The sequence below is a fragment of the Acidovorax sp. Root219 genome, from assembly GCF_001428665.1.
GTDB lineage: Bacteria > Pseudomonadota > Gammaproteobacteria > Burkholderiales > Burkholderiaceae_C > Acidovorax.
In genome coordinates, this window is sequence record NZ_LMIJ01000015.1 from 1 (window position 1) to 54,917 (window position 54,917).

At 64.7% G+C, this 54,917-nt stretch carries 52 protein-coding genes and 1 tRNA gene; 36 read left to right on the top strand and 17 right to left on the bottom strand.

Annotated features, from left to right (window positions below; translation table 11 throughout):
• Positions 1-58: 58 nt before the first annotated feature.
• The 4 genes from dapA to ASE28_RS17965 form a co-directional block, all read right to left on the bottom strand.
• Positions 59-967: a 4-hydroxy-tetrahydrodipicolinate synthase gene (gene dapA / locus ASE28_RS17950; protein ID WP_057267876.1), complete on the bottom strand. Its 909-nt coding sequence runs from the start codon at positions 965-967 to the stop codon at positions 59-61.
• Positions 968-1,227: 260 nt separating this feature from the next.
• Positions 1,228-1,569, bottom strand: a complete 342-nt coding sequence (locus tag ASE28_RS17955) for a hypothetical protein (protein WP_057202156.1) — start codon at positions 1,567-1,569, stop codon at positions 1,228-1,230.
• Positions 1,570-1,601: 32 nt separating this feature from the next.
• Entirely contained in the window at positions 1,602-2,729 is a 1,128-nt protein-coding gene (locus ASE28_RS17960) for an acyltransferase (protein WP_057267877.1), read from the bottom strand.
• Positions 2,730-2,816: 87 nt separating this feature from the next.
• Entirely contained in the window at positions 2,817-3,071 is a 255-nt protein-coding gene (locus ASE28_RS17965; RefSeq protein WP_057267878.1) for a hypothetical protein, read from the bottom strand.
• 65 nt (positions 3,072-3,136) lie between these two features.
• Between ASE28_RS17965 and ASE28_RS17970 the strand changes: the two genes are divergently transcribed.
• The 5 genes from ASE28_RS17970 to ASE28_RS17990 all read left to right on the top strand — a co-directional run bounded on the left by ASE28_RS17970 (position 3,137) and on the right by ASE28_RS17990 (position 8,552).
• Positions 3,137-3,367, top strand: a complete 231-nt coding sequence (locus ASE28_RS17970; protein ID WP_007849068.1) for a hypothetical protein — start codon at positions 3,137-3,139, stop codon at positions 3,365-3,367.
• Entirely contained in the window at positions 3,364-3,855 is a 492-nt protein-coding gene (locus tag ASE28_RS17975) for a molybdenum cofactor biosynthesis protein MoaE (RefSeq protein WP_057202159.1), read from the top strand. Before ASE28_RS17970 ends, ASE28_RS17975 begins: the two co-directional genes overlap by 4 nt.
• Before the next feature lie 146 nt (positions 3,856-4,001).
• Positions 4,002-6,611: an ATP-dependent chaperone ClpB gene (gene clpB / locus ASE28_RS17980; protein ID WP_057267879.1), complete on the top strand. Its 2,610-nt coding sequence runs from the start codon at positions 4,002-4,004 to the stop codon at positions 6,609-6,611.
• A gap of 52 nt (positions 6,612-6,663) precedes the next feature.
• The gene (locus ASE28_RS17985) at positions 6,664-7,005 is read left to right on the top strand and encodes a hypothetical protein (RefSeq protein ID WP_057267880.1); all 342 of its coding nucleotides are present in this window, start codon (positions 6,664-6,666) and stop codon (positions 7,003-7,005) included.
• Positions 7,006-7,112: 107 nt separating this feature from the next.
• The gene (locus ASE28_RS17990; protein ID WP_057267881.1) at positions 7,113-8,552 is read left to right on the top strand and encodes a coniferyl aldehyde dehydrogenase; all 1,440 of its coding nucleotides are present in this window, start codon (positions 7,113-7,115) and stop codon (positions 8,550-8,552) included.
• Here ASE28_RS17990 and ASE28_RS17995 read toward each other — a convergent pair.
• Together ASE28_RS17995 and ASE28_RS18000 are read right to left on the bottom strand one after the other, a co-directional pair.
• Complete coding sequence (locus ASE28_RS17995; protein WP_057267882.1) at positions 8,524-10,368, bottom strand: hybrid sensor histidine kinase/response regulator; 1,845 nt, start codon at positions 10,366-10,368, stop codon at positions 8,524-8,526. The genes ASE28_RS17990 and ASE28_RS17995 overlap by 29 nt on opposite strands.
• Positions 10,355-10,990 (bottom strand): response regulator transcription factor, encoded by a 636-nt coding sequence (locus tag ASE28_RS18000; protein WP_057202164.1) that lies wholly within the window; start codon positions 10,988-10,990, stop codon positions 10,355-10,357. Before ASE28_RS18000 ends, ASE28_RS17995 begins: the two co-directional genes overlap by 14 nt.
• 184 nt (positions 10,991-11,174) lie before the next feature.
• Here ASE28_RS18000 and ASE28_RS18005 point away from each other — a divergent pair, with 184 nt between their 5' ends.
• The 3 genes from ASE28_RS18005 to ASE28_RS18015 all read left to right on the top strand — a co-directional run bounded on the left by ASE28_RS18005 (position 11,175) and on the right by ASE28_RS18015 (position 13,543).
• Complete coding sequence (locus ASE28_RS18005) at positions 11,175-11,729, top strand: hypothetical protein (protein WP_057267883.1); 555 nt, start codon at positions 11,175-11,177, stop codon at positions 11,727-11,729.
• A gap of 133 nt (positions 11,730-11,862) precedes the next feature.
• Positions 11,863-12,384 (top strand): GNAT family N-acetyltransferase, encoded by a 522-nt coding sequence (locus ASE28_RS18010; protein WP_057267911.1) that lies wholly within the window; start codon positions 11,863-11,865, stop codon positions 12,382-12,384.
• A gap of 7 nt (positions 12,385-12,391) precedes the next feature.
• A complete protein-coding gene (locus tag ASE28_RS18015; RefSeq protein ID WP_057267884.1) occupies positions 12,392-13,543 on the top strand; it encodes a methyltransferase in 1,152 nt (383 codons plus the stop codon).
• Positions 13,544-13,568: 25 nt separating this feature from the next.
• Here ASE28_RS18015 and ASE28_RS18020 read toward each other — a convergent pair whose 3' ends face one another.
• Positions 13,569-14,114 carry a hypothetical protein gene (locus tag ASE28_RS18020; protein WP_057267885.1) on the bottom strand — a complete coding sequence of 182 codons (546 nt, stop codon included), beginning with the start codon at positions 14,112-14,114 and terminating at the stop codon, positions 13,569-13,571.
• A gap of 130 nt (positions 14,115-14,244) precedes the next feature.
• Between ASE28_RS18020 and ASE28_RS18025 the strand changes: the two genes are divergently transcribed.
• The gene (locus ASE28_RS18025) at positions 14,245-15,210 is read left to right on the top strand and encodes a tRNA-dihydrouridine synthase (RefSeq protein ID WP_057267886.1); all 966 of its coding nucleotides are present in this window, start codon (positions 14,245-14,247) and stop codon (positions 15,208-15,210) included.
• A gap of 1 nt (position 15,211) precedes the next feature.
• Here ASE28_RS18025 and ASE28_RS18030 read toward each other — a convergent pair whose 3' ends face one another.
• The 9 genes from ASE28_RS18030 to ASE28_RS18070 all read right to left on the bottom strand — a co-directional run bounded on the left by ASE28_RS18030 (position 15,212) and on the right by ASE28_RS18070 (position 26,597).
• Complete coding sequence (locus tag ASE28_RS18030; protein ID WP_082608129.1) at positions 15,212-17,056, bottom strand: phospholipase D family protein; 1,845 nt, start codon at positions 17,054-17,056, stop codon at positions 15,212-15,214.
• Between the two features lie 114 nt (positions 17,057-17,170).
• Positions 17,171-18,373: an ammonium transporter gene (locus ASE28_RS18035; protein ID WP_057267887.1), complete on the bottom strand. Its 1,203-nt coding sequence runs from the start codon at positions 18,371-18,373 to the stop codon at positions 17,171-17,173.
• Positions 18,374-18,539: 166 nt separating this feature from the next.
• Positions 18,540-19,667: a bifunctional diaminohydroxyphosphoribosylaminopyrimidine deaminase/5-amino-6-(5-phosphoribosylamino)uracil reductase RibD gene (gene ribD / locus ASE28_RS18040; protein WP_200963966.1), complete on the bottom strand. Its 1,128-nt coding sequence runs from the start codon at positions 19,665-19,667 to the stop codon at positions 18,540-18,542.
• 39 nt (positions 19,668-19,706) lie between these two features.
• Positions 19,707-20,132 (bottom strand): type IV pilin protein, encoded by a 426-nt coding sequence (locus ASE28_RS18045; protein ID WP_057267888.1) that lies wholly within the window; start codon positions 20,130-20,132, stop codon positions 19,707-19,709.
• Between the two features lie 31 nt (positions 20,133-20,163).
• Entirely contained in the window at positions 20,164-23,490 is a 3,327-nt protein-coding gene (locus tag ASE28_RS31480; protein WP_082608130.1) for a pilus assembly protein, read from the bottom strand.
• An 11-nt stretch (positions 23,491-23,501) separates the two neighbouring features.
• Positions 23,502-24,248, bottom strand: a complete 747-nt coding sequence (locus ASE28_RS18055) for a PilX N-terminal domain-containing pilus assembly protein (RefSeq protein WP_057267890.1) — start codon at positions 24,246-24,248, stop codon at positions 23,502-23,504.
• A gap of 19 nt (positions 24,249-24,267) precedes the next feature.
• On the bottom strand, positions 24,268-25,176 hold the full coding sequence (locus ASE28_RS18060; RefSeq protein ID WP_057267891.1) for a PilW family protein: 909 nt from the start codon (positions 25,174-25,176) through the stop codon (positions 24,268-24,270).
• Positions 25,177-25,236: 60 nt separating this feature from the next.
• A complete protein-coding gene (gene pilV, locus ASE28_RS18065; protein WP_057267892.1) occupies positions 25,237-25,863 on the bottom strand; it encodes a type IV pilus modification protein PilV in 627 nt (208 codons plus the stop codon).
• Positions 25,864-25,943: 80 nt separating this feature from the next.
• The gene (locus tag ASE28_RS18070) at positions 25,944-26,597 is read right to left on the bottom strand and encodes a GspH/FimT family pseudopilin (protein WP_369818216.1); all 654 of its coding nucleotides are present in this window, start codon (positions 26,595-26,597) and stop codon (positions 25,944-25,946) included.
• A gap of 412 nt (positions 26,598-27,009) precedes the next feature.
• On the opposite strand from ASE28_RS18070, the gene rpsO reads away from it, so the two are divergent.
• The 22 genes from rpsO (at position 27,010) to ASE28_RS18180 (ending at position 47,622) form a co-directional block, all read left to right on the top strand.
• The gene (gene rpsO, locus ASE28_RS18075) at positions 27,010-27,276 is read left to right on the top strand and encodes a 30S ribosomal protein S15 (protein ID WP_005793232.1); all 267 of its coding nucleotides are present in this window, start codon (positions 27,010-27,012) and stop codon (positions 27,274-27,276) included.
• A 208-nt stretch (positions 27,277-27,484) separates the two neighbouring features.
• The gene (gene pnp / locus ASE28_RS18080) at positions 27,485-29,734 is read left to right on the top strand and encodes a polyribonucleotide nucleotidyltransferase (RefSeq protein ID WP_057267894.1); all 2,250 of its coding nucleotides are present in this window, start codon (positions 27,485-27,487) and stop codon (positions 29,732-29,734) included.
• Between the two features lie 103 nt (positions 29,735-29,837).
• Positions 29,838-30,824, top strand: coding sequence for an NAD(P)H-quinone oxidoreductase (locus ASE28_RS18085; RefSeq protein ID WP_057267895.1), 987 nt, complete (start codon positions 29,838-29,840; stop codon positions 30,822-30,824).
• 2 nt (positions 30,825-30,826) lie between these two features.
• Complete coding sequence (gene tpiA / locus ASE28_RS18090) at positions 30,827-31,588, top strand: triose-phosphate isomerase (RefSeq protein ID WP_057267896.1); 762 nt, start codon at positions 30,827-30,829, stop codon at positions 31,586-31,588.
• A gap of 28 nt (positions 31,589-31,616) precedes the next feature.
• On the top strand, positions 31,617-31,997 hold the full coding sequence (gene secG / locus ASE28_RS18095; RefSeq protein ID WP_057202176.1) for a preprotein translocase subunit SecG: 381 nt from the start codon (positions 31,617-31,619) through the stop codon (positions 31,995-31,997).
• A 115-nt stretch (positions 31,998-32,112) separates the two neighbouring features.
• A tRNA-Leu gene (locus ASE28_RS18100) sits at positions 32,113-32,197 on the top strand.
• Positions 32,198-32,271: 74 nt separating this feature from the next.
• On the top strand, positions 32,272-32,631 hold the full coding sequence (locus ASE28_RS18105; protein WP_057202177.1) for an NADH-quinone oxidoreductase subunit A: 360 nt from the start codon (positions 32,272-32,274) through the stop codon (positions 32,629-32,631).
• A gap of 27 nt (positions 32,632-32,658) precedes the next feature.
• Positions 32,659-33,138, top strand: a complete 480-nt coding sequence (locus ASE28_RS18110) for an NADH-quinone oxidoreductase subunit B family protein (protein WP_007849129.1) — start codon at positions 32,659-32,661, stop codon at positions 33,136-33,138.
• A gap of 9 nt (positions 33,139-33,147) precedes the next feature.
• On the top strand, positions 33,148-33,756 hold the full coding sequence (locus tag ASE28_RS18115; protein ID WP_057202178.1) for an NADH-quinone oxidoreductase subunit C: 609 nt from the start codon (positions 33,148-33,150) through the stop codon (positions 33,754-33,756).
• 26 nt (positions 33,757-33,782) lie between these two features.
• Complete coding sequence (locus tag ASE28_RS18120; protein ID WP_057202179.1) at positions 33,783-35,036, top strand: NADH-quinone oxidoreductase subunit D; 1,254 nt, start codon at positions 33,783-33,785, stop codon at positions 35,034-35,036.
• Positions 35,033-35,566 carry an NADH-quinone oxidoreductase subunit NuoE gene (nuoE, locus tag ASE28_RS18125; RefSeq protein WP_057267897.1) on the top strand — a complete coding sequence of 178 codons (534 nt, stop codon included), beginning with the start codon at positions 35,033-35,035 and terminating at the stop codon, positions 35,564-35,566. Before ASE28_RS18120 ends, nuoE begins: the two co-directional genes overlap by 4 nt.
• Positions 35,563-36,921, top strand: coding sequence for an NADH-quinone oxidoreductase subunit NuoF (gene nuoF / locus ASE28_RS18130; protein ID WP_057202181.1), 1,359 nt, complete (start codon positions 35,563-35,565; stop codon positions 36,919-36,921). Before nuoE ends, nuoF begins: the two co-directional genes overlap by 4 nt.
• 15 nt (positions 36,922-36,936) lie before the next feature.
• Positions 36,937-39,072: an NADH-quinone oxidoreductase subunit NuoG gene (gene nuoG, locus ASE28_RS18135; RefSeq protein ID WP_057267898.1), complete on the top strand. Its 2,136-nt coding sequence runs from the start codon at positions 36,937-36,939 to the stop codon at positions 39,070-39,072.
• Positions 39,069-40,151, top strand: a complete 1,083-nt coding sequence (nuoH, locus tag ASE28_RS18140) for an NADH-quinone oxidoreductase subunit NuoH (protein WP_057267899.1) — start codon at positions 39,069-39,071, stop codon at positions 40,149-40,151. The genes nuoG and nuoH overlap by 4 nt, the downstream gene beginning before the upstream one ends.
• 12 nt (positions 40,152-40,163) lie before the next feature.
• Positions 40,164-40,676, top strand: coding sequence for an NADH-quinone oxidoreductase subunit NuoI (gene nuoI, locus ASE28_RS18145; protein WP_057202184.1), 513 nt, complete (start codon positions 40,164-40,166; stop codon positions 40,674-40,676).
• A 53-nt stretch (positions 40,677-40,729) separates the two neighbouring features.
• Positions 40,730-41,398, top strand: a complete 669-nt coding sequence (locus tag ASE28_RS18150; RefSeq protein ID WP_057267900.1) for an NADH-quinone oxidoreductase subunit J — start codon at positions 40,730-40,732, stop codon at positions 41,396-41,398.
• Positions 41,395-41,703, top strand: a complete 309-nt coding sequence (nuoK, locus tag ASE28_RS18155; protein WP_005793248.1) for an NADH-quinone oxidoreductase subunit NuoK — start codon at positions 41,395-41,397, stop codon at positions 41,701-41,703. Before ASE28_RS18150 ends, nuoK begins: the two co-directional genes overlap by 4 nt.
• A gap of 31 nt (positions 41,704-41,734) precedes the next feature.
• Positions 41,735-43,786, top strand: coding sequence for an NADH-quinone oxidoreductase subunit L (gene nuoL, locus ASE28_RS18160; protein WP_157422026.1), 2,052 nt, complete (start codon positions 41,735-41,737; stop codon positions 43,784-43,786).
• 13 nt (positions 43,787-43,799) lie between these two features.
• The gene (locus tag ASE28_RS18165) at positions 43,800-45,275 is read left to right on the top strand and encodes an NADH-quinone oxidoreductase subunit M (protein WP_057202187.1); all 1,476 of its coding nucleotides are present in this window, start codon (positions 43,800-43,802) and stop codon (positions 45,273-45,275) included.
• A 24-nt stretch (positions 45,276-45,299) separates the two neighbouring features.
• Positions 45,300-46,793 carry an NADH-quinone oxidoreductase subunit NuoN gene (nuoN, locus tag ASE28_RS18170; RefSeq protein WP_057202188.1) on the top strand — a complete coding sequence of 498 codons (1,494 nt, stop codon included), beginning with the start codon at positions 45,300-45,302 and terminating at the stop codon, positions 46,791-46,793.
• A gap of 21 nt (positions 46,794-46,814) precedes the next feature.
• Positions 46,815-47,120, top strand: a complete 306-nt coding sequence (locus ASE28_RS18175; protein WP_057267902.1) for a DUF2818 family protein — start codon at positions 46,815-46,817, stop codon at positions 47,118-47,120.
• A gap of 37 nt (positions 47,121-47,157) precedes the next feature.
• Positions 47,158-47,622 carry a DUF1178 family protein gene (locus ASE28_RS18180; protein ID WP_057267903.1) on the top strand — a complete coding sequence of 155 codons (465 nt, stop codon included), beginning with the start codon at positions 47,158-47,160 and terminating at the stop codon, positions 47,620-47,622.
• Positions 47,623-47,664: 42 nt separating this feature from the next.
• Here ASE28_RS18180 and ASE28_RS18185 read toward each other — a convergent pair whose 3' ends face one another.
• A complete protein-coding gene (locus ASE28_RS18185) occupies positions 47,665-49,479 on the bottom strand; it encodes an ABC transporter transmembrane domain-containing protein (protein ID WP_057202191.1) in 1,815 nt (604 codons plus the stop codon).
• A 385-nt stretch (positions 49,480-49,864) separates the two neighbouring features.
• Between ASE28_RS18185 and ASE28_RS18190 the strand changes: the two genes are divergently transcribed.
• From ASE28_RS18190 to ASE28_RS18210, 5 genes are all read left to right on the top strand, one after another.
• Entirely contained in the window at positions 49,865-50,635 is a 771-nt protein-coding gene (locus tag ASE28_RS18190; protein WP_057202192.1) for an ABC transporter ATP-binding protein, read from the top strand.
• A complete protein-coding gene (locus tag ASE28_RS18195; RefSeq protein WP_057267904.1) occupies positions 50,635-51,348 on the top strand; it encodes an ABC transporter ATP-binding protein in 714 nt (237 codons plus the stop codon). Before ASE28_RS18190 ends, ASE28_RS18195 begins: the two co-directional genes overlap by 1 nt.
• A gap of 64 nt (positions 51,349-51,412) precedes the next feature.
• Positions 51,413-52,609 carry an ABC transporter substrate-binding protein gene (locus ASE28_RS18200; RefSeq protein WP_057202194.1) on the top strand — a complete coding sequence of 399 codons (1,197 nt, stop codon included), beginning with the start codon at positions 51,413-51,415 and terminating at the stop codon, positions 52,607-52,609.
• 50 nt (positions 52,610-52,659) lie between these two features.
• Positions 52,660-53,544, top strand: a complete 885-nt coding sequence (locus ASE28_RS18205) for a branched-chain amino acid ABC transporter permease (protein ID WP_057202195.1) — start codon at positions 52,660-52,662, stop codon at positions 53,542-53,544.
• Positions 53,545-53,559: 15 nt separating this feature from the next.
• Positions 53,560-54,558 carry a branched-chain amino acid ABC transporter permease gene (locus ASE28_RS18210; protein WP_057267905.1) on the top strand — a complete coding sequence of 333 codons (999 nt, stop codon included), beginning with the start codon at positions 53,560-53,562 and terminating at the stop codon, positions 54,556-54,558.
• The last annotated feature ends 359 nt before the right edge of the window (positions 54,559-54,917 follow it).

Genomic DNA, 54,917 nt, shown 5'->3' on the forward strand with positions numbered 1-54,917 from the left:
GACGCAATCTACGATGTCGGAGACCGGCCGCCTATCCAGGGCGCGGCGACCATGATGTCTAGAGGGCGCGCAGGCGTTGCACCAGGTCTTGCGAGGCCACCATCATGGGTGCGCGCAGTTCATTGCGCATCTCTCCTGCATGCGCGAGCATGGCCTTGAGCGGGGCAGGGTTGGGTTCTGCAAAGCAAGCCTCGATCCAGGGTTGCAGGGCCTGCCATGTGCGGCGGGCCTGGGGTAGATCGCCCCCGCGCAGCAAGCCCACGAGTTCCACAAACTGCGGTGTCTGCCAGTGCGCGCAGGCAGAGATGGCGCCCGCGCCGCCCAGCGCCAGCGTATTGAAGATTTGCGCGTCTTCACCCGTCAGCACCTGGAGGCGGCCATCCGCGATCAGGGCTTGCGTCTTGGCCGTGCTGCCGCCGCAGTCCTTGATGGCCTGGATGCGTGGGTGTGCCGCCAGTGCCAGCAGCGTCTCGGGGGTGAGTGTGGCGCCCGTGCGGTACGGAATGTCGTAGATGACCACGGGCACCGTGCTGGCGTCGGCGATGGCGCGGAACCAGTGCAGCAGACCGTCCTGTGACGGGCGGATGTAATGCGGTGCGGACACCAGCAGGCCCGCCAGCGGGTAGCGCGCCAGTGCCTGCACCTGGTCCAGTACCTGGCGCTGGTGGTAGCCCGAGACTCCCATCACCACGGGCAGGTCGCGGGCGGCTTCGAGCGTGGTTTCCAGCACCTGCAACTGCTCGGCCTTGTCCAGGGCTGCGGCCTCCCCGGTGGAGCCGCAGGCCACGAAGCCCGAGACGCCTTCGGCACGCAGCCGGGCTGTCAGGGCGGCGAGGGCAGGGTGGTCCACTGCGCCGTCCTTGAACGGCGTGACCAGGGCGATCCAAAGACCGCTGAAGACGGGGCTGGTGGGGTGGTTGGCTGTGGCAGCAGGTACATCCGCAGTGGCAATCGTCAGGGGGGACATGCGAAAACATCCTTTCAGGGTTCGACCAAGGGAAGAACCGCCAGGCTGCGCGCGCGGAATACCGGGAAAGAAAGGGGGAGGGGAAAAGGGAGCTGTCTTTCTGCCAGGGGTTCCGTCGCTCATCCGGACGGAACCACAGCTCCGGTCAGATGAGCTCTGGTTTTTTGGCTTTGACCACGCACGGCACGGCCACCGCGGGTGCGGTAGGAAGGGCCAGGGTGCAGTGGGTGGTCATGGCGAGCAGTATAGCGGGGAGCGCGTCAGCCCTGCTCGGGCGCCGGCTCCACAGGGGCGATCAGTTCGGGGCACTGCCATACCAGCAACTCGGCCAGGCGCGTCACGATCCAGGTGGCCTCGGATACGGAGACGCCGGACTCGGCGGTGCACAGCCCGGCATGGATGCGCCGCAGGATCTCGGTTTCGGAAGGTGCCTGCACGTGGTAGAGCGTCTGCGCATGCTCCACCAGGTGCCCGGCCAGGTCTTCGCACAGCTCGTAGCGCGTGCGCACCACGCTTGCCGGCTCGCGCAGGCGCTGGCGGGCATCGCTGTACACGGCCATGAAGGACGGGGGAACGTGGATCTGGTTGTCGTCGTCGTGCATGGCGCAGGCAGGTCGAAAGGGCAATGGAAGGGTCAGGCCGCGGCGCTGTCCGGCACGCTGCTGCGGTTCTTGCTGCGAAAGCGCTTGCCGTAGTCGATCATGGGCTGTTCCACGGTGTAGTACAGCGCAGTGGCCAGCAGCAAGGTGGCAATGACGACGGTGAGGTGGGCGCCTGCGCCCGACCATTGCAGGTTGGCATAGACCACGACCATCACCTTGGCATGGACGAGGTACAGCGAATAAGAAATCTTGCCGATGTAGCGCACCAGCACGTCCTTGATGGGCGGCAGCTTGAGGAACAGGATGAACACGCAGGCCAGGCCCACGGCGGCCAGCGGCTGCGGCGCCAACCCCACCACGACCTGCCACTGCGACCACAGCAAGATCAGCAGCAGCGCCACCGGCCACAGGATGCTGCTGGGGATGCGCCTGAGCACCTTCTCGTACCGGTAGATCACCGTGCCCATCACGAAGAAGTACAGGTAGCCCACGATGTTGGACTTGATCAGCACATGCTGCAGCAGGGGCGTGAATTCCACCCCGGCGTTGCGCGCCTGGGCCAGGTACAGGAAGTCGAGCGCGCCGGTGTTGGTCGTCTTGATCCAGGCGATGGACAACAGGGTGGACAGGACCAGCACGCCCAGCCAGAAATGCCGCCAGCGCACGCGGTGCGCCACCAGGGCCAGCACCACCACGATGGCATACCAGAAGAGCTCTACCGTGAGCGTCCAGCCCACGTGCACGCGGTCGAAGAACAGGCTGCTGCGCACGGACAGCTGCTGCAGGTTGAGCAGGTTGAGCAGGAAATGCGGGTAGTCGTTGGCCACCAGTTGCCGGAACCCGGGGACCAGCGACACCTCGACCAGCACGATGCCCACCAGGGCCACCCAGTACACCGGGAAGATGCGAAAGAACCGTGCCTTGGCATAGTCGCCCAGGCTGTTGCGCTCGGCGCTCTGGATGATGAGGTAGCCCGAGATCAGGAAGAACAGCTGCACGCCGATGCCGCCGCCATCGGGGCCGAACAGCGGCACCGGGATGCCGGCGTAGACCGAGAAGTGGTGCAGCGCCACCGAGAGGATGGCGCAGGCGCGCAGGACGTCGATGTTGTTGTCGTGTTCTACCGATTGCAGGCGCTGCGTGATGTCTGAAAATTTCATGCTGGAGTGAAATGCCCTTGCGAGGACGGTGTATGGGGCGGCCGGTCCGGCGGCACCGCACGCATTATTGGCGACTCGGCCGGGCCGTCAGTCGGGCGTGAACAGCCGCTCGAACTTCGTTCGGTCCGCATCCAGCTCGAAGGTCACCACCTGGCCCATCTTCATGTCCGACAGCCGGCAGGCGGCGAACAGCGTCGACTGGCCTGCCAGGTCCATGCTGTCCAGGTCCACCAGGGCATAGGGGTAGGGCACGAACACCTCATACGCGAAGATATCCTTGCTGCGGTTGCGCGGCGACGGGTAGAGCTTGTATTTTTCGGTGGTGATGGTTTGTGTGGCCATGTCAGGTAGGGGTACAGTTCTCTGGATCCTACAGACAATCATTTCCTTCAGAAAAAAACAGATCCATGGCAAAACCCAAGAGTGAATGGCCCACGAAGGTACTGGCGTTGATCCAATCCGGCAACCACCCTGCGGCCATCGCGCAGGTGAAAGTGGCCCCGACGGTGACCGATGTCACGCGTTTGCAGGCCCTGGTGGCCAAGCTGCCACGCACCCCCGCGCTCGTGCAACTGGAAAAAGTGCTGGAAGAGGAGCGCGCCCTGCTGGCCGCCCCCCGCCTGCACCGCTCTCCATGACTACCCGCCCGGCAGGCAGTGTCTCCATCCAGACGGCGGACTTCGACCTGTCCGCCGAAGTCGCCGCGCTGCGCCGCGAAGACCGCCGCGTGGGCGCGGTGTGCGCCTTCGTGGGCACGGTGCGCGACCGCAACGATGGCGACGACGTGGCCTCCCTGGAGCTGGAGCACTACCCGGGCATGACCGAAAAGTCCATTGCCGCGATGGTCGAGGCCGCCTTCGGGCGCTTCGAGCTCTTTGGCGTGCGCGTGATCCACCGCGTGGGGCTGCTGCAGCCGCTCGACCAGATCGTGCTGGTGGCGGTCACCAGTGCCCACCGGGGCCAGAGTTTCGAGGCCTGCGAGTTCCTGATGGACTACCTCAAGACCCAGGCGCCATTCTGGAAGAAGGAAGTCACCCCTGCGGGTGCGCGCTGGGTCGATGCGCGCGTGAGCGACGACGCGGCGCTGGCCCGCTGGGGCATTGCACCGGCCCACGGTGACATGTAAATATTGGTAATTTTGTGCGCCGCGCCTCCAAAGCAGGCGCACAAGGTGGGACTGACGCCGCCTGATGGCCCTGACCCAGGCTCGGGATGCTTGAAAAGGGTGCCGAAAGTCCCCATGTGTGACGCAATTCGGAAGGACATTCACCCATGCGTCTCGACAAGTTCACCACCAAGTTCCAGGAAGCCCTGAGCGACGCCCAGACCCTTGCGCTGGGCAATGACAACGCCTACATCGAGCCCGTGCACATGCTCGTGGCCATGCTGCGCCAGGAAGACGGGCCGCGCGCGCTGCTGCAGCGCGCCGGTGCCAATGTGCAGGGCCTGCTGGCCGCTGCGGAAAGCGCCGTCAAGCGCCTGCCGGCCGTGCACGGCCAGGAGCAGGTGCAGGGCGGCCCCGAGCTGGGCCGCGTGCTGCAGGCCACCGAGAAAGAGGCCATCAAGCGTGGTGACCAGTTCATCGCCAGCGAGCTGTTCCTGCTCGCGCTGATCGACAGCAAGGGCGAGGCCGCCACCATCGCCAAGGACAACGGCCTCACGCGCAAGAGCCTGGAGGCGGCCATCGAGGCCGTGCGCGGCGGCCAGAAGATGGACAGCGCCGATGCCGAAGGCCAGCGCGGCGCGCTGGCCAAATACTGCATGGACCTCACCGAGCGCGCCCGCATGGGCAAGCTCGACCCCGTGATCGGCCGCGACGACGAGATCCGCCGCGCTATCCAGGTACTGCAGCGGCGCACCAAGAACAACCCCGTGCTCATCGGCGAGCCTGGCGTGGGCAAGACCGCCATCGTGGAAGGCCTGGCCCAGCGCATCGTGGCTGGCGAGGTGCCCGAGTCGCTCAAGGGCAAGCGTGTGCTCAGCCTGGACATGGCTGCCCTCCTGGCCGGTGCCAAGTACCGTGGTGAGTTCGAGGAACGCCTGAAGGCCGTGCTCAACGAGCTGGCCAAGGACGAGGGCCAGACCATTGTCTTCATCGACGAGTTGCACACCATGGTGGGCGCCGGCAAGGGCGAGGGGGCCATGGACGCGGGCAACATGCTCAAGCCGGCCCTGGCGCGCGGCGAGCTGCACTGCGTGGGTGCCACCACGCTCGACGAATACCGCAAGTACATCGAGAAGGATGCCGCGCTGGAGCGCCGCTTCCAGAAGATCCTCGTGGGCGAGCCCACGGTGGAGGCGACCATCGCCATCCTGCGCGGCCTGCAGGAAAAGTACGAGGTGCACCATGGCGTGGACATCACCGACCCGGCCATCGTGGCCGCGGCGGAGCTGTCGCACCGCTACATCACCGACCGCTTCCTGCCCGACAAGGCCATTGACCTGATCGACGAGGCGGCCTCCAAGATCAAGATCGAGATGGACTCCAAGCCCGAGGTCATGGACAAGCTCGACCGCCGCCTGATCCAGCTGCAGATCGAGCGCGAGGCCGTGCGCCGCGAGAAGGACGAGTCCTCGGTCAAGCGCTTCGGCCTGATCGAAGAAGAGATCGTGCGCCTGCAAAAGGAGATTGCCGACTACGACGAAATCTGGCAGGCCGAAAAGGCCCAGGCCCAGGGCAGTGCGCACGTGCGTGAAGCCATCGACAAGCTCAAGTTCCAGATCGAGGAGTTCACCCGCAAGGGCGACTTCAACAAGGTGGCCGAGCTGCAGTACGGCAAGCTGCCCGACCTGGAGCGCCAGCTCAAGGAAGCCCAGGCCAAGGAAGATGGCAAGGACGGCGTGGCGAGCGCGCCGCGCCTGTTGCGCACGCAGGTGGGTGCCGAGGAGATTGCCGAGGTCGTGAGCCGCGCCACGGGCATCCCGGTGGCCAAGATGATGCAGGGCGAGAAGGACAAGCTGTTGCAGATGGAGGGCAAACTGCACGAGCGCGTGGTGGGCCAGGAAGAGGCCATCACCGCCGTGGCCAACGCCATCCGCCGCTCGCGCTCGGGTCTGTCCGACCCCAACCGCCCCACGGGCTCCTTCCTGTTCCTGGGCCCCACGGGCGTGGGCAAGACCGAGCTGTGCAAGGCGCTGGCAGGCTTTCTGTTCGATAGCGAGGACCACCTGATCCGCATCGACATGAGCGAGTTCATGGAAAAGCACTCGGTGGCCCGCCTGATCGGTGCGCCCCCGGGCTACGTGGGCTACGAGGAGGGCGGCTACCTGACCGAAGCCGTGCGCCGCAAGCCCTACAGCGTGCTGCTGCTCGACGAGGTGGAGAAGGCCCACCCCGACGTGTTCAACGTGCTGCTGCAGGTGCTCGACGATGGCCGCCTGACCGATGGCCAGGGCCGCACCGTGGACTTCAAGAACACCGTGATCGTGATGACCAGCAACATCGGCTCGCACCTGATCCAGGCCATGGTGGGGCAGGACGCCGAGGACATCAAGGAAGCGGTGTGGGGGGAACTCAAGAACCATTTCCGACCCGAATTCCTGAACCGGATCGATGAGACGGTGGTGTTCCATGCGCTGGATGCGAAGAACATCGAGGCGATTGCACGCATCCAGCTGCAACTGCTCGAAGCGCGCCTGGCCAAGATGGACCTGCACTTGCAGATCTCGGCCCCGGCGCTCGAAGAACTGGCCAAGGTGGGGTTCGATCCGGTGTTCGGTGCCCGTCCGCTCAAGAGGGCCATCCAGCAGCGCATCGAGAATCCCCTGTCGAAGCTGCTGCTGGAAGGCCGTTTCCCGCCCAAGAGCGTGATCCCGGTGACGGTGGACCCGGTGCTGGACCCGGGGGTCTTCCATTTCGGCGGTGCGTCCGAGCCTGCTTGATCGGGGAAAGGGCGGCCATGGGAGGCCGCCCTGTTGAAAGGAAAGGTGTCGTTTGAACAATCTTGTTTCGGCTCTGGTACGCTTTACCGTGCGTGCCCTGGTGCTGGCCATGGGGCTGGTGGTGTTCCTGAGCCTGCTGGCTGCAGCGCTGGTGCTGGGTTTGGCGTGGGCAACGCGCGCGACCTGGGCACGGCTCACGGGCCGGCCCACGACCCCTTGGGTCATGCGGGTCGACCCGCGCACGGGATTCAGCGCTGCCATGCGCTCCAGGGCGCAATGGGGGGCTGCGCGCCCGCCCGATGGGGCCGCGGAGCCTCCAGCGCCGTCGCGGCGCGGCGGGGTGCTGCCCAGCGCCGTGGAGGTGACCGACGTGGAGCCGCGCGAGCTGCGCTGAGCGCTGGTGCAAAGCCGCAACAGGCGCTGAAAGCGGTGCTCGGCATGCCCCTCTAGACGCGCCGGCATGGTCCGGCGGCAGGGGCCGGGCGCTCTATCATGCGCTCCATGACACCAGCTGACATCCACGCCCTTTTTGAAACCCAGCGGCAGGCCAGCCGCACTCAGGTCGAGGTGCCTTTGCTCGTGCGCCGCGAGCGCCTGCTGCGCATGCGCAAGCTGCTCAATGAAAACGGGGCCGTGCTGGCGGCGGCGGTGCAGGCCGATTTCGGCATGCGTTCGCCCCGGCTCACCGAGGTGGCGGATTTCTTCGTGCTGCGCACCCTGCTGTCGCATACCTTGAAGCACCTGGCGCGCTGGATGAAGCCGCAGAAGGTGCGCACACCCATCTACCTTCAGCCTGCCTCCGCGCACATACAGCGCCAGCCGCTCGGTGTGGTGGGCGTGATCGCTCCCTGGAACTACCCTGTGCAATTGGCGCTTGCGCCCGCCATCACTGCACTGGCTGCGGGCAACCGCGTGATGCTCAAGCCCAGCGAGCTCACGCCGCACACCTCGGCCCAGCTGGCGCTGCTGGTGGCGCAGTTCTTTGCCCCCGACGAATTCTGCGTGGTGCAGGGCGATGCCAACCTGGCGGCACTTTTTGCCTCGCTGCCGTTCGACCACCTGGTGTTCACCGGTTCCACGCCCGTAGGGCGCAAGGTGGCCATCGCGGCCGCGCAGAACCTCACACCCACCACGCTGGAGCTCGGTGGCAAGTCGCCCTGCATCATCGACGGCCACTGCGACATGCAGGACGCGGCGCTCAAGATCGCCCACGGCAAGCTGCTCAATGCCGGCCAGACCTGCATTGCGCCCGACTACCTGCTGGTGCCGCGCGGGCGCGAGACCGAGTTTGCCAATGCCTACCGGGCCGCCGTGGCGCGCCTGTTCCCCACCATCGAGGGCAACCCGGACTACGCCTCCATCATCACGCCGCGCCACCATGCGCGGCTGCGCACCATGCTGCAGCAGGCGCAGACGCAGGGGGCCGAAGTGCAGCCCATCGATCCCGCAGCGGGCAAGCCGGTGGTGAACACCGTGGGCACGCTGGGCGATGGGGCGAGCCGCCAGATGCTGCCCACGCTGGTGTTTGGCGTCACCTCCGACATGCAGATCATGCAGGAGGAGATCTTCGGGCCCGTGCTGCCCGTGATCTCGTACGAACGCCTGGACGACGCCGTGGCGCACATCAATGCCGGCCCGCGGCCGCTGGCGCTGTACTGGTTCGGCCAGAGCGAGGCGGCGCGCGACGACGTGCTGCGCCGCACCGTGAGCGGTGGTGTGACGGTGAACGACACGCTGATGCACATCGCCCACGACAACCTGCCCTTTGGCGGAGTGGGTGACAGCGGCTGGGGCGCCTACCACGGCGAGCAGGGCTTCCTGCGCTTTTGCCACCAGAAGTCGGTCCTGGTGCAGTCGCGCTGGGCGATGGGCTCGATGTTCTACCCGCCTTATGGCGCGCGCTTCGACCAGGTCATGGGGCTTCTTCGCCGCTGGCTGTAGCGGCTTCGGTTGGCGGGGCCTCGGTGGGTGACGGCGTGCCGCTGACCAGTTGCACGATGGCATCGCGCAACTGCCCGGTGGACACCGGCTTGTGCAGCAGCAGGGCCGAGGTGGTCTGCGCGTCGCGCAGGCGCTGGGGCGAGGTGTCCCCGGTCATGATGATGGCGGGCACCGACACCCCCAGGTAGGCACGCAGGGCCTGCAGCACCTGCTTGCCGGTCTCTTCGTGGCGCAGGCGGAAGTCGGTGATGATCAGGTCGGGCGTGCTGTCCTCGATGTGTTCGAGCGCATCGGCACTGGATTCAGCCGTGGTGCAGTGGCAACCCCAGCTTTGCAGCAGGGCCTGCATGCCCAGGCGCACCGATTCGTCGTCGTCGATGGCCAGCACATGCAGGCCCGTGAGATCGAAGTGGTTGAAGGAGGGCGGGGCCTCGTCCTCCAGGGCGCCCTGCCAGGCGTCGAGCCAGAGCCGGAACACCGAGCCCCGGCCGGGGCGGGAGCTCAGCTCCACCGAGGTACCCATCTCGCGCGCCAGGCGTTTTACGATGGCCAGGCCCAGACCCAGGCCCTTGCGGCGGTCGCGCTCGGGGTTGCCCAACTGGTGGAATTCCTGGAAGATGTTTTCCCACTGGCTTTGCGGTATGCCTGCGCCGGTATCCCACACCTCGAGCGCGATGCGCCGCCCCCGGCGGCGGCATGCAATGAGCACGCCGCCGCGCGCCGTGTAGCGTAGCGCATTGGAGATGAAGTTGTGCATCACCAGCATGACCAGCGAGCGGTCGGCATGGGCTGCGGTGGATGTCTCGTGCGTGCGGTACACCAGCCCGCAATTGTCGGCCTGCACGCCGAACTCCTGCTCCAGCGCGGTCAGCAGGGGTTGCACGGCGAAGGCGGCGGGCCGCATCTTGACGACACCGGCCTCCAGCCGCGAATAGTCGAGCAAGGTGGTGAGCATCTCTACCGCCGCGCCCGAAGCCGCCTGCGCGTGGCCCAGCACAGTGAGCTGGTGCGGGCTCATGGGGCTGCGCTGCAGGGTTTCGAGGAACAAGCCCATCGCGTGCAGCGGCTGGCGCAGGTCGTGGCTGGCGGCGGCGAGAAAGCGCGATTTGTCGCGGTCGGCGCGCTCGGCCTCTGCCTGTGCGGCCAGTGCGCGGTGCGACTCGGCGCGCAATTCGGCCACCAGCCGCTCGTTTTCGAGCTTGAGGGCGATGCTGCGGCGCGTGGCGGTGTCCCCGGTACTGGCCTGCAGGCCGGTCAGGGCGTAGTACACCAGCACCAGGAACAGGGCGGGCCACATGGCCGGGCCGCCGCTCATGGCCACGGCCACGAAGATGCCCCCGACCGCGCAGGTGAGGTAGGTGATGTAGGCGCGGTACAGCGGTGCCCCCAGGCCCAGCGCACCGGAGGAGACGGTGCTGACGATGCCGATGGCGTAGATCACGCTCTCCGGCGTGCCCCAGTACAGCACAACGTAGCCCAGGCTGCCCCAGCTCAGGCCCATGGCGGCCATGCAGGCCATGAGCTTGCGCGCCGAGTGCAGCACCGGGTCGCGCTGCGGTGCCATGCCGCGCAGCGTGGCGTACACCCCTATGACCACCAGCGCGTGCGAGACCAGCCAGATGCTGACCACCTGGGTGTCGGCCACGCGCGCCATCACCCACAGGGTGCCCAGGGCCGTGGCCAGGGATGCCAGCAAGGTCATGGGGAAGTTCTGGCGCAGCAGCGTGACCTGCTCGCGCAGGACTTCATCGCGTTCCCAGCGCCGGCGCGTCCAGGGCCAACGCGGGATCAGCGGCAGGGCTTCAGACAATGTCATGGAGCGGCGGCATGGACAGGCCCAGGCGCTGCGCGGCCAGCAGCGCCGCGCTGCGGCTGTTGACGCCCAGTTGCGCAAAGATGGCCGCCACATGCACGCGCACGGTGTTCTCGCTCAGGCCCAGGTGGCGCGCGATGACCTTGTTGGGCTTGCCGGTGCACAGCAGCGACAGCACTTCCAGCTGGCGCGCGGTGAGGCTGGGCGCAGCCGACGTGCGGGTTGTGGAGGCATTGCCGCTGTTCGGGGGAAAACAGGGCGCGCCGGACAGGGAGACGCTGATCGCCTCCAGGATGTCCTCGCCGCTGGCCGACTTGGGCAGGAAGCCGTCGGCGCCGCGCGAGCGCGCCTCGTACACCGCATCCGGCGCAATGCTGGCCGAGACGAGCACGATACGGGCGCTGGGGTAGGACTGGCGCAGCAGGCGCAGCCCGTCGAGCCCGCTCATGCCCGGCAGCTGGATGTCCAGCAGCACCAGGTCCATCGGGGCAGGGGGCAGGGCACAGGCTTCGGCAATGGAGCCCGCTTCGGCAATGGATCCCACCAGGGGGTGGTCCTGCACGATCAGGCGCAAACCGGTGCGAAACAGGGTGTGGTCGTCAATAAGCAACAGGCTGGCAGGCATCCCGTGAGTATTGCGCACAACAACGCGCCAGGGAACTGTGCGAACTAGTCCATTTGTGCGATGGACGCCGGCCCCTGCGGTTTCTAGACTTTCCCCCATGCAGTGAACAGAATGTCGCATGGCGGCTGCGCACTGCGGCGGTTGGGTCGGACCAACCATCCATCAACCACCAGGGGAATACAACATGACTGCCAGCGCTCTTCAGAACCCACCGCTTTCGTCGCCAGAGCACAAGCCCTCCGCCGGAGTGGGGGTGGGCGGCAACTGCCTTGCCCAGATCGTGCACGACAACTGCCCGGACCTGTTGGCCTCGGCAGGCGTCATCGTCGAGCACCTGGATGCACAGGCGGGCAACTGGCAGTTTTCCACCGACAACGGCCTGACCTGGCGCAGCGTGCGCACCGACCTCATCAACCGCCCTGGCTGCATGGGGCTGGCGCTGGACCGCGATGCCCGCCTGCGCGTGCTGCCCTTCAGCGGCCATCGGGTGAGCGGCGTGCGCATCGTGTTCCATACCGTGCAACGCAGCCACGGCCAGGGCAGCGGCAGCTACCGCGCCTATGCCCCGGATGAACGCGATGGTGGCTCGCGCAGCGTGACGCTGGTGGTGGGCCTGAACGCCATCAACGGCATGCCGCCGGAGGTGAAAGTGCCCCGCCCGCGCAACAAGCGTGCGCTGGCCCAATCGGCCCGCGAGCGCGCTGGGGACGGGCTCGGAGGCTCTCTGGCCATGGCCTGACGGCCCGCTTTGCTCCCCCGCCTGCGTGGGGCGCGCAGGGCCGGGTACCCTACTGGCGAGGGGTGAAAAACCGTTTGCGGCGACAATGCCGGTCCTTTTGTTTTTTCACCCCCCGTTTTCGTTCGGTTTTTTCATGTCCAGTATCCAGGTTCGTCCCGCTACGCTTCGCGATGCCAAAGCCATCGCCCAGATCCACACCGTCTCCGCCCAAGAGGCTTACAAAGGGCTGGTGCCAGACGAGCAATTGAAGTCCATGTCTTCCGTCGACAAGCGCCAGGCCTACTGGCGCGAAGCCATCGAATATTGCGAGCCCCAGGTGCAGGTGGCCATCGATGGCGAGAAGATCGTCGGCTTTGTCGGCTATGACCGCTCGCGCGATGAGAAATCCCGCCCCACCACGGGCGAAATCTGGGCCATCTACGCCGCCCCCACCCACTGGAACCAGGGCGTAGGCCTGGCCCTGTGGGACGCCGCCCGTGATGGCCTCCAGGAAGAAGGCTGCACCAATGTCACGGCCTGGGTGCCGCTGCGCAACGAGCGCGCCATCCGTTTCCACGAAATGGCCGGCTTCAAGCAGGAACTCTCCACCGCCAAGACCGCCGTGATCGGTGGCGTCAAGATCGAAGAAGTGCGCCTGAAGCGCCCCATCAACTAAGGCCCCGATGATCGAGTGGAACCACCTGGGCCAGGCCCACAGTGCGCTGTGGCGCTCCGAAAGCAGCGCCCCGCCCCCCCGCCGGGTGGTGACCGCCGATGACACCCTGTCTGCCGATACCGCCTACCGCCTAGCGTGCGAGGGCACGGGCCTGCTTTGGCAGGGCGATTTCCAGAATGCCCGCATGCTGCTGCAGGCGCTGATGCGCCGGGTGGACCGCAAGCCGGCCAAGGCGGCGGCCAAGGCCGCCGAAAAGGCGGCCACGGCCACCCCGGCGCAGGCGTTTCACCTGCACCGCCAGGCGCAAGCCCAGCGCGCGCGGGTGCTGTCGTCGGTCCTGATCCCCCTGGGGGCGGACTACGGCATCGATCTGCGCCGTGCGCCGGACTGGCGCCAGGCCTGCACCGAGGCCTGGGGCCCGGCCAGCGGCGACGGCTCGGTGGCCACGCTGCGCGAGCTGCTGGGCCTGGTGGGCGCCTACGAATGGCGCAAGAAAGGCGTGGAAGTCCCCGCCCTGGGCGAGGGCCCGCACAACCGCATCCACCCCCACTACGGCGTGTTCTCGCCCGTGCGGGGGGAGTACGTGGACCTGGTGGCAAACACCTCCTTGCCATCCACCGCCTTGGCGTTCGACATCGGTGTGGGCACGGGTGTGCTGTCGGCCGTGCTGGTGCGCCGCGGCGTGCAGCGCGTGGTGGCCACCGACCAGGACCCGCGCGCCATGGCTTGTGCGCTTGACAACCTGAAGCGCCTGGGTGTGCTCGACCGGGTGGAGCTGCTGCAGGCCGACCTGTTCCCTCCGGGGCGGGCGCCGCTGGTGGTGTGCAACCCCCCTTGGGTGCCTGCGCGCCCGAGCTCACCCATCGAGCATGCCGTGTACGACGAGGGCAGCCGCATGCTGCGTGGCTTTCTGGCGGGCCTGGCGGCCCACCTGGAGCCAGGCGGAGAAGGCTGGCTGATCCTGTCGGACCTGGCCGAGCACCTGGAACTGCGCCCGCGCGAGCAATTGCTGGCCTGGATCGCCGAGGGTGGCCTGCGCATCCTGGGTCGGCACGACGTGCAGCCCCGGCATGCCAAAGCCGTCGACGCCGGTGATGCCTTGCACGCCGCCCGCTCCGCCGAGGTGACTTCGCTCTGGCGGCTGGCGGCCATCGGCTGAACCCAGGCCCTGCGGCAGCCTCCGATTACACCGGGGACGGTGTGCCCGCAGGTTCCTGGGGCAGCAGCTGGTCCATGCGGTCGCGAATGGTCTGGGCGCGCTCGGGCCCTGCCATCTGCGCCACTTCATCCAGCAGGGCTTCGCCCACGTCGAGCATGCTGGAGCGGTCGCGCGCACCGCGCAGGGCCTCGTGGAACTGCCGGGCCAGGGCGGGGTCCCGGCGCGCGAACATGCGCTCGCAGATGTCGAACAGGTACATGCGCGTACCTGCCAGCGAGCGCAGGGCGTCGTTGGGTTTCCCTGCCGATGTTGCTGCAGGGGGCTCGGGTGTTGTCACTGCAGCCACTGTAGCCGTGGGCAGCGGCGCTTCGGGCAGGGTGGCCGGGCCGGTGAGGTAGCCCTGGCGCATGAGGTTGTCCACGATCTGCGCGCCGATGCCGTTGTACATGGCCTGCAGGTCCGACAGGGATTTGCCGTCGGCCAGCAGCAGCAGTGACCGCTCGCGCAGGCTCAGCGTGCGGACACCGGGCGAGAGTTCCAGGCGGGCTTTGTCGGTTTTTTGGAGCAGCATGGTGAAGGCGCAAGGCAATGACCCACCATTGCAGCACCGGGGCATGACGCTGTGATGACCCGCCTGCCGCACAATCGCAGGTTGGCTGCGCCCACAGGGCGGGCTTTCTTTCTGTGATGTTTGCTGCGCGATGACCCTGCTGCTCGCCCCGATGGAGGGGCTTCTCGATTTTGTGCTGCGTGACGTGCTCACCCGGGTGGGCGGGGTGGACCGCTGCGTGTCGGAGTTCATCCGCATCACGGGCACGTTGCTGCCAGACAAGGTGTTCCTGCGCTACCTGCCCGAGCTGCGCAACGGCAGCCGCACGCTGGCCGGGGTGCCGGTGCGCGCCCAGTTGCTGGGCTCCGACCCGGTGAGCATGGCCGAGAATGCGGCACGCTTGGCGGCTCTCGGGCCCGAAGGGATCGATCTGAACTTCGGCTGCCCGGCCAAGGTGGTCAACCGCCACGGCGGCGGGGCGGCCCTGCTGCAAGAGCCCGAGCGCATTGCCGCGCTGGTGGCGGCGGTGCGGCGCGCCGTGCCGGCGCATCTGCCGGTCTCCGCCAAGATGCGTTTGGGCTTCAACGACAGCGGCCTGATGCGCGAGTGCGCACAGGCCATGGAGGCGGGCGGCGCCTGCGAGCTGGTAGTGCATGCCCGTACCAAGGCCGACGGCTACCGGCCCCCGGCCTACTGGGAGCAGATACCGGCCATCCGCGCGGCCGTGGCCTTGCCCGTGGTCGCCAATGGCGAGATATGGACGGTGTCCGACGCGCTGCGCTGCCGCGAGGTATCGGGCTGCGATGCGCTGATGCTGGGGCGTGGCATGGTGGCCGACCCTGGGCTGGCGCGCGCCATCCGTGCCACGGATGCGGGGCAGCCGAGCTCGGACACCGTGCAATGGGCCGACCTGCTGCCGCACATCGCCGCGTTCTGGCAACTGGTCTGCGAGGACCTGGAGCCGCGCCAGCGCGCGGGCCGCCTCAAGCAGTGGCTGAACCTGATGCGCCGGCGCTTCCCCGAGGGCGAGGCGGCGTACCAGCATGTGCGGACCATGACGGACCAGCGCGCCATCACGGTCTGGGTGGACGCGTTGCAGGACCGCGTCACGGTCTGAATCACAACAGGTGGTCCGGGGCGAGCGGGCCGAGCAGTTGCAGCAGCAGGCGCAGCGGCGCGCTGGCATCGGGCTCGGTAGTGCTGTCCTGCAGGCCGCTGCCCTGTGGCGCGTGCCACAGCAACTGGCCGCCCGGCTGCTGCAGTTCCACGCGCCAGGCCAGTTCGCCCAGGGCCGGTTCGAGTCGGGTGGTGATGCGCCGGGACAGCTCGGTGCTGCGGATCAGCAGCGCGATCTCGGTGTTCTGCTTTTGCGAGCGCATATCGAGGTTCATGGAGCCGATGGCGACCAGACGGCCGTCCATCACCAGCAGCTTGGAGTGCAGCATGGCGCGCGAACTGCCCACCGAGCCGGTGGGCGAAGAGCCGCTGCGGCCCGAGGAGCCGCCCGGGCTGCCGAAGGCACTGCCCAGGCCGGTGAGCTCGCTGCGCATTTCGTACAGCTCCACCCCCATGGCCAGCAGTTCGGGCCGGTGCCGGGCATAGCCGGCATGGGCTATGGGGGCGTCGTTGGACGCCAGGGAGTTGGTGAGCACCCGCACCCGCACGCCACGTTGGCGGGCCTGGGCAAAGGCCTGCTTCATGTCGGGGCCGGGCACGAAGTAGGGCGAGACGATGAGCAATTCGCGCCGGGCCTGGCCCATCAAATGCAGCAGGCCGTCCACCACCGTGTCGCCCTCACCGGCATCGGCTGCGTCTGTGGACGGGAGCACCGCAGTGCCGCTGGCGGCGGCTACGCCCCCTGCAGGAGGGGCGATGCGCGCGGCCTGTCGGGCGTTGGATCCGCTGGCAGGTGCTGCGTCGGGAGATGGAGGGGCGGCGACGCCTTCGGCCGGGATCTTGGCGGGTTGGTCAACCAGCACCACAGCCGGTGCCCAGACAAAGGACACGGCGCCCAGGTCCATAGGCTGGTAGTCCCAGATGCGGCTGCGCTGGGCGCCAACACCGCCAGGGTCGTCCTGGCCCGGGGCTGGCGCGCTGGCGGCAGGGGGCGGTGGCTTGGTGTCAAGGGCCACCTGGCGTTCCCGTTCGGCAACGTCGGCCGCCTCGTACTGGCTGCGCATGGTGTCCAGTTCCTCGCGTGTGACCAGGGACTGCACGGGGTAGGCGCGCTGGTTGTTCCAGTAGTGGTCGAAGCTGCGCGAGAGGTCCTGCACGATGGGCCCGGCGGCCAGCACGTCCAGGTCCACGAAATTGCCCGCATCGGCCGTGCCGAAGTAGGCGTCGCCCAGGTTGCGCCCGCCGGTGACGCCCATGGCGTTGTCGGCGATGAAGAGCTTGTTGTGCATGCGCTGCTGCGCGCGGGAAAAATCGGCCACGGCGCTGAACATGCGCCCCATCGAGGAGCCGCGCGCGCCGGTGAGCGGGTTGAACATGCGCATCTCGATGTTGGGCACGAAGGCCAGGCGCATGACCTGCGCATCGCGCCCGGCGCTGTGGAAGTCATCGAGCAGCACCCTGACCCTGACCCCGCGTTGGGCGGCCGACACCACGCCCTTGAGCAGGCGCTCGGTGCTGGCATCGGCGTGGATGGCGTAGTACTGCAGGTCCAGGGTCTTGTGCGCCGCTTCCACCAGTGCCAAGCGGCTGCTGTAGGCCGCCTGGGGCCCGCCCAGCAGCAGAAAGCCCGAAGGGTAACGACCTGCCGCCGCCTGGCGGTTGGCCTCCACCATTTGCCCCAGCGGCGTGCCGGCAGGGGAGGCGAGGGCGGTGGATTCGGGGCGATCCACGTCCTGGGGCAACCCAGCGCAACCGGTGATCACGGCCACCGCGAGTGTGGCGACCAGCCCCATCCAGCCATAGCGGGCGGTGGCGGCAAGGTCTTTGAGAGCGATGGGGGCTGGCATTGGAGGGGACTTTCTGGATACTACAGAAGGTATATCCCGCCGCCCCAGTCGCCGCTGTCGGACGGTGCGCCGAAACGTAACGCTGTGTGAACGGTGCCGCCGCCCGGTCGCTGCTTACCAGCTCACTTCGCGGTCCGGCGTTGCGCTGATTTTGTGGATGGAAAGGTCTGCGCCGTCGAACTCCTCTTCCTGCGACAGCCTGAGGCCCACAGTGGCCTTGAGGGCCCCGTACACCACCAGTCCGCCCAGGAGGGCCCAGACCACGCCCATGCTGGTGCCGATCAGCTGTGCGCTGAAGGCCACACCGCCCAGGCCGCCAAGGGCCTTGCTGCCGAAGATGCCCGCCGCCAGGCCGCCCCAGGTGCCGCACAGGCCGTGCAGGGGCCAGACGCCGAGCACATCGTCGATCTTCCACTTGTTCTGCGTCAGCGTGAACAGCAGCACGAAGATGGTGCCGGCAATGGCGCCTGTGACCAGCGCGCCCAGCGGGTGCATCAGGTCGGAGCCCGCGCACACCGCCACCAGGCCGGCCAGAGGGCCGTTGTGCACGAAGCCCGGGTCGTTCTTGCCCAGCACCAGGGCGGCTAGCGTGCCGCCCACCATGGCCATCAGCGAGTTGACCGCCACCAGGCCCGAGAGCTTGTCCACGGTCTGTGCGCTCATCACGTTGAAGCCGAACCAGCCGACCACCAGAATCCAGGCCCCGAGGGCCAGGAAGGGGATGTTTGATGGCGGGTGGGCCGAGATGGCGCCATCCTTGCGGTAGCGGTTGGCGCGCGAGCCGAGCAGCACCACGGCGGGCAGGGCGATCCAGCCGCCCACGGCGTGGACCACGACCGAGCCCGCGAAGTCATGGAACTCTTCGCCGGTCAACGACTTGATCCAGGCCTGCACGCCGAAGTGCTGGTTCCACGCGATGCCCTCGAAGAAGGGGTAGACGAAGCCGACGATGATGGCCGTGGCCATGAGCTGCGGCCAGAACTTGGCGCGTTCGGCAATACCGCCCGACACAATGGCCGGAATGGCCGCTGCGAAGGTGAGCAGAAAGAAGAACTTGACCAGCGAATAGCCGCTTTGCTGGACCAGGGTGTCTGCCCCCACGAAGAAATGCGTGCCATAGGCCACGCTGTAGCCCACCGCAAAGTACACCACGGTGGACACGGAGAAGTCCACGAGGATCTTGACCAGCGCATTCACCTGGTTCTTCTTGCGGACCGTGCCCAGCTCCAGAAAGGCGAACCCGGCATGCATGGCCAGCACCATGATTGCCCCGAGCAGAATGAACAAGGCGTCCGTGCCCTGTTTGAGTGCTTCCATACCATCTCCACGCGTTTGTTTGATCTGTTTTGGTGCGTTTCACTGCGGTATGCAATGAGTGCACCAAAATTAAGCAAAAAATGCGCCAGGATGTGGCGTGCGTCACCGGGGTGGTGCTGGGCTGTTTTGGTGCATGGGCCGGAGCTGGGCCCATGGGGTCGGCTGGTCAGAAGCTATCGCGCCCCTGAACCCGGGCGACGATGCGCAGATCGGGTCCGATCCGGTCCACGGAGACATAGTCGAGAGCGGTGCCATCCGCCAGGGTTTGCAAAGGCGCTGTCTGGGCCATGCCCAGGCCCGGTCCGAGCAGCCGGGGGGCCAGGTAGAGCAGCACTTCATCCACCAGCCCTTCGCGCAGGAAGGACCCATTGAGCTTGTGGCCCGCCTCCACATGCAGTTCGTTAACGCTGCGTTGGCCCAGGTCCTTGAGCATGGCGCGCAGGTCCACCTTGCCCTGTGGGTTGGGCAGGTGGATCACCGTGGCCCCTCGGCCCTCCAGGGCCGCTTTTTTCGCGGCATCGTCGCTTGCGGTGTAAATGAGGCAGGTGCGGCCCGGCACGGAGAAAAGGCGGGCCTCCAGCGGGGTTTGCAACTGGCTGTCCACGATCACCAGGTGCGGCTGGCGCGGCGTGGCGACCTCGCGCACGTCCAGGCGCGGGTCGTCGTCGAGCACGGTGCCTATGCCCGTGAGCACGGCGCAGGCGCGGGCGCGCCAGGCATGGCCATCGGCGCGGGCTGCGGGCGAGGTGATCCACTGGCTCTGCCCGTTGACCAGCGCGGTGGTGCCATCCAGGGAGGCTGCGGTCTTGATGCGTACCCACGGTGTGCCGCGCACCATGCGGCTGAAGAAACCGATATTGAGTTCGCGCGACTCCTTGGCGCCAGGGCCCACGACCACTTCCACGCCGGCAGCGCGCAGGCGCGCGAAGCCCTGGCCCGAGACCAGGGGGTTGGGGTCTGCCAGGGAGGCCACCACCCTGCCGATGCCAGCCCCTATCAGCGCATCGCAGCAGGGCCCCGTGCGGCCCTGGTGGGAGCAAGGCTCCAGCGTGACGTAGGCGGTAGCTCCCTGCACCTTGTTGCCCCGGGCTGCCGCATCGCGCAGCGCCATGACCTCGGCATGCGGGCCGCCGGCCTGCTGGGTGAAGCCCTGGCAGAGGACGTGGCCGTCGGGCGTGGTGATGACACAACCCACGCGGGGATTGGGGTTGGAAAGACAAAGCGCCTGAGTTGCTAGCTCAAGCGCTTGGGTGGTGTGTTGTTGTTCCGAAGAGGTCGCCATGGTGGCGTGCATGCTAGCGCAACTACTGCCTTTCAACAGTTGCGGCCCGGTTCATTTGTTCCAGCATTCCGCGACATCAATTGCAAACGGGGGCGACACAATATTGCGCACACCTGCCTGGGTGAGTGTCAGGTTGCCGCACTTGTCACCTACTTGGGCGGTCCCCACCTTGGGGGTGGCCGTCAAGGTGAAGCTGGATGTGGTCGCTGGGCCTCCGATGGAGATCAGATAGCGCTTGGCTGGATCGGCAGACCACGTCATGCTGGCGGGGATAGTCGTCGGATAGACCCCCGTCGCTGTAGACGCTCGCTCCAGCCACTGCGCAGCCTGCAGCAAACCGGCCCGCGCATCGGCGCGGTGCCCGCGCCGAATGTACTCTCTGTAGCTGGGTACCGCGATCGCAGTCAGGATACCAACGATTGCTACAACGATCATGAGCTCAATCAGCGTGAAGCCCTTGTTGTTCTGGTGGCGCATGGATGGCGACCCTCCTTGGTATTGCATTTAATTATTGCAGTTGGCGCCAGCTCGGGCGCATGGGCTGTTCGGGCATCCGGGCCAGTTCCTTGTTCTTGTTGTTCCCCGCGCCCTTGATAGAAATGGTCTTCTTCCCCGTGGTGGCACTGGACGCACCCGGGTCAATGGTCATTCTCGATGTCAGCCCATCGCTTGCTTTATTGTAGATGCCATCCCCATTGGTATCCATCACCTGCACGCTCGGCCGCTTTCCATCCATGATGTTGAGCAAGGTCAGGTAGGCTTTTTCGGCAGTGCCCGCTGGCTCACAGGATTCCGCGCCAGTGGCGTTGCCTCCGTAGGCGGGTGTGACGGACCACACCATGAGGTTGTTGCTGCCGTCAAAGAAGCTCATTGGCTTGAGCACGCGTTCACTGCTGACCTGGAAGTCGAAGTACCAGCCTTGGTTCACGGTGCCTTTGGTCTTGTCATAGTTGACGGCGTTGTCGCTCATTTTCCAAAAGCGCTGGTCTGCGTTCACCCCACCGCCTGCGATGCCTGTGGCGCTTGTTTCCATTTCCTGCTTGACCAGGTTGGTGCGGCCACTCACGGCCACCGGTACCACTCCGTTGTCGCTGGTCACGGTGTTCACCACCAGGGTGCCGTCAGCGGCCTGCTTGTACTTGGTGTTGTCGTGTACGGAGTACATGCTTTGTACTTCCGTGCTGATGCGGTGGGCGTCGGTGACATTCACGCCCGTCCCGAAGGCGACCATCACCCCGCCCACACCACGGTCATTGGCTTTGACAATGGGAGGAGCCGATATTGGTTGCCGCTTGCCATCGACATAGGTCGCAACGAACAGGGGCTTGGAGCTGCCGCCAAATTCCGCCACTTTCCAGTCGGAGGCGGTCTTGCTTGTCAGATCGAACTTCCAAAGGTTGCCCTTCAGGTCGCCAGCGTAGGCCACATCCACCTTGCCGTCGCTGTTGAAATCCAGCAGTTTGGGGGCTGACAGTCCATTGGCCAGCACGTTGGTGTCCGTTACGGCGTTGACGGGGCTGCTGACGACCTGGGCGCCAGTGGCCACAATCTTTTTCAGGGCCTTGTTGCCATCCAGGTACTGAATGAGCAGCACGGGGCGTTCATTCTTGCTGTTGTAGCCATTGCCCATCACCACGGCCCAGCGATTGTCGTTCATCAGTGCGACCTGGGTTGTCCTGAATGGGTTGACGTCGTCCATGACCGGCGGCGCGAAGATATGGCCAATGTCTTCATCATCACTGCCTGCTGTCAACGGCGCGCTGGGATGCAAGGTCCTGTCCAGAACCACCGCGCTGGCTGCCTTTGCCGTGGTGAAATCCGAGGTAACGGTTCCATCCTTGCTGCCGGGTTGCGTCACATTCAGGACAAAATAGCCTTTGCCTCCGGCGCCCAAGCTTCCCACCAGCATGGTGCGCCAATCGGGGGCGTATCCTGGCACCGATTTGTCGGCAATATCTACATCTCCAGTAAATGGCGAACCATCCACATAGGCGCGGTGCGCGTAGCTGGGGTCGCTGAGTTTGTACAATTCAGGGATGACCGCTTTCGGAATATATGCGATTTTCTCTTCGCCATCAACTGCGGAAAATCCATGCAGCATGCCGTCATTGCCACCGACGTAAATCATGGGTAGGCGATTTCTGTTCGCTGCCGTAAAGGTCTTGTAGCCCTTGTGGGGGTAGTTGCTGGATGGTGAGGCGGTATACCAGACGCTTGAATTGACGATATCCCCTTGGCGAGAATCCCGCACACGGAATGGCTTGGCCGTAGTGCCTTCTTCCTTGGTTCGATCTCCTCGCAGGAAGTTGACCCGGTCTTCCCCCTTGCTGCCTGTGTCGAGCAGAAGTTTTTGCGCCGCACTCAACTTGGTCACACCCGTCTCCCACTCAAAGGAAACCCCTTGGTTGGTCAGGTCGTTGGTAGTGAGAATGACTCGGTTGGTGACCGATGGCAGCGCATCGAGTTTCTGGGCAGTGGTTTTACGGTCCTTGGGGGCCGGCAAGCCTGTGTTGACGCCCCACCCGGTATCCGGGCTGACGCTGCCGTCGGTTTTGATGGTGTCTGCGTACACGTATCCAGACCACTTCTTGGGTTCAAAGCCCGCGACAAAACGGCTGACGTCTGTTCGGATGTTCGTGCTCGCGCTCGCGCCCATAGTGGCCACGTCCGCGGTATTCTGTAGATTGATGTTCTCCAGGATATTGCGAAATGCTTCTTTCAGATCGTATTTTCGACCCGGACCTGTGGGGTAGAACTTGCCCCGGCTGTTGATGGCCATGTGCCAAAGTTCGGCGGGGTTGTTTGCATTCAGATCACCGAACACCGTGGGCGACCACAGTGCGGTTCCCTGAATCAGGTTTGAGTAGTCACCGCCATAGTTGTCATCGGTCGCGGAGTCCCAGGTGGGGTCGCTGGGCCAGGAGTATGCATCTTTGCCGTAGCCAATCGTGTACTGGACCACATGCTGCCAGGTCGCGGGATTGTGCTTTGGGTTCCAGTACCTCTGAAGGGCCACGGCGCCGAATGTTTCTGTGGACTGCACACCGTCGGTCGTACTGGGCTTGAGGTCGTTAGTAATACCAGTTTGCAAATCCTCGGACCACATTTTCATGGCCCAATCGGCAAGCAAATTCGAGACTGCACCTCGGTAAACGTTGGTCTGCGCCGATGTTTTGTCGTAGATTGTGCCATCGGGCAAGGTAATGTTGTTATTGTCAGTATTGCCTGGGCGTACCGATGCATCCTGGCCGTTCCAGCCGCCATCGGTCATGAATATCTGATAGGAGCGACGGCAGCCCATGTAGGGCAATTCTGTCGTTCCCGGCTTGGAGGCCCAGGGGCTGTTGATGCCTTGGGCAGTTTTCATGTAATCGTACGTCTGCTTCATCATCCTGTGTGATGGTGTGCCATTGTTGGCCTTCAATGAAGCAGCAAAGGCGAGAAAATTCGTTCGGTGCGTATCATCCAGAATTTTCATCGAGTTGACTGCGCCCGGAGTCAGGCTGCCTGCTCCGGTTGCGCCGCCGTTGTTCCACATCACCTGCCATGCAAGTCGAATTTTGCCATCGGGTAGCAGCAACTTGTCATTGAAGACATCTGCCAGTGCGGCTTTCAGTGCCGTGATCTTGACTGGCGTGCCTGCGCCGTCGATGTTTTCGCCCATACTGCCGGAATCATCGACGGTTACAACGACGTTGGGCGTCGGCGGTATGGCCACTAGGCCTGGTGGCAGTTGGGACAGGTCCAGTGGGGCTGCAAAGGCTGCATAGGGTGCGCACATCGAGCCAATCACAGCGCACAAAATGGTTTTCTTGAAAATAGGATTGTTTTTCATGGTATTTCCATTCAATTCTTGATCTTCTGCCGTACAAAAGTGGATTGGAGTACGACCTTGGTACTCGGCTTAAGGCCATGCGCCACTGCAGTGATTCGGTATGCGACGTTGGGGGTCAGGTTGAGCGCCAGATTGGCATCGCTGTTGGTAATGAGTCCGGAGTTTCCTGCGTTGGCGTCGTAGGGCATGATTTCTATCCAGTACCATCCGCCTTGGGTGGCGCTGTCACCAGGCTGGTTGAGTTTGAGAATGGGGTTGCTGGCGCTGCCGCCCTTGGCTCCGGTGAACTGGCCATACCGTGCGCCAACGCCATTGACCATCATGGCGGTCAAAGTCGGCTTGTCGTTCCAGAAATCCTGGTTGGTAACACGCTTGAGGCACAGGCCCTTGACGCATTTGGTGGTGGCTTTATCGAGTTCTGCCAGCAGGTCGCCGGTTTCCTTGTCCTCGGCTGGAATCCAGACCGGGTTGACCACCACATTGGGAACCCGGCACACCTCGGCGTTGCCGCCGTCGGGTACGCAGGGCGTGCCGTCAGAGCGTTCGCCCCGGATATCGAATTCGGCGTCCTGCATCAGGGCCTGGGCTGCTTCGAATGCGCGTTGGTAATCTGCATCGTTGCCTACGATCATTTCGTTGAACAAGGATGTTCGCGAGCCCCACAGGGCCAGCAGTGCCGAAAGCATCACCAGCACAATCACGATGAACAGCGATATGCCGCGCTGGCGACGGGAGGGGGAAATGGGCATGCGTTGCATGGAATATCTCTCTGTGGCTTCAGCCTGTCAGGCCCTGGCTGCGCAATTGGTACACATTGCGAAAAGTCATGTGCAGGCGATTCTTCCTCGGGGCCAGCAATGTTGTCATGTCGACATTGGTGGTGCCGTCGCAATTCTTGTAGGTGCTACCAGCCGGCATGTCGATATTTTCCGTGCCGTACAGGGAGATGCAGACCTCCACGCCAAACACCCGAGACCAGTCGGCAGTGGCCGTGGCCGCATTGACATACTGGATTCGAGGGAGGCCCAGTGCTGCATCTGTTTGCACCAGATAGCGGACCTGGAAGTCGGCCACGTTTTGAATAATGGCTTGACGGGTTCCGTCCGATCCCGCACACATCAGTTCATTGGTGGTGGTGTCCAGGGCGAACTGGCTTTGGATTAGCGTGGGTTTTGCGGCATCCTGCTGCCCCAGGCAGTTTCGGAACAGAGATGCCTCGGCGGCTGCTGGGTACAGTGCTTCCGTGTAATTGCGGTAGCCAACGGCCAGCTTGAATTCGCTGCTGGTGGGCGAATCCTTGCCTGACAGTGTGTTGATCGAGGGGTCGAAATCAGTGGACTTTGTTTCAAAGGCCACGGGGTCTGCCACGTCAATGCTGGCGGTGGCCTGCTTCTGCGCTGCCAGATTCAATCGCAGCGACCCTGCTTGTCGCAACTGCTGGCCCAGGACGCGAAATGTATAGGCCGCCTGCTGCTGCAACTGGCTGGCGTCGCTGACGGTGCCTGAGATGCCGCGTGACACCATGAGTGAGCCAATGGCCACCGCAATGGTCATCAAGCCGATGGTGATGCCGACCATCAGCTCGACCAGAGTGACACCACGCTGGGATCTCTGTGAAATCCATGCTGGGGTGTCCGCCACGCGGCGGGGCCTGCAATCCTTGGCAGTAGGGTGGTCGGAAGTCATTTGGAATGTCTCTGTGCGGGGTGCTTGGGCGTGGGCAAAACAGTTTCCTGGCTGCGCGAACTAGGTTTTGGATGCCGGGCAGAAAAATTGGGGGGTCGCATCCAGGGTATAGGGCGCACAGCGAGCGTTCAACTGAACATACTGAAGGTGGCAGGTGCTGCCGGCAGGGCAGCTGACGTTGGCTCCTCCCGTAGTGGCTGTCGCCAGCGGGTTGGTGTAATCAGCAGTGCTTTCGCGCTCGTTTTCGCGCCAACTGATCATCACCCCCAACTGCCTGCGGTTGGCGGCATCGGTCTCGTCGGCGACCACGAAGACGTTGGCATCGGCACTGGGGAGTGTGTTTTTGACCGACTGCTTCCACTGCACCAAGTCATAGACCGCGAGCTGGCCGCTATTGCAGGCCGTGGTTTTGCAGTCCGCTGGGGAGGTGGGTGTGTTGTTCCAGGCAGTGGTGTAACTGGCCATGCTGCCCAGGGCGCTGGGATTGACCTTCATGCGCTCGCTCAGGTCTTCGATCAGACGAATTGCCTGGGCTCTGCGCACGCTGGTCTGTGTGTCTGCCAGGGTGCGCATCTGTACGCCCAGAATGCCCAGAATGCCCAGTGACATGACGACGATGGCGACGAGGGATTCGATCAGGCTCACGCCACGCTGTGAATCCTTGTGTTGAACATTTGCGGTGTGCATGGAATATCCTCTACGGATGTGCGCGGTGTCGGCGAGGTTGGTGGTTGCAACCTGCGCGAATATCGGAGTGGGGCGGGCGCTCAGCATGTCTCGCTCCCTTTCTTGCGGACAATGCGGCCGCCCATGCCGACGCACAGGCGTGCTGCGTTGGGGTCGGTCATCGTCTTGCCCTGAGGGGCAATGGCAAAGAACATATTGGTTGGAGCGGTGCTGCCGCTGCCGGCGTGTGATGCCATGCCCCAGCGATCAATCACAATCTTTCCTTGAACACTCCCTGCCAGAGTCACCGCCACCCGGGTGGGTGCCGTGACTGTCTGAATGGAGCACTCATTGGGTGTCGCTGTGGCTACGCAGGCGTCTTGCGACCCGTTGGCATTGACGTCAAGGAAGACATTCCAGCCGCATCCCCATTCAGTCGCTCCAGTGCCGTTGTTGCAGGTTGGGGCATTAATGTCGTTGCTGTTGTTTTTAAGGATGACGACGTTGCCGCCCCGCTTGATGGCCTCCGAGCGTGCCAAGTAAACGGAGGCGGTGATGCTTTCTGCGGCCTCACGGACACGCCAGCGCTCGATCAGCGGAGTGAAACTCGGTGCTGCGAGCGCGGTCAATACGCCCACGATGGCCACCACCACCATGAGTTCAATGGCCGTGAACCCTGCACTGGCGCGCGCAGCCCCCCGAAGGGCGCGAAGTCCAGGCGAATGGAAGGAGGGCGATGCTTTCATGATTTTCATATTAGGTGACCGGATGTGACGTGACCATTGCGTACTGACCAGTGGCATGGAAGCCGGGACGAGCGGGCGGAGCCTGTGTCCTGAAAGGAACAGGCGCTGCCTTCAGGATTGTCGAGCGGCCCAGCGCATGCACCTGGTGTTCCGCGCTTTCTGTTGCACTTGTGGGTGTTTTGTCGCTTGCTTTTGCGCGATCTGTGAGGTTCGGACGCGCTGTAACTTTGCGGTGGAGTGCATTCTGGGCGCACCCATGGGGGTTCGGCAAGCCCAAAAAGACCGATTTGCCGGGGCGCAGGCTATAATCCGACTGTTTTGCATGGTGCAAGACGCACGCTACCGGCCTTTCCAGCGGGTGGCGCAAGTAAAAACCGGGGTCTTCGGCTGTCTGCCTGGGCCTCAGTCCAAGGAAAAAGTAATGATCGCATCCTCCATCAAGGCCGAAGTCGTCAAGGCCAACGCCCGTGCTGCCAACGATACTGGTAGCCCAGAAGTGCAAGTGGCCCTGCTGACGGCCCGCATCAACGAACTGACCCCTCACTTCAAGACGCATGCCAAGGACCACCACGGTCGCCGCGGCCTGCTGCGCATGGTGAGCCGTCGTCGCAAGCTGCTGGACTACCTCAAGGCCAAGGACGCTGACCGCTACACCGCCCTGATCGCCAAGTTGGGTCTGCGCAAGTAATCCCCATTGCATGCCAAAACGCCTGGGTTAGTCCGCTAGCTCAGGCGTTTTTTACTTCGGAGCCGCAAAACAGAGCGAAGCTGTGTCATTCCAACGGGCCTGCCGCCGCCGTGCGCAGGGGCAGGTCCGCTGGAATGGCATCGTGTTCTGAATTGCCCTCCACGCCAGGCTGGCACTGTGCTGCCAGCTACAACAAAAGGAGCTGAACATGAGCATTTTCAACAAAGTCACCAAGACCTTCCAATGGGGTGACAAGACCGTCATCATGGAAACGGGCGAAATCGCCCGCCAGGCCTCCGGCGCCGTGCTGGTGAACATCGACGACACCGTGGTGCTGGCCACCGTGGTGGCTTCCAAGTCGGCCAAGCCCGGCCAGGACTTCTTCCCCCTGACGGTGGACTACATCGAGAAGACCTACGCCGCAGGCAAGATCCCCGGCAGCTTCTTCAAGCGCGAAGCCAAGCCCAGCGAGCACGAAACGCTGACCAGCCGCCTGATCGACCGCCCGATCCGCCCGCTGTTCCCCGAAGGCTTCTTCAACGAAGTGCACGTGGTGATCCACACCGTGTCGCTGAACCCCGAAGTCGACGCCGACATCGCCGCCCTGATTGCCACCAGCGCCGCCCTGGCCATCTCCGGCATCCCGTTCACCGGCCCCATCGGCGCCGCGCGCGTGGGCTACATCAATGGCGAATACGTGCTGAACCCCGGCCAGACCGCGCGCAAGGGCTCGCAGATGGACCTCGTGGTCGCCGGCACCGAAGCCGCCGTGCTGATGGTGGAATCCGAAGCCCAGCAGCTGTCTGAAGAAATCATGCTCGGCGCCGTGGTGTTCGGCCACCAGCAGGGCAATGTCGCCATCAACGCCATCCATGACCTAGTGCGTGATGCTGGCAAGCCCGCATGGACGTGGCAAGCCCCCGCCAAGGACGAAGCCCTGATCGCCAAGGTCGGTGCCCTGGCCGACGAGAAGCTCGCCGCCGCCTACCAGATCCGCAACAAGCAAAGCCGCACGCAAGCCTGCCGCGAAGCCTACGCTGCCGTGATGGCTGGCCTCAAGGCCGAAGGCGTGGAATTCGACGCCGTCAAGGTCGAAGGCATGCTGTTCGACATCGAAGCGCGCCTGGTGCGCAGCCAGATCCTGGCCGGCGAGCCCCGCATCGACGGCCGCGACACGCGCACCGTGCGCCCCATCGAGATCCGCAACAGCGTGCTGCCCCGTGCCCATGGTTCGGCCCTGTTCACGCGTGGCGAAACCCAGGCGCTGGTCGTGACCACGCTGGGTACCGAGCGCGATGCCCAGCGCATCGACGCCCTGGCTGGCGAGTACGAAGACCGCTTCATGATGCACTACAACATGCCTCCCTTCGCCACCGGCGAAGTGGGCCGCATGGGCTCGACCAAGCGCCGCGAAATTGGCCACGGCCGCCTGGCCAAGCGTGCCCTGATGGCCGTGCTGCCCACCAAGGAAGAATTCCCCTACACCATGCGCGTGGTGTCGGAAATCACCGAATCCAATGGCTCCTCGTCCATGGCTTCGGTCTGCGGCGGCTGCCTGTCGATGATGGACGCCGGCGTGCCCATGAAGGCGCACGTGGCCGGTATCGCCATGGGCCTGATCAAGGACGCCAACCGCTTTGCCGTGCTGACCGACATCCTGGGCGATGAAGATCACCTGGGCGACATGGACTTCAAGGTCGCCGGTACCACCGCCGGCATCACCGCGCTGCAGATGGACATCAAGATCCAGGGCATCACCAAGGAAATCATGCAGGTCGCCCTGGCCCAGGCCAAGGAAGCGCGCATCCACATCCTGGGCAAGATGCAGGAAGCCATGGGCGAAGCCAAGACCGAAGTGTCCAACTTCGCGCCCAAGCTCTACACGATGAAGATCAACCCCGAGAAGATCCGTGACGTGATCGGCAAGGGCGGCTCCGTGATCCGTGCGCTGACCGAAGAGACCGGCTGCCAGATCAACATCGAGGAAGACGGCACCATCACCATCGCCGCCACCGACAACGCCAAGGCCGATGAAGCCAAGCGCCGCATCGAGCAGATCACGGCCGAAGTCGAAATCGGCAAGATCTACGAAGGCCCTGTGACCAAGATCCTGGACTTCGGCGCACTGATCAACCTGCTGCCCGGCAAGGATGGCCTGCTGCACATCAGCCAGATCGCGCACGAGCGCGTCGAGCGCGTTGGCGATTACCTGACCGAAGGCCAGATCGTCAAGGTCAAGGTCATGGAAACCGACGAAAAGGGCCGCGTCAAGCTGTCCATGAAGGCTTTGGCCGACCGCCCTGCGGGTGGTGGTTTCAGCGATCGCCCGGCTCCCCAGGAGCGTGGCGACCGCGAACCCCGCCGTGACCAGGGCCGTGATCGCCAGCCAGCCGACCAGCAGCAGCAACAACAGCAGTCGCTGCCATCGGATGGCGCTTCCGGCCAGGTGAACGGCTGATCCATCGCCTTGGCTGCCGCCATCGGGTGGGCCGCTTGCAGCGGCCTCCTGCGGGCGGTGGTCGGGACTGGTGATTTCCATGCCATCAACCACGGACCTTCCTATGCAAGCGGTGGAGATTTCCTCGTTCGGTGTGCCTGAGGTCTTGCGCCTCGGTGAGCGCCCCGTACCCGTGCCGGGTGCGGGCGAGCTGCTGATCCGCGTGGGTGCCAGCGGCATCAACCGCCCTGATGTGCTGCAGCGCATGGGCCACTACGCGCCCCCGCTTGGCACCTCCGACCTTCCCGGTCTCGAGGTGGCGGGTGTGGTGGAGGCGGGTGACGCCGATGCGCTGGCCCGGTCGGGCCTGGCCATTGGCGACCGTGTCTGCGCGCTCGTGGCCGGTGGTGGCTACGCGCAATGGTGCGTGGCGCCGGCCGAGCAGTGCCTGCCGGTGCCTGCCGGGTTCAGCGATATCGAGGCTGCCTCGCTGCCCGAGACCTTTTTCACGGTGTGGAGCAATGTCTTTGACCGTGGCCGCCTGCAGGCCGGTGAAACCCTGCTGGTGCAGGGCGGTACCAGCGGCATCGGCGTCACCGCCATTCAGTTGGCGCGCGCCTTCGGTGCCACGGTGATCGCCACGGCGGGCAGCGACGACAAGTGCCAGGCCTGCCTGGACCTGGGCGCGCACCATGCCATCAACTACAAGTCGCAGGACTTTGTGGTGGAGGCCAAGCGCATCACCGACGGCAAGGGTGTCGACGTGGTGCTGGACATGGTCGCGGGCAGCTATGTGGCGCGCGAGGTCGAGTGCCTAGCCGAGGATGGCCGCATCGTCATCATCGCCGTGCAGGGCGGGGTCAAGGGCGAGATCAACGCCGGTCTGGTGCTGCGCCGCAGGCTCACCATCACCGGTTCCACCCTGCGCCCGCGCTCGGTGGCCTTCAAGGGCGCCATTGCCCGTGCGCTGCGCGAGCAGGTGTGGCCCTTGCTGGCCGCCGGTACGGTGCGCCCGGTCATCCACAGCACCTTTGCGGCGGCCGATGCGGCCCAGGCGCATGCCCTGATGGAATCCAACCAGCACATTGGCAAGATTGTTTTGACGTGGTGAACATGAAAAAGAAGCTCATCGCAGGCAACTGGAAGATGAACGGCGGCCTGGCCGCCAACGAAGCGCTGCTCAAGGCATTGCGGGATGGCATGGCCTCGGCCGCGCCGCAGTGCGATGTGGCCGTGGCGGTGCCCGCGCCTTACTTGGCCCAGGTGCAGGCGCTGGTCGCCGGCTCGGGTGTGGCCCTGGCTGCGCAGGATGTGTCGGCGCACGAGCAGGGGGCCTACACCGGTGAAATGTCGGCTGCCATGCTCAAGGAGTTTGGTGCGCGCTATGTGCTGGTGGGGCATTCGGAGCGCCGCCAGTACCACGGCGAATCCGATGCCGTCGTGGCCATCAAGGCGCAGCGCGCGCTGGCGCTGGGCATCACGCCCATCGTCTGCGTGGGCGAGACCCTGGCAGAGCGCGACGCGGGTGAAACCGAAGCCGTCGTCAAGCGGCAGCTGGCCGCGGTGATCCACCTCAATGGCCACTGCATCAGCGAAATCGTGGTGGCGTATGAGCCCGTCTGGGCCATCGGCACGGGCCGCACGGCATCGCCCGAGCAGGCGCAGGCGGTGCATGCCGTGCTGCGTGCGCAGTTGGCCCTGGCCAGCGAGCATGCCGACCGCATCCACCTGCTGTATGGCGGCAGCATGAATGCCGCGAATGCGGCCGAACTGCTGGCGCAGCCGGACATCGATGGCGGCCTGGTGGGCGGTGCTTCGCTCAAGGCGGGCGATTTCTTGCAGATCATTGGTGCTGCCCGTCCGGGCCGCGCCTGAAGCTATTCAAATCAGGAGTAAACAGAGAATGAATGTGATCGTGAACGTGGTTCTGGCGGTGCAGATGATCACCGCCCTGGTAATGATCGGGTTGATCCTGATCCAGCACGGCAAGGGTGCCGACATGGGTGCTGCCTTCGGCAGCGGCAGCTCGGGCAGCCTGTTCGGCGCCAGCGGCAGCGCCAACTTCCTGTCGCGCACCACGGCGGTGTTGGCAGCGGTGTTCTTCGCTGCAACGCTGGCTCTGGCATACTTCGGCAACGCGCGGCCCGCCAGCTCCGGCAGCGTACTCGAAGCGCCTGCAGCAGCCTCTTCGGCGCCGGCCTCGGCTGCGTCGGGTGCCGCTCCTGTGGCGATTCCTGTGCCTGTGGTGCCGGCCTCTGGCGCGGCGCAGATCCCGACCAAATAATCTGCACTAATTTGGGCCCTGAACCGCAGAGCAGGGTTTTTACGGAGTAGAATTCTGGATTGTCTGGAAAGCCAAAACCGCAAGGTTCCTCATGCCATCCAGGCACATACATCCAGCCGTCGTGGTGAAATTGGTAGACACGCTATCTTGAGGGGGTAGTGGCGAAAGCTGTGCGAGTTCGAGTCTCGCCGACGGCACCAAAACAAAGGCCTCCCCGACATGACCCAGCAAGGGCCATGTCGGGCCAGGCTACAGCGGTGAGCACATCCTCAAGATGAACCTCGATCAGTACCTCCCCGTCCTTTTGTTCATCTTGGTCGGCATCGCCGTAGGCGTTGTTCCCCTTGCCATCGGATATGTCCTGGGCCCCAATCGCCCGGATGACGCCAAGAATTCCCCCTACGAGTGTGGCTTTGAAGCCTTCGAGGATGCGCGCATGAAGTTTGACGTGCGCTATTACCTCGTCGCCATTCTCTTCATCCTGTTCGACCTCGAAATCGCGTTCCTCTTCCCGTGGGCGGTCACGCTGCACGAGGTGGGTGCCGCCGGTTTCGTGGCTGTGGTGATTTTCCTGACGATCCTCGTCGTGGGCTTTGTCTACGAGTGGAAAAAAGGCGCCCTCGATTGGGAATGACAGCGGGCTTCAACAAGGACTGATGCAATGATTGAAGGCGTGATGAAGGAAGGCTTCATCACCACGAGCTATGACTCCGTGGTGAATTGGGCCAAAACCGGTTCGCTGTGGCCCATGACCTTTGGTCTGGCCTGCTGCGCGGTCGAAATGATGCACGCAGCGGCTGCCCGCTACGACATCGGCCGCTTCGGTGCCGAAGTGTTCCGTGCCAGTCCCCGCCAGTCCGATCTGATGATCGTGGCCGGCACGCTGTGCAACAAGATGGCGCCTGCCCTGCGCAAGGTGTACGACCAGATGTCGGAGCCCCGCTGGGTGCTGTCGATGGGTTCGTGCGCCAATGGCGGTGGGTACTACCATTACAGCTACTCTGTGGTGCGCGGTTGCGACCGCATCGTGCCCGTGGATGTCTACGTGCCCGGCTGTCCCCCCACGGCCGAGGCGCTGATCTACGGCATCATCCAGCTGCAGCAGAAGATCCGCCGCACCAACACCATTGCGCGCGTCTGAGGGTTGACGATGACATCTGTTGCCATTCGCCCTGAAAAAATCAAGGACACCGTTGCCGCCGTGCTGGGCGACAAGGTCCGCAAGATCCACGTGGCCCTCGGTGAGGTCACCGTCGAAGTCTCCGCCGCCGATTACCTTGCTGCCATGCAGCAGCTGCGCGATGCGCCCGGCTGCCAGTTCGAGCAGCTGATCGACCTGTGCGGCGTCGACTACTCGGCCTACGCCGACGAAGTCAACGAAGGCGCGCGCTACTGCGTGGTGTCGCACCTGCTGTCGGTCAGTCTGAACCAGCGCCTGCGCGTCAAGGTGTTCTGCGCCGACGACGATTTCCCGGTGGTGGCCTCGGTGGCCGACCTGTGGAACTCGGCCAACTGGTACGAGCGCGAAGCGTTCGACCTGTTCGGCATCGTGTTCGACGGCCACAACGACCTGCGCCGCATCCTGACCGACTACGGCTTCATCGGCCACCCCTTCCGCAAGGACTTCCCGCTGTCCGGCCATGTCGAGATGCGCTATGACGCAGAGCAGCGCCGGGTGGTCTACGAGCCCGTGTCGATCGAGCCGCGCGAAATCACGCCGCGCATCATCCGCGAAGACAAGTACGGAGGCCTGCACTAAGGCGCCCGCGCCCCACGTGACCCACCATGGCTGAAATCAAGAACTATTCCCTGAACTTCGGACCGCAGCACCCTGCAGCGCACGGCGTGCTGCGCTTGGTGCTCGAGCTCGACGGCGAAGTCGTCCAGCGCGCCGACCCGCACATCGGCCTCTTGCACCGCGCCACCGAAAAGCTGGCCGAGCACAAGACCTACATCCAGTCGCTGCCCTACATGGACCGCCTGGACTACGTGTCGATGATGTGCAACGAGCACGCCTACTGCCTGGCCATCGAAAAGCTGATGGGCCTGGAAGTGCCCGAGCGCGCCCAGTACATCCGCGTGATGTTCTCCGAAATCACGCGCTTGCTGAACCACCTGATGTGGCTCGGCTCGCACGGCAACGATTGCGGCAGCTCCACCATCCTGATCTACACCTTCCGCGAGCGCGAAGACCTGTTCGACATGTACGAAGCCGTCTCCGGCGCGCGCATGCACGCGGCGTACTTCCGTCCGGGCGGCGTGTACCGCGACCTGCCGGACTCCATGCCGCAGTACAAGGTCAGCAAGATCAAGAACGCCAAGGCCCTGGAGGCCATGAACCAGAACCGCAAGGGTTCGCTGCTCGACTTCATCGACGACTTCACCCAGCGCTTCCCGGGCTGCGTGGACGAGTACGAGACCCTGCTCACCGACAACCGCATCTGGAAGCAGCGCACCGTGGGCATCGGCGTGGTGCCGCCCGAGCGCGCGCTGAACCTGGGCATGACCGGGCCCATGATCCGTGGCTCCGGCATTGCATGGGACCTGCGCAAGACCCAGCCCTATGACGTCTACGACCGCATGGACTTCGACGTGCCCGTGGGCAAGACGGGCGACTGCTATGACCGCTACCTCGTGCGCGTGCACGAAATGCGCGAGTCCAATCGCATCATCAAGCAGTGCGTGGACTGGCTGCGCGCCAACCCCGGCCCGGTCATCACCGACAACCACAAGGTGGCTGCGCCCGACCGCGAATCCATGAAGTCCAACATGGAAGAGCTGATCCACCATTTCAAGTTGTTCACCGAAGGCTTTCACGTGCCCGAAGGCGAAGCCTATGCCGCCGTGGAGCATCCCAAGGGTGAGTTCGGCATCTATCTGGTCAGCGATGGCGCCAACAAGCCCTACCGCCTGAAGATCCGTGCGCCCGGCTTCGCGCACCTGGCCACGCTCGACGAGATGGCCCGCGGCCACATGATCGCCGACGCCGTGGCCATCATCGGCACCATGGATATCGTGTTCGGGGAGATTGACCGATGAGTACGACCGAATCGAAGAACCTGACCGCTGGCACCGCCGCCATCACCGAGGCAACCCTTGCCCGTTTTGCGCGCGAAGTCGCCAAGTACCCGCCCGAGCAGAAGCAGTCTGCCGTGATGGCCTGCCTGGCCATCGTGCAGCAGGAGCAGGGCTGGGTCAGCGTGCAGAGTGAGGCCGTGATCGCCGACTACCTGGGCATGGCCCAGATCGCGGTGCACGAAGTGACCACGTTCTACAACATGTACAACCAGCAGCCGACGGGCAAGTACAAGCTCAACGTCTGCACCAACCTGCCTTGCCAGCTGCGCGACGGCCAGAAGGCGCTGCACCACCTCGAGAAGAAGCTCGGCGTGACCATGGGCGAGACCACGCCGGACGGCCTGTTCACGCTGCAGCAGTGCGAGTGCCTGGGCGCCTGCGCCGATGCGCCCGTGATGCTGGTCAACGACCGCACCATGTGCAGCTTCATGGACAACGACAAGCTCGACCAGCTGGTCGACGGCCTCAAGGCTGCGGAAGGACAAGCATGACCACCGCCGCACAGATCCTCTCGCAGTTCCAGGCCACGGGCGTGCAGACCTGCTTCCACGACCGCCACATCAACCCACAGATCGTTGCGGGGCTCGACGGCACGAACTGGGGCATCAAGGACTACGAAGCGCGCGGCGGCTACGAAGCGCTGCGCAAGATCCTGGCACAGGGTGAAGGCGCAGGCCTCACCCAGGACCAGGTGATCGCCACCGTCAAGGAATCGGGCCTGCGTGGGCGCGGCGGTGCGGGCTTCCCCACCGGCCTGAAGTGGAGCTTCATGCCCCGCTCGTTCCCCGGCCAGAAGTACCTGGTGTGCAACTCCGACGAAGGCGAGCCAGGCACCTGCAAGGACCGCGACATCCTGCAGTTCAACCCCCACATCGTCATCGAAGGCATGATCATCGCGGCCTACGCGATGGGCATCTCCGTGGGCTACAACTACATCCACGGCGAAATCTTCCAGACCTACGACCGCTTCGAAGAAGCGCTCGAAGAGGCGCGTGCCGCCGGCTACCTGGGCGACAAGATCCTGGGCAGCAATTTCAGCTTCCAGCTGCATGCGGCGCACGGCTTCGGTGCCTACATCTGCGGCGAAGAAACCGCGCTGCTCGAATCGCTCGAAGGCAAGAAGGGCCAGCCGCGCTTCAAGCCGCCGTTTCCTGCCAGCTTCGGCCTGTACGGCAAGCCCACCACCATCAACAACACCGAGACCTTCGCGGCCGTGCCGTGGATCATCCGCAATGGTGGCCAGGCCTACCTTGAGTGCGGCAAGCCCAACAACGGCGGCACCAAGATCTTCTCGGTCTCGGGCGACGTGGAAAAGCCCGGCAACTACGAAGTGCCCATGGGCACGCCGTTCGCCAAGCTGCTCGAACTCGCTGGTGGCGTGCGCAAGGGCCGCCAGCTCAAGGCCGTGATTCCCGGCGGCTCTTCCTCGCCGGTGCTGCCGGCGTCCGTCATCATGGAATGCACGATGGACTACGACTCCATCGCCAAGGCCGGCTCCATGCTGGGTTCGGGCGCCGTCATCGTGATGGACGACTCCCGCAGCATGGTCGAGAGCCTGCTGCGCCTGTCCTATTTCTACTCGCACGAATCCTGCGGCCAGTGCACGCCGTGCCGCGAAGGCACGGGCTGGATGTGGCGCGTGATCGACCGTATCCAGCATGGCCAGGGGCGCGATGGCGACCTGAACCTGCTCAATTCGGTGGCAGACAACATCCAGGGGCGCACCATCTGCGCACTGGGTGACGCAGCGGCCATGCCGGTGCGCGCCATGATCAAGCACTTCCGTCCGGAATTCGAAGCGCTGATCCGCCAAGAGAAGACCCCTCAGGCTTCCGCCTCCGCCTGATCCCGAGAAACGCATATGGTTGAAATCGAACTCGACGGGCAGAAGGTAGAAGTCGCCGAAGGCTGCATGGTGATGCATGCAGCCGAAAAGGCCGGCACCTACATTCCCCATTTTTGTTACCACAAGAAGCTGTCCATTGCCGCCAACTGCCGCATGTGCCTGGTGGATGTGGAAAAGGCACCCAAGCCCATGCCCGCCTGCGCCACGCCGGTGACGCAGGGCATGATCGTGCGCACCAAGAGCGACAAGGCCATCAAGGCCCAGCAGTCGGTCATGGAATTCCTGCTGATCAACCACCCGCTGGACTGCCCCATCTGCGACCAGGGCGGTGAGTGCCAGCTGCAGGATCTGGCCGTGGGCTATGGTGGCTCCTCCTCGCGCTACGAGGAAGAAAAGCGCGTGGTCTTCCAGAAGGACGTGGGCCCGCTGATCTCCATGCAGGAGATGAGCCGCTGCATCCACTGCACTCGCTGCGTTCGCTTTGGCCAGGAAGTGGCCGGCGTGATGGAGCTCGGAATGATCCACCGCGGTGAGCACTCCGAGATCACCACCGTGGTGGGCGATACGATCGACTCCGAGCTGTCGGGCAACATGATCGACATCTGCCCCGTGGGCGCGCTCACCAGCAAGCCGTTCCGCTACAGCGCCCGCACCTGGGAACTGTCGCGCCGCCGCTCCGTCAGTCCGCACGACTCCACTGGTGCCAACCTGATCGTTCAGGTCAAGAACCACAAGGTCATGCGCGTGGTGCCGTTCGAGAACGAAGCCGTCAACGAGTGCTGGATCGCCGACCGCGACCGCTTCTCGTACGAGTCGCTCAACAGCGACGAACGCCTGACAGAGCCCATGCTCAAGCAAGGTGGCGTCTGGAAGGCCGTCGACTGGCAGACCGCGCTGGAGTACGTGGCCAATGGCCTCAAGAACATCAAGAATGACCACGGCGCCAACAGCATCGGCGCCCTGGTCAGCCCGCACAGCACGCTCGAAGAGCTGTACCTGGCCTCCGCCCTGGTGCGCGGCCTGGGCAGCGACAGCATCGACTACCGCCTGCGCAACGCCGAATTCGCGGCGCCCGAAGGCATCCGCTGGCTCGGCACCTCCATCGCCTCGCTGTCCACGCTGCAACGCGTACTGGTGGTGGGCTCCAACCTGCGCAAGGACCATCCGCTGTTCGCCCTGCGCGTGCGCCATGCCGTGCGCCACGGCGCCCAACTGAGCGTGGTCGACTCCTCCGTCGGCGACTGGGCCATGCCCATCAAGCACCAACTGCTGCAGAACGCCAGCCAGTGGGTGCAGGCCCTCGGCTCCATCGCCTCGGCCGTCGCCCAGGAAAAGAACGTGGCGGCGCCGGCTGGCGCAGCCCAGGCCACCGAGGCCAGCCTGGCCATCGCCCGCTCGCTGCTGGGTGGTGAGCGCAAGGCCGTGCTGCTGGGCAATGCCGCCGCGCACCATGGCCAGGCCGCAGCGCTGCTAGCCCTGGCCAACTGGATCGGCGAGCAGACCGGCGCCACCGTCGGCTACCTCACCGAAGCCGCCAACACCGTGGGTGCCCAGTTCGCTGGCGCCCATCCCGTGGGCAGCGGCCTCAACGCCGGCCAGATGCTGGCGGGCGGCCTCAAGGCCGTGCTGCTGCTCAACACCGAACCGGCTTTCGACGCGGCCAACGGCGCACAAGCCGCCGCAGCCATCGGCCAGGCGCAGATGGTCGTGACGCTGAGCCCTTTCAAGGCCAACATGGACATCAGCGATGTGCTGCTGCCCATCGCGCCGTTCACCGAAACCTCGGGCAGCTTCGTCAACGCCGAAGGGCGCCTGCAGAGCTTCCACGCCGTGGTGCGCCCGCTGGGCGACACGCGTCCCGCCTGGAAGGTGCTGCGCGTGCTGGCCAATTTGCTGGGTGTGCCCGGTTTCGACTTCGAGACCTCGCAGGACGTGCTGGCCCGTGCCACCAACGCCCCTGCAGGCAAGCTGGCCATGCTGCCGGCCGAGCAACTGTCCAATGCCGTGGCCCAGGTGCCGCAAGCGGTTGCGTCCGTGGGTGAACCGGTAGTGGCCTCCATCTACCAACTCGATGGCCTGGTGCGCCGCGCCACGTCGCTGCAATTGACAGCCGATGCCCGCATGGCGGCCGGTGAAGGAGTGGCGGCATGATCGACGCGCTGTACAACGGCGGGCTGAACCTCCTGCCCTTCGCCTGGTGGACGGGCGCGGCCTGGCCCGTGCTCTGGATCCTGCTCAAGATCGTCGTGATCGTCGCGCCCCTGATGGGCGCGGTGGCCTACCTCACGCTGTGGGAGCGCAAGCTCCTCGGTTTCATGCAGGTGCGCCACGGCCCCAACCGGGTCGGCCCCATGGGCCTGCTGCAGCCGCTGGCCGACGGCCTGAAGCTGATGACCAAGGAAATCATCCAGCCTGCGGCCGCCAGCAAGGGCCTGTTCGTGCTGGGCCCGCTCATGGCCATCATGCCGGCCCTGGCTGCATGGGTGGCCATCCCCTTCGGTCCCGATGTGGCGCTGGCCAACGTCAATGCCGGCCTGCTGCTGGTGATGGCGATTACCTCCATCGAAGTCTATGGCGTGATCATCGCCGGCTGGGCATCGAACTCCAAGTACGCCTTCCTGGGCGCGCTGCGCGCCTCGGCACAGATGGTGAGCTATGAAATCGCCATGGGCTTTTGCTTCCTGGTGGTGATCATGGTCTCGGGCAGCATGAACCTGACCGAGATCGTCATGTCCCAGTCCCGAGGCATGGCCGCCAACATGGGGCTGAGCTTCCTGTCCTGGAACTGGCTGCCGCTGCTGCCGATCTTCCTGGTGTACCTGATCTCCGGCGTGGCCGAAACCAACCGCCACCCCTTCGACGTGGTCGAAGGCGAAGCCGAAATCGTGGCCGGCCACATGGTCGAGTACTCGGGCATGGGCTTCGCGGTCTTCTTCCTGGCCGAATACGCCAGCATGTGGCTGGTGTCCATCCTGGCAGCGCTGATGTTCCTGGGCGGCTGGCTGTCGCCCATCGACAGCGTGCTGTTCAACTGGATCCCCGGCTGGATCTGGCTGGGCATCAAGACCTTCGTCGTGGTGTCCATGTTCATCTGGATCCGCGCCACCTTCCCGCGCTTTCGCTATGACCAGATCATGCGCCTGGGCTGGAAGATCTTCATTCCGGTCACCCTGGTGTGGCTGCTCATCGTCGGCGGGTGGTTGCTCTCGCCGTGGAACATCTGGAAATAAGCGGGGACACACATGACTGCTGTTGCTGCTGCTGCACCTTTCTCGTTCAAGGATTTCTTCAAGAGCTTCATGCTCGTGGAGCTGCTCAAGGGCATGGCCCTGACGGGCCGCTATGCGTTTCGCCGCAAGGTGACCGTGCAGTTCCCCGAAGAGAAGACACCCTTGTCGCCGCGCTTTCGCGGCCTGCATGCCCTGCGCCGTTACGACAACGGCGAAGAGCGCTGCATCGCCTGCAAGCTGTGCGAGGCCGTGTGCCCCGCCATGGCCATCACCATCGAGTCCGAAGTGCGGGATGACGGTTCGCGCCGCACCACGCGCTACGACATCGACCTGACCAAGTGCATCTTCTGCGGCTTCTGCGAAGAAAGCTGCCCGGTGGACTCGATCGTCGAGACGCACATCTTCGAATACCACGGCGAAAAGCGTGGCGACCTGTACTTCACCAAGGACATGCTCCTGGCCGTTGGTGACCGGTACGAGGGTGAGATTGCTGCAGCCAAGGCTGCGGACGCCAAGTACCGCTGAGCGGTCGCGATCCCATCCATCCCGTCGCCAGACTTTCTATAAAGACCTGATTCATGGACGCCAAGACTGGTTTCTTCTACCTTTTCTCGGTCGTGCTGCTGTTTGCAGCCTTCCGGGTGATCACCGCGCGCAACCCCGTGCACGCGGTGCTGTACCTCATCCTGGCTTTCTCGCAGGCGGCGGCCGTGTGGCTGCTGCTCAAGGCCGAGTTCCTGGCCATCGCCCTGGTGCTGGTGTACCTGGGCGCGGTGATGGTGCTGTTCCTGTTCGTGGTGATGATGCTGGACATCCACATCGACACCGTGCGCAAGGGCTTCTGGAAGCATTTCCCGCTCGCTGCCTTTGTGGGCGCCCTGATCGCGCTGGAAATGGCCGCTGTGCTGATGGGGGGCTTCCGCGGCATGGAAGAACCCAAGGCCGCTGCGGTGGTGCTCGATGCCGCCGGCAAGGTGGTGCAGTACTCCAACACCAAGGAACTGGGCAAGCTGCTGTACACCCAGTACCTGTACCCCGTGGAAATTGCGGCCGTGATCCTGTTGGTGGCCATGATTGCCGCCATCGCCCTGACCCTGCGCCAGCGCAAGGACAGCAAGGCCATCAACCCGTCCCAGCAGATCCGCGTGCGCGCCAAGGACCGCCTGGAAGTGGTGAAGGTCACCGCCACGCAAAAACCCGCACCCGAAGTGCCGGCCGAGCCCGCCGCCGAGGAGAAGAAGCCATGACATTGACGCTGGGACATTTTCTTTCGCTGGGCGCCATGCTGTTCGCCCTGGCGGTGATCGGCATCTTCCTGAACCGCAAGAACCTGATCGTGCTGCTGATGGCCATCGAGCTGATGCTGCTGGCGGTCAACATGAACTTCGTGGCGTTCTCGCACTACCTGGGTGACATGCACGGACAGGTGTTCGTGTTCTTCATCCTGACGGTGGCCGCGGCCGAGTCGGCCATCGGCCTGGCCATTCTGGTGCTGCTGTTCCGCAACAAGTCCAGCATCAACGCGGAAGACCTCAACACCCTCAAGGGCTGATGAGCCACCCGTATTCCCAAGGTTCTCAAGAATGAGTCAAACCCTCTCTGCTTCGACGCTCCTGGCCGTGCCCCTGGCACCGCTGGCGGGCGCACTGCTGGCCGGCATCTTCGGCACGACCTTTGGCGGCAACTGGATCGGCCGCCGGCTGAGCCACACCCTGACCATCCTGGGCGTGCTCGTGGCCTTCGTGCTGTCGGCCATGACGCTCAAGAGCGTGGCGGTCGATGGCGCGCGCTTCAACGAGACGCTCTACACCTGGATGGTGGTGGGCGGCCTGAAGATGGAAGTGGGCTTCCTGATCGACAGCCTCACGGCCATGATGATGGTGGTGGTGACCTTCGTGTCGCTGATGGTGCACATCTACACCATCGGCTACATGGAAGAGGACGAGGGCTACAACCGCTTCTTCTCGTACATCTCGCTGTTCACGTTCTCCATGCTCATGCTGGTCATGAGCAACAACCTGCTGCAGCTGTTCTTCGGCTGGGAAGCGGTGGGCCTGGTGTCCTACCTGCTGATCGGCTTCTGGTTCAACAAGCCCACGGCCATCTTCGCCAACATGAAGGCCTTCCTGGTCAACCGCGTGGGCGACTTCGGCTTCATCCTGGGCATCGGCCTGATCGCCGCCTACACCGGCACGCTCAACTACAGCGAGATCTTCGCCAAGTCGGGTGAGCTCGGCGGCCTGGCCTTCCCCGGCACCGACTGGCTGCTGATCACCGTGATCTGCATCTGCCTGTTCATCGGCGCCATGGGCAAGTCGGCCCAGTTCCCGCTGCACGTCTGGCTGCCCGACTCGATGGAAGGCCCGACGCCCATCTCGGCACTGATCCACGCGGCCACCATGGTGACCGCCGGCATCTTCATGGTCTCGCGCATGTCGCCGCTGTTCGAGCTGTCGGACACCGCACTCAACTTCATCCTGGTCATCGGCTCCATCACGGCGCTGTTCATGGGTTTCCTGGGCATCATCCAGAACGACATCAAGCGCGTGGTGGCCTACTCCACGCTGTCGCAGCTCGGTTATATGACCGTGGCCCTGGGCGCATCGGCCTACTCGGTCGCCGTGTTCCACCTGATGACGCACGCCTTCTTCAAGGCGCTGCTGTTCCTCGGTGCCGGTTCGGTCATCATGGGCATGCACCACAACCAGGACATCCGCTGGATGGGCGGCGTGCGCAAGTACATGCCCATCACCTGGATCACCTCGCTGCTGGGTTCGTTGGCGCTGATCGGTACGCCCCTGTTCTCGGGCTTCTACTCCAAGGACAGCATCATCGAAGCCGTGCACGCCAGCCACCTGCCGGCGGCCCACTTCGCCCACTTCGCGGTGCTGGCTGGCGTGTTCGTCACGGCGTTCTATTCGTTCCGCATGTACTTCCTGGTCTTCCATGGCAAGGAGCGTTTCGATCAGAACCCCGACGCACACCACGATGCGCACCACGACGACCATGGCCACGGCCATGGCGAGCACCACGATCCGCACGAGTCCCCCTGGGTGGTGACGGTGCCGTTGGTGCTGCTGGCAATTCCCTCGGTGGTGGTGGGCTTCCTGTTCATCCAGCCCATGCTGTTCGGCGACTTCTTCAAGGATGTGATCTTTGTCGATGCGGCCAAGCACCCCGCCATGGCGGAGCTGGCCGAGATCTTCCACGGCCCCGTGGCCATGGCCCTGCACGGCCTGCAGACGGCGCCGTTCTGGCTGGCCGTTGCCGGTGTGGCCCTGTCGTATTACATGTACATGGTGAACCCGGCGCTGCCGGCAGCCATCAAGCGCATGTGCATGCCGATCTATACGCTGTTCGAGAACAAGTACTACCTCGACTGGTTCAACGAGAACGTCCTGGCGCGCGGTGCGCGTGCCCTGGGTACCGGCCTGTGGAAGGGCGGCGACCAGGCCATCATCGACGGTGCGCTGGTCAATGGCTCGTGGAAGCTGGTGCGCGGCGTCTCCGGCATGGTGCGCTGGGTGCAGACGGGCTTCATCTTCCACTATGCCCTGGTGATGATCCTGGGCGTGTTTGCCCTGATGACGTGGTTCGTCTGGGGCGATTTCTTCATGCAGCTCATCAAGAAATAAGGAAAAGAACAAAATGGGTCTGTTGAGTCTTGCAATCTGGGTGCCGATTGCCTTCGGCGCGCTGCTGCTCGCGGTTGGCCGCGATGAGCATGCCCCCGCCGTGCGCTGGTTGGCCCTGCTCGGGTCGGTGATCGGTTTCCTGGTCACCATTCCTCTGTACCAGGGCTTCAAGCTCGGTACGGCGGCCATGCAGTTCGTCGAAAAAGCCGAGTGGATCGAGCGCTTCAACGTGCACTACCACCTGGGCGTGGACGGCATCTCCTTCTGGTTCGTGCCGCTCACGGCCTTCATCACGGTGATCGTGGTGATCGCCTCGTGGGAGGCCATCACCGAGCGTGTGAACCAGTACATGGGCGCGTTCCTGATCCTGTCGGGTCTGATGATCGGCGTGTTCAGCGCGCTCGACGGCATTCTGTTCTACGTGTTCTTCGAGGCCACGCTGATCCCGATGTACCTGATCATTGGTATCTGGGGCGGCCCGAACAAGATCTACGCGGCGTTCAAGTTCTTCCTGTACACGCTGCTCGGCTCGCTGTTGATGCTGATCGCGCTGATCTTCCTGTACAACCAGTCCGGCGGCAGCTTCGACATCGCCACCTGGCACCAGCTGCCCCTGAGCTCCACGGCCCAGACCCTGCTGTTCTTCGCCTTCTTCGCCGCCTTCGCGGTGAAGGTGCCGATGTTCCCGTTCCACACCTGGCTGCCCGACGTGCACGTGGAAGCGCCTACCGGCGGCTCTGCCGTGCTGGCGGCCATCATGCTCAAACTCGGTGCCTACGGCTTCCTGCGCTTCTCGATGCCCATCGCGCCCGATGCCGCACGCGAGTGGGCCTGGCTGATGATCACGCTGTCGCTGATCGCCGTGATCTACGTCGGCCTGGTGGCCATGGTCCAGAAGGACATGAAGAAGCTGGTGGCCTACTCGTCCGTGGCGCACATGGGCTTCGTGACCCTGGGCTTCTTCATCTTCAACGACCTGGGCGTCTCCGGTGGCCTGGTGCAGATGATTGCCCACGGCTTCGTCTCGGGCGCCATGTTCCTGTCCATCGGCGTGCTGTACGACCGCGTGCACTCCCGCGAGATCGCGGCCTACGGCGGCGTGGTCAACACCATGCCCAACTTCACGGCCTTCGCGCTGCTGTTCGCCATGGCCAACTGCGGCCTGCCGGGCACGGCCGGGTTCGTGGGCGAGTGGATGGTGATCCTGGGTGCGGTCAAGGCCAACTTCTGGATCGGCCTGGCTTCGGCCACGGCCCTGATCTTCGGTGCGGCCTACACCCTGTGGATGTTCAAGCGCGTGTACCTGGGCCCGGTGGCCAATGACCACGTCAAGGAACTCACCGACATCAACAGCCGCGAATTCCTCGTGATGGCGCTGCTGGCGATTGCCGTGCTGGCCATGGGCCTGTACCCGCGTCCCTTCACGGACGTGATGGACACTTCGGTCGCGGAACTGCTCAAGCATGTCGCACTGTCGAAGCTGAACTGACCAGACTGAACTGAGAGATTCGAGATGATTGACAACATCAGCTGGCTTGCGATTTACCCCGAGATTGTTCTCCTGGTCATGGGCTGCGTCATTGCGCTGGTCGACCTGGGTGTGCACAGCCCCCGCCGCACGGCCACCTACGTACTGACCATGCTGACGCTGGCCCTGGTGGCCGGCCTGCAGGCCATGTACGCCAGCACCGGCAGCACCTTCTACGGCTTTGGCAACATGGTGGTCAGCGACTCCATGGGCAACTGGCTCAAGTGCTTCGCCACCGTGGCCGTGATGGTCACCCTGGTCTATGGCCGCCCATACGCGGCAGACCGCGACATGATGCGCGGCGGCGAGCTGTTCACGCTGTCGATGTTCGCGCTCCTGGGCATGTTCATCATGATCTCGGGCAACAACTTCCTGATGATCTACCTGGGCCTGGAGCTCTTGACCCTGTCGAGCTACGCCCTGGTGGCCCTGCGCCGCGACAACGCCACCGCGACCGAAGCGGCGATGAAGTACTTCGTGCTTGGCGCCATGGCCAGCGGCTTCCTGCTGTACGGCCTGTCCATGGTCTACGGCGCCACGGGTTCGCTGGACATCGGCCAGGTGTTCAAGGCCGTCAACTCCGGCCAGATCCGCCACCAGGTGCTGGTGTTCGGCCTGGTGTTCGTGGTGGCCGGCCTGGCCTTCAAGCTCGGTGTGGTGCCTTTTCACATGTGGATCCCCGACGTGTACCAGGGCGCTCCCACGGCCGTCACGCTGATGATTGGCGGGGCGCCCAAGCTGGCCGCCTTTGCCATCACCATCCGCCTGCTGGTGGACGGGCTGCTGCCGCTGGCCATCGACTGGCAGCAGATGCTCGCGGTGCTGGCCATCGGCTCGCTGCTGGTGGGCAACCTCGCGGCCATCGCGCAGACCAACCTCAAGCGCATGCTGGCCTACTCGACCATCTCGCAGATGGGCTTCGTGCTGCTGGGCCTGATGTCGGGCGTGGTCAACGGCAACGTGGAAGCAGCCGCCGTCGAGAACGCCTACAGCGCCTCCATGTTCTACGTGGTGAGCTACGTGCTGACCACGCTGGCCGCCTTCGGCGTCATCTTGCTGCTGGCCCGCGAAGGCTTTGAGAGCGAAGAGATCGCCGACTTCGCCGGCCTGAACCAGCGCAGCCCCTTGTACGCCGCCGTGATGGCCGTGTGCCTGTTCTCCATGGCCGGTATCCCGCCCATGGTCGGCTTCTACGCCAAGCTGTCGGTGCTGCAGGCCCTGGTGGCTTCGGGCCAGGCTGCCTACATCGCCATGGCAGTGTTCGCGGTCGTGATGTCGCTGATCGGCGCCTTCTACTACCTGCGTGTCGTCAAGGTCATGTACTTCGACGCCCCGCTGACCGCCACCAGCGTTTCCGCTCCCTTGGATGTGCGCGTGGTGCTCACCATCAACGGTGCGCTGGTGCTGGGGCTCGGCCTGCTGCCCGGTGGCCTGATGGCGCTGTGCGCCGAAGCCGTCGTGCGTGCCCTGGCCACCTGATCGACCGGCCGGAGCGAGCCTGTGTCCCTGACCGGTTCCGTCTGGCTGGTGATCGTGGCGGCCCTCATCGCTGCGAACCTGCCCTTTGCCAACCAGCGCTGGCTGGTGGTGGGGCCGGTGGCGCAGCCCAGGAAGGGCCTGCCCGTGCGCATCGCAGAACTCGTGCTGGCCTATTTCCTGGTGGGCGGCTTGGCGCTGCTGCTGGAGCGCCGGGCGGGGCAGATCGCGCCCCAGGGCTGGGAGTTCTATGCCATCACCGGCACCATGTTCCTCACGCTGGCCTTCCCCGGCTTCGTCTACCGCTACCTGCTGCGCCGCCACGGCTAAACAGCTTCGGCGTCCTTTTTCCTCTGCTGACCATCCCATGAAAGTGCTCGACCTGCACTGCCACGAGGGCCATGTCTTCGAAGGCTGGTTTGCCTCGGAGGACGATTTCCAGAGCCAGAACCAGCGCGGCCTCGTGCAATGCCCCTGGTGCGGTGATTCGAGCATTTCCAAGCGCCTGAGCGCGCCGCGCCTGAACCTGGGTGCCAAGCCACCGGCCGTGGCACCCGCCAAGCCGGCGGCAGCCCCTGTCGGCCAGGAGTCCGTGGCCTTGCCCCCGGCGCTGCAGGCCGCCTGGCTGGAGCTGGCGCGCAAGATCGCCGCCAACACCGAGGATGTGGGCAACCGCTTCGCCGACGAGGCCCGCCGCATGCACCACGGCGAGACCGAGGAGCGCGCCATCCGCGGCCAGGCCACGCCCGACGAGGCCGCGCAACTGCTCGACGAAGGCATTGCCGTGCTGCCGCTGCCCTTGCCTGCTGCGGCGAAAGAAACCCTGCACTGAATCTGCGCGTGGGCAGGGCAGGGGCACTACGTTGGCCTCTGCTCAGGCCGTGAACTGCAGCGCCGCCAGCCGCGCGTAGATGCCATTGACGGCCAGCAGGCCGGCGTGCGTACCCTGTTCCACGATGCGCCCGTGCTCCAGCACCACGATGCGGTCGGCGTTCTGCACGGTGGCCAGTCGGTGGGCGATCACGAGTGTGGTGCGCTGGCCGGTGTGGCGCTGCATGGCGGTGTCCAGGGCAGCCTGCACCATGCGCTCGCTTTCTGCGTCCAGGGCGCTGGTGGCCTCGTCGAGCAGCAGCAGCGGCGGGTTCTTGAGCATGGCGCGGGCGATGGCGATGCGCTGGCGTTGCCCGCCTGAGAGGCGCACGCCGCGCTCGCCCAGGAAGGTGCCATAGCCCTCGGGCAATGCCATCAGGAAGTCATGGGCGAATGCCGAGCGTGCGGCGGCCATTACTTCCTCGTCGGTGGCGTTTGGGCGCCCGTAGCGGATGTTCTCCATCGCCGATGACGAGAAGATCACCGCATCCTGCGGCACCACGCCCACATGCGATCGCAGCTCGGTCAGCGACATGGAGCGGATGTCCGTGCCGTTCAGCCGTATGGTGCCCCGTGGCTGGCGGCCATCCGCCGCATCCACGTCATAAAAGCGCTGCAGTAGCTGGAACACCGTGGTCTTGCCCGCACCGCTGGCACCCACCAGGGCCACGGTCTCGCCCGCAGCCAACTGCAGGTTGAAGTCGTGCAGGGCCGGCTGGTCCGGGCGCGAGGGGTAGTGGAAGTCCACCTGGTCGAAGTCCACGGCCAGGCCCCTGCCGGTACCGGGCAGGGCTACGGGCGCGGCAGGCTCGGCCACGGGGGAGCGGCTGCCCAGCAGTTCCATCAGCCGTTCGGTGGCGCCCGCAGCGCGCAGCAGGTCGCCATACACCTCGCCCAGCACGGCCACGGAGCCTGCCAGCAGGACCACATAGACGACGGTCTGCCCCAGGTGTCCGGCCGTCATCTGGCCGGCCAGCACGGCCTGCGTGCCCTGGTACAGGCCCCACAGCAGCAGGGCGGCGTTGGCGATGATGATGAAGGCCACCAGCACCGCGCGCGCCAGCGTGCGCCGCACGGCCACGTGGAAGGCGTTCTCGTTGGCCTGCGTGAAGCGCTGCGCCTCGCGCGGCTCGGCCGTGTAGCTCTGCACCACCGGAATGGCGTTGAGCACCTCGGCTGCGATGGCACTCGAATCGGCCACGCGGTCCTGGCTGTCGCGCGAGAGGCGCCGCACGCGCCGCCCGATCCACATGGTGGGCACCACCACCAGCACGATGGCCAGCAGCACCCACGACATCACATAGGGATTGGTCCACACCAGCATGGCCAGCGCGCCGATGCCCATCACCGCGTTGCGCAGCCCCATGGACAGGGACGAGCCCACCACCGTCTGCACCAGGGTGGTGTCCGCCGTCAGGCGCGAGAGCACCTCGCCGGTCTGCGTGGTTTCGAAGAACTGCGGGCTTTGCTGCAGCACATGCCCGTACACCGCATTGCGCAGGTCGGCCGTCACGCGCTCGCCCAGCCAGCTCACCATGTAGAAGCGCCCGGCCGAGAAGACACCGAGCGCGATGGCCACGGCGAACAGGGCCTCGAAATGGTCGCGCAGCGCCATGGCCTGCTCGCCCTTGTCGGCATGGACCAGGCCGCCATCGACCAGCGTGCGCAGCGCGATGGGAAACGCCAGCGTGGCCAGTGCCGCCAGCACCAGAAAGACGCCCGAGAGGGCGATGCGCCCGCTGTAGGGTCGCAGGAACGGCAGCAGGCCGCTCAGGGAGCGCGGCGCACCGCGGGCTGGGGATGTGGGGGAAGATGCCATGCGCGCAGTGTAGGGGGCCGGGCGATTGCGTGCGCTGATGGGGCCGTTGCCAGCCTGTACGGGTGGATACAGGTCCCAACGGGCCCACGGCACCCCGGCAGTCAGTAAAAAGTCAGCACCCCTGCGGTCATGCCGCAGTGGCAGCCAGAGGTGCTGAAACCGGCCAGCCGGGCCGTGTTCCAGAGGCGGCATTCGGGTATACGCGCATGCCCTGGGCGCACCGCGCGCAGCCTCGCACTGTCACCTAGGCGTTTATACATAGGCATTAGTCCCAGTATCTGCGCAGGGGCTCACCCGCATACGATGCGTTGCAACAAATAAGCATGCATGGAGACCTTGTTGCAAGGCTCTTCCACCCTGCACACAACGGAGCAGCCAAGGCGCAATGAGCGACGTCATCCTCGAAACCACCAGCCTGACCAAAGAGTTCAAGGGCTTCACCGCAGTCAGCGATGTGAACCTGGCCGTGCGCCGGGGTTCCATCCATGCACTGATCGGCCCCAATGGCGCAGGCAAGACCACGTGCTTCAACCTGCTGACCAAGTTCCTGGAACCCACGTCGGGCGTCATCCGCTTCAACGGCCATGACATCACGCGCGAGCAGCCCGCGCAGATCGCGCGGCGCGGCGTCATCCGCTCGTTCCAGATCTCGGCCGTGTTTCCGCACCTCACGCTGATGGAGAACGTGCGCCTGGGCCTGCAGCGCAAGCTCGGCACATCTTTCCACTTCTGGCGCAGCGAGCGCAGCCTGCACCAGCTCGACGACCGGGCCATGCAACTGCTGACCGAAGTGGGCCTGGCCGACATCGCCGACGAAGTCACCGTGAACCTACCCTACGGCCGCAAGCGTGCGCTGGAGATCGCCACCACCCTGGCCATGGAGCCCGAACTCATGCTGCTCGACGAGCCCACCCAGGGCATGGGCCACGAAGACGTGGACCGCGTCACCCAGCTCATCAAAAAGGTCTCGGCCGGCCGCACCATCCTCATGGTGGAGCACAACATGAAAGTCGTCTCCACCATCGCCGACCGCATCACGGTGCTGCAGCGCGGCGCCGTGCTGGCCGAAGGGCCGTACGCCGAAGTCTCCAGCAACCCCCAGGTGATGGAGGCCTACATGGGCACCACCGACGGCCAACTGCAGGGAGCCCACTGATGGCCGGCACCCCCGCACTCGAAATCAAGAACCTCGAAGCCTGGTACGGCGAATCGCATGTGCTGCACGGCGTGGACATCGTCGTGCAGCCCGGCGAAGTGGTGACCCTGCTGGGCCGCAACGGCGCGGGCCGCACCACCACCATGCGGGCCATCATGGGCCTGACCGGCGCGCGCAAGGGCTCCGTCAAGATCCACGGGGTGGAAACCGTGAACATGGCCACGCACCGCATTGCCCACCTGGGCGTGGGCTACTGCCCCGAAGAGCGAGGCATCTTCTCCAGCCTCTCGTGCGAGGAGAACCTGCTCTTGCCCCCGCAGCTCAAGACCGGCACGCCCGGCATGTCGGTGCAGGAGATCTATGCCATGTTCCCCAACCTGGCCGAACGCAAGAACAGCCAGGGCACGCGCCTGTCGGGCGGCGAGCAGCAGATGCTGGCCGTGGCCCGCATCCTGCGCACCGGCGCCAAGCTGCTGCTGCTCGACGAGATTTCCGAAGGCCTGGCGCCGGTGATCGTGCAGGCCCTGGCCCGCATGATCACCATGCTGCGCGAGAAGGGCTACACGGTGGTCATGGTGGAGCAGAACTTCCGCTTTGCCGCGCCGCTGGCCGACCGTTTCTACGTCATGGAGCATGGCCGCATCGTCGAGAAATTCGGTGCGGCCGAGCTCGAAGTCAAGATGCCGGTGCTCACCGAGCTGCTGGGCGTCTGACCCGACAGCAGCAGCACCCGCTCCGATCCTCTTCACCACCACCCACCCACAGGAGACAAAAACCATGAAGAACCAACTCAAAGTGCTGGCCTTGATGCTCGGCGCAGCAGGTCTTGCAACGTCGGCTGCACACGCGCAGGACAAGGTCAAGATCGGTTTCATCACCGACATGTCCAGCCTGTACGCGGACGTGGAAGGCAAGAACGGCGCGCTGGCCATCCAGATGGCCATCGACGACTTCGGCGGCAAGGTGCTGGGCATGCCCATCGAACTGATGAGTGCCGACCACCAGAACAAGGCCGACATCGCCGCCTCCAAGGCGCGCGAGTGGATCGACACCCAGGGCCTGACGATGATCTTCGGCGGCACCAACTCCGGCACCGCCCTGGCCACGGCCAAGGTGGCGTCCGAGAAGAAGCGCGTGTACATCAACAACGGCGCGGCCAGCTCGGCACTGACCAACGAGCAGTGCTCGCCCTACACCGTGCACTATGCCTATGACACCGTGGCGCTGGCCAAGGGCACGGGATCGGCCATCGTCGATACCGGCGGCAAGAGCTGGTACTTCCTGACCGCCGACTACGCCTTCGGCCACGCGCTCGAAGCCGACACCACCACCGTGGTCAAGGCCAAGGGCGGCAACGTGGTGGGTGCCGTGCGCCACCCGCTCAATGCGTCGGACTTCTCCTCCTTCCTGCTGCAGGCCCAGAACTCCAAGGCCCAGATCCTGGGCCTGGCCAACGCCGGCGGCGACACCATCAACGCCATCAAGGCCGCCAAGGAGTTCGGCATCGGCAAGACCATGAAGCTCGCTGGCCTGCTGATCTTCATCAGCGACGTGCACAGCCTGGGCCTGCGCAACACCGAAGGCCTGCAGTTCACCACCAGCTGGTACTGGGACCTGAACGACGAGACGCGCAAGTTCTCGGCCCGCTTCTTCGAGAAGACCAAGCGCATGCCGACCGAAATCCAGGCCGCCGACTACTCGGCCACGATGAACTACCTCAAGGCCGTGGAAGCCGCCAAGAGCATCGATGCCGACAAGGTCATGACCACCTGGCGCGGCATGAAGATGAACGACTTCTTCGGTTCGGGCCAGCTGCGTGCCGATGGCCGCTACGTGCACGACATGTACCTGATGGAAGTCAAGAAGCCTTCGGAATCCACCAAGCCATGGGACTACTACAAGCTCGTGAAGAAGCTGCCCGGCGACACGGTGTTCACCACCAAGGCCGAGAGCAAGTGCCCGCTCTGGAAATAAGCCCCCGCCCACCGACCTGATCCACTTCGCACCTCCTGCCGCCTTCGCCCATGGAAATCTTTGGTGTCTCATTGCCAGGCCTGTTGAGCCAGCTCCTTCTGGGGCTGGTCAACGGATCCTTTTATGCAATCCTCAGCCTTGGGCTGGCCGTGATCTTCGGCCTGCTCAACGTCATCAACTTTGCGCATGGAGCGCTGTTCATGACCGGAGCACTGATCACCTGGATGGCCATGAACTACCTGGGCCTCGGCTACTGGTGGATGCTGTTGCTGGCGCCGCTGGTGGTGGGGGTGTTCGGGGTGGTGATCGAGCGGCTCCTGCTGCGCTGGATCTACAAGCTCGACCACCTGTACGGGCTGCTGCTCACGCTGGGCCTCACGCTGCTGATCGAGGGGGTGTTCCGCTCCATCTACGGCGTGTCGGGCCTGGGCTATGACACGCCCGAGCTGCTCGAAGGCGCGACCAACCTCGGCTTCATGATCCTGCCCAACTACCGGGCCTGGGTGGTGGTGGCCTCGGTGGTCGTGTGCCTGGCCACCTGGTATGTGATCGAGAAGACCAAACTCGGCGCCTACCTGCGCGCCGGCACCGAGAACCCGCGCTTGGTGGAGGCCTTCGGCATCAACGTGCCGGTGATGGTGACCCTGACCTATGCCTTCGGCGCGGCGCTCGCCGCCTTCGCCGGCGTGCTCGCCGCGCCGGTCTACCAGGTCACTCCGCTGATGGGGCAGAACCTCATCATCGTGGTCTTCGCCGTGGTGGTGATCGGCGGCATGGGCTCCATCATGGGCTCCATCCTCACCGGGCTGGGCCTGGGCGTCATCGAAGGCTTCACCAAGGTGTTCTACCCCGAGGCTTCTTCCACCGTGGTGTTCGTCATCATGGTCATCGTTCTCCTCATCCGCCCCGCCGGCCTGTTCGGCAAAGAAAAATAAGCAGGGGCTGCTCGCATGAATCTCAAGAACCTTGCCCCTATCGGCTACGGCCTGCTGCTGCTCTCCTTGATCGCCGCGCCCTTCCTGGGGGCCTACCCCGTCTTCGTGATGAAGCTCATGTGCTTTGCACTGTTCGCTTCGGCCTTCAACCTGCTGCTCGGCTTCACCGGCCTGCTGTCCTTCGGCCATGCGGCCTTCCTGGGCGGCGCTGCTTACGTGGCCGGCCATGCCATCAAGGTCTGGGGCCTGACGCCCGAAGTGGGCCTGCTACTGGGCACGGCCGGCGGCGCGCTGCTGGGCCTGCTGTTCGGCTGGCTGGCCATCCGCCGCCAGGGCATCTATTTCTCGATGATCACGCTGGCCCTGGCGCAGATGCTGTTCTTCGCCTGCCTGCAGGCCCCGTTCACCGGTGGCGAGGACGGCCTGCAGGGCGTGCCGCGCGGCAAGCTGTTCGGCGTCATCAGCCTGCAGAGCGACCTGGTGATGTATTACGTGGCGCTGGTCATCGTGACGCTGGCCTTCCTGGTCATCGTGCGCACCATCCACTCGCCGTTCGGGCAGGTGCTCAAGGGCATCAAGGAGAACGAGCCGCGCGCCATCTCCCTGGGCTACGACACGCACCGCTTCAAGCTGCTGGCCTTCGTTCTCTCGGCCGCCCTGGCCGGGTTGGCGGGTTCGCTCAAGACGCTGGTGCTGGGCTTTGCCACCTTGTCCGATGTGCATTGGACCGCGTCCGGGCAGGTGATTCTGATGACCCTCGTGGGCGGGCTCGGGACTCTCTCCGGGCCACTGATCGGGTCGGCTGTGGTGGTGATGCTGGAGAACAAGATTGGCGAGTTCGGTAACTTGCTGGCTGCGCTGACCAGCGTGGAATGGTTCAAGACGCTGGGTGAGTCGGTCACCATGGTCACGGGGTTGATCTTCGTGATCTGTGTGTTGTTGTTCCGGCGCGGGATTATGGGGGAGATCATTGCGTGGCTGGCCAGCCGTCGGGCATCAGGTTCGCGGCACTGAGGTTCTTATTGTCCCCATGCCTTTGTTGAGGGCGGAGGCCGGGTCTCGGCCCGGCGGCCGAGGTACTTGTTTTTTGCTTCGCCAAAGAAAAGTACCCAAAAGAAAGGCGACCCCGCTGCCCGTGTCCCCACTCGCCTGGCGGCGAGCGGGGCAGCCTGCGATGCTCGGTCCTGGGGTGTGCCGCAGAACTCGCTGCGTTCTTCGAACTCCNNAAGCTTGACAACGAGGCGCGTGTCCTTCGGCACGCGCTCATCCCAGGCCCTGCGCTTCTCGGCACGGTCAGAAGGGGGTGGGATCGGGCTCCACACGGGCCATTGCTTCGCTCGGCCTGTGGTCCTTCGCTGCGCTCGGCTCGCCAG

Bases quoted from the DNA above. Each gene is read 5' to 3' on its own strand.
- ASE28_RS18120 (WP_057202179.1), top strand. From the start codon at position 33,783: ATGGCTGAAATCAAGAACTATTCCCTGAACTTCGGACCGCAGCACCCT.
- ASE28_RS18025 (WP_057267886.1), top strand. From the start codon at position 14,245: ATGACCCTGCTGCTCGCCCCGATGGAGGGGCTTCTCGATTTTGTGCTG.
- tpiA (WP_057267896.1), top strand. From the start codon at position 30,827: ATGAAAAAGAAGCTCATCGCAGGCAACTGGAAGATGAACGGCGGCCTG.
- ASE28_RS18105 (WP_057202177.1), top strand. From the start codon at position 32,272: ATGAACCTCGATCAGTACCTCCCCGTCCTTTTGTTCATCTTGGTCGGC.
- ribD (WP_200963966.1), bottom strand. From the start codon at position 19,667: ATGCACGCCACCATGGCGACCTCTTCGGAACAACAACACACCACCCAA.
- nuoK (WP_005793248.1), top strand. From the start codon at position 41,395: ATGACATTGACGCTGGGACATTTTCTTTCGCTGGGCGCCATGCTGTTC.
- ASE28_RS18030 (WP_082608129.1), bottom strand. From the start codon at position 17,056: ATGCCAGCCCCCATCGCTCTCAAAGACCTTGCCGCCACCGCCCGCTAT.
- ASE28_RS18150 (WP_057267900.1), top strand. From the start codon at position 40,730: ATGGACGCCAAGACTGGTTTCTTCTACCTTTTCTCGGTCGTGCTGCTG.
- ASE28_RS18205 (WP_057202195.1), top strand. From the start codon at position 52,660: ATGGAAATCTTTGGTGTCTCATTGCCAGGCCTGTTGAGCCAGCTCCTT.
- ASE28_RS18210 (WP_057267905.1), top strand. From the start codon at position 53,560: ATGAATCTCAAGAACCTTGCCCCTATCGGCTACGGCCTGCTGCTGCTC.
- ASE28_RS18185 (WP_057202191.1), bottom strand. From the start codon at position 49,479: ATGGCATCTTCCCCCACATCCCCAGCCCGCGGTGCGCCGCGCTCCCTG.
- ASE28_RS18110 (WP_007849129.1), top strand. From the start codon at position 32,659: ATGATTGAAGGCGTGATGAAGGAAGGCTTCATCACCACGAGCTATGAC.
- nuoI (WP_057202184.1), top strand. From the start codon at position 40,164: ATGACTGCTGTTGCTGCTGCTGCACCTTTCTCGTTCAAGGATTTCTTC.
- pilV (WP_057267892.1), bottom strand. From the start codon at position 25,863: ATGCACACCGCAAATGTTCAACACAAGGATTCACAGCGTGGCGTGAGC.
- ASE28_RS18195 (WP_057267904.1), top strand. From the start codon at position 50,635: ATGGCCGGCACCCCCGCACTCGAAATCAAGAACCTCGAAGCCTGGTAC.
- ASE28_RS17990 (WP_057267881.1), top strand. From the start codon at position 7,113: ATGACACCAGCTGACATCCACGCCCTTTTTGAAACCCAGCGGCAGGCC.
- ASE28_RS18020 (WP_057267885.1), bottom strand. From the start codon at position 14,114: ATGCTGCTCCAAAAAACCGACAAAGCCCGCCTGGAACTCTCGCCCGGT.
- ASE28_RS18200 (WP_057202194.1), top strand. From the start codon at position 51,413: ATGAAGAACCAACTCAAAGTGCTGGCCTTGATGCTCGGCGCAGCAGGT.
- dapA (WP_057267876.1), bottom strand. From the start codon at position 967: ATGTCCCCCCTGACGATTGCCACTGCGGATGTACCTGCTGCCACAGCC.
- ASE28_RS17975 (WP_057202159.1), top strand. From the start codon at position 3,364: ATGACTACCCGCCCGGCAGGCAGTGTCTCCATCCAGACGGCGGACTTC.
- ASE28_RS18005 (WP_057267883.1), top strand. From the start codon at position 11,175: ATGACTGCCAGCGCTCTTCAGAACCCACCGCTTTCGTCGCCAGAGCAC.
- nuoL (WP_157422026.1), top strand. From the start codon at position 41,735: ATGAGTCAAACCCTCTCTGCTTCGACGCTCCTGGCCGTGCCCCTGGCA.
- clpB (WP_057267879.1), top strand. From the start codon at position 4,002: ATGCGTCTCGACAAGTTCACCACCAAGTTCCAGGAAGCCCTGAGCGAC.
- ASE28_RS18070 (WP_369818216.1), bottom strand. From the start codon at position 26,597: ATGAAAATCATGAAAGCATCGCCCTCCTTCCATTCGCCTGGACTTCGC.
- secG (WP_057202176.1), top strand. From the start codon at position 31,617: ATGAATGTGATCGTGAACGTGGTTCTGGCGGTGCAGATGATCACCGCC.
- nuoF (WP_057202181.1), top strand. From the start codon at position 35,563: ATGACCACCGCCGCACAGATCCTCTCGCAGTTCCAGGCCACGGGCGTG.
- nuoN (WP_057202188.1), top strand. From the start codon at position 45,300: ATGATTGACAACATCAGCTGGCTTGCGATTTACCCCGAGATTGTTCTC.
- nuoE (WP_057267897.1), top strand. From the start codon at position 35,033: ATGAGTACGACCGAATCGAAGAACCTGACCGCTGGCACCGCCGCCATC.
- ASE28_RS18180 (WP_057267903.1), top strand. From the start codon at position 47,158: ATGAAAGTGCTCGACCTGCACTGCCACGAGGGCCATGTCTTCGAAGGC.
- ASE28_RS17995 (WP_057267882.1), bottom strand. From the start codon at position 10,368: ATGACATTGTCTGAAGCCCTGCCGCTGATCCCGCGTTGGCCCTGGACG.
- nuoH (WP_057267899.1), top strand. From the start codon at position 39,069: ATGATCGACGCGCTGTACAACGGCGGGCTGAACCTCCTGCCCTTCGCC.
- ASE28_RS18115 (WP_057202178.1), top strand. From the start codon at position 33,148: ATGACATCTGTTGCCATTCGCCCTGAAAAAATCAAGGACACCGTTGCC.
- ASE28_RS18010 (WP_057267911.1), top strand. From the start codon at position 11,863: ATGTCCAGTATCCAGGTTCGTCCCGCTACGCTTCGCGATGCCAAAGCC.
- ASE28_RS18045 (WP_057267888.1), bottom strand. From the start codon at position 20,132: ATGCGCCACCAGAACAACAAGGGCTTCACGCTGATTGAGCTCATGATC.
- nuoG (WP_057267898.1), top strand. From the start codon at position 36,937: ATGGTTGAAATCGAACTCGACGGGCAGAAGGTAGAAGTCGCCGAAGGC.
- ASE28_RS18035 (WP_057267887.1), bottom strand. From the start codon at position 18,373: ATGGAAGCACTCAAACAGGGCACGGACGCCTTGTTCATTCTGCTCGGG.
- ASE28_RS17970 (WP_007849068.1), top strand. From the start codon at position 3,137: ATGGCAAAACCCAAGAGTGAATGGCCCACGAAGGTACTGGCGTTGATC.
- ASE28_RS31480 (WP_082608130.1), bottom strand. From the start codon at position 23,490: ATGAAAAACAATCCTATTTTCAAGAAAACCATTTTGTGCGCTGTGATT.
- ASE28_RS18165 (WP_057202187.1), top strand. From the start codon at position 43,800: ATGGGTCTGTTGAGTCTTGCAATCTGGGTGCCGATTGCCTTCGGCGCG.
- ASE28_RS18190 (WP_057202192.1), top strand. From the start codon at position 49,865: ATGAGCGACGTCATCCTCGAAACCACCAGCCTGACCAAAGAGTTCAAG.
- rpsO (WP_005793232.1), top strand. From the start codon at position 27,010: ATGATCGCATCCTCCATCAAGGCCGAAGTCGTCAAGGCCAACGCCCGT.
- ASE28_RS17960 (WP_057267877.1), bottom strand. From the start codon at position 2,729: ATGAAATTTTCAGACATCACGCAGCGCCTGCAATCGGTAGAACACGAC.
- ASE28_RS17955 (WP_057202156.1), bottom strand. From the start codon at position 1,569: ATGCACGACGACGACAACCAGATCCACGTTCCCCCGTCCTTCATGGCC.
- ASE28_RS18085 (WP_057267895.1), top strand. From the start codon at position 29,838: ATGCAAGCGGTGGAGATTTCCTCGTTCGGTGTGCCTGAGGTCTTGCGC.
- ASE28_RS18060 (WP_057267891.1), bottom strand. From the start codon at position 25,176: ATGACTTCCGACCACCCTACTGCCAAGGATTGCAGGCCCCGCCGCGTG.
- ASE28_RS17965 (WP_057267878.1), bottom strand. From the start codon at position 3,071: ATGGCCACACAAACCATCACCACCGAAAAATACAAGCTCTACCCGTCG.
- ASE28_RS18015 (WP_057267884.1), top strand. From the start codon at position 12,392: ATGATCGAGTGGAACCACCTGGGCCAGGCCCACAGTGCGCTGTGGCGC.
- pnp (WP_057267894.1), top strand. From the start codon at position 27,485: ATGAGCATTTTCAACAAAGTCACCAAGACCTTCCAATGGGGTGACAAG.
- ASE28_RS18000 (WP_057202164.1), bottom strand. From the start codon at position 10,990: ATGCCTGCCAGCCTGTTGCTTATTGACGACCACACCCTGTTTCGCACC.
- ASE28_RS18055 (WP_057267890.1), bottom strand. From the start codon at position 24,248: ATGCAACGCATGCCCATTTCCCCCTCCCGTCGCCAGCGCGGCATATCG.